General features: G+C 50.8%; 54 protein-coding genes (1 of these 54 running past the window's edge). 20 read left to right on the plus strand and 34 right to left on the minus strand.

What is annotated here, in order from left to right:
- Positions 1 to 110 precede the first annotated feature (110 nt).
- Positions 111 to 488 carry a DoxX family membrane protein gene (locus tag FW415_RS02860; RefSeq protein WP_148382791.1) on the plus strand — a complete coding sequence of 126 codons (378 nt, stop codon included), beginning with the start codon at positions 111 to 113 and terminating at the stop codon, positions 486 to 488.
- A gap of 227 nt (positions 489 to 715) precedes the next feature.
- A complete protein-coding gene (locus tag FW415_RS02865; protein ID WP_148382792.1) occupies positions 716 to 2845 on the plus strand; it encodes a S9 family peptidase in 2130 nt (709 codons plus the stop codon).
- Between the two features lie 503 nt (positions 2846 to 3348).
- Here FW415_RS02865 and FW415_RS02870 read toward each other — a convergent pair.
- The 6 genes from FW415_RS02870 to FW415_RS02895 form a co-directional block, all read right to left on the minus strand.
- Entirely contained in the window at positions 3349 to 3687 is a 339-nt protein-coding gene (locus tag FW415_RS02870) for a tRNA-binding protein (RefSeq protein WP_148382793.1), read from the minus strand.
- Positions 3688 to 3931: 244 nt separating this feature from the next.
- Complete coding sequence (locus tag FW415_RS02875) at positions 3932 to 4921, minus strand: aldo/keto reductase (protein WP_148382794.1); 990 nt, start codon at positions 4919 to 4921, stop codon at positions 3932 to 3934.
- A 273-nt stretch (positions 4922 to 5194) separates the two neighbouring features.
- Positions 5195 to 5758 (minus strand): LPS export ABC transporter periplasmic protein LptC, encoded by a 564-nt coding sequence (gene lptC / locus FW415_RS02880; RefSeq protein ID WP_148382795.1) that lies wholly within the window; start codon positions 5756 to 5758, stop codon positions 5195 to 5197.
- Positions 5759 to 5822: 64 nt separating this feature from the next.
- Positions 5823 to 7115 carry a hypothetical protein gene (locus FW415_RS02885; RefSeq protein WP_148382796.1) on the minus strand — a complete coding sequence of 431 codons (1293 nt, stop codon included), beginning with the start codon at positions 7113 to 7115 and terminating at the stop codon, positions 5823 to 5825.
- Complete coding sequence (locus tag FW415_RS02890; protein ID WP_148382797.1) at positions 7096 to 7830, minus strand: type III pantothenate kinase; 735 nt, start codon at positions 7828 to 7830, stop codon at positions 7096 to 7098. Before FW415_RS02890 ends, FW415_RS02885 begins: the two co-directional genes overlap by 20 nt.
- Before the next feature lie 8 nt (positions 7831 to 7838).
- Positions 7839 to 8474: an LON peptidase substrate-binding domain-containing protein gene (locus tag FW415_RS02895; protein ID WP_148382798.1), complete on the minus strand. Its 636-nt coding sequence runs from the start codon at positions 8472 to 8474 to the stop codon at positions 7839 to 7841.
- Between the two features lie 53 nt (positions 8475 to 8527).
- Between FW415_RS02895 and FW415_RS02900 the strand changes: the two genes are divergently transcribed.
- From FW415_RS02900 to FW415_RS02910, 3 genes are read left to right on the plus strand one after another with little or no spacing between them, the layout of a single operon-like run.
- The gene (locus tag FW415_RS02900; protein ID WP_148382799.1) at positions 8528 to 9643 is read left to right on the plus strand and encodes a glycosyltransferase family 1 protein; all 1116 of its coding nucleotides are present in this window, start codon (positions 8528 to 8530) and stop codon (positions 9641 to 9643) included.
- A 32-nt stretch (positions 9644 to 9675) separates the two neighbouring features.
- Positions 9676 to 10386, plus strand: a complete 711-nt coding sequence (locus FW415_RS02905; protein ID WP_148382800.1) for a class I SAM-dependent methyltransferase — start codon at positions 9676 to 9678, stop codon at positions 10384 to 10386.
- Position 10387: 1 nt separating this feature from the next.
- Positions 10388 to 11365, plus strand: coding sequence for a glycosyltransferase (locus tag FW415_RS02910; protein ID WP_148382801.1), 978 nt, complete (start codon positions 10388 to 10390; stop codon positions 11363 to 11365).
- Here the strand turns inward: FW415_RS02910 and FW415_RS02915 are convergent, their stop codons facing one another.
- Positions 11366 to 12223: a glycosyltransferase family 2 protein gene (locus FW415_RS02915; protein WP_148382802.1), complete on the minus strand. Its 858-nt coding sequence runs from the start codon at positions 12221 to 12223 to the stop codon at positions 11366 to 11368.
- Between the two features lie 39 nt (positions 12224 to 12262).
- Between FW415_RS02915 and meaB the strand changes: the two genes are divergently transcribed.
- The 3 genes from meaB to FW415_RS02930 all read left to right on the plus strand — a co-directional run bounded on the left by meaB (position 12263) and on the right by FW415_RS02930 (position 14450).
- On the plus strand, positions 12263 to 13174 hold the full coding sequence (gene meaB / locus FW415_RS02920) for a methylmalonyl Co-A mutase-associated GTPase MeaB (RefSeq protein ID WP_148382803.1): 912 nt from the start codon (positions 12263 to 12265) through the stop codon (positions 13172 to 13174).
- A gap of 139 nt (positions 13175 to 13313) precedes the next feature.
- On the plus strand, positions 13314 to 13640 hold the full coding sequence (locus tag FW415_RS02925; RefSeq protein ID WP_148382804.1) for a multidrug efflux SMR transporter: 327 nt from the start codon (positions 13314 to 13316) through the stop codon (positions 13638 to 13640).
- A gap of 192 nt (positions 13641 to 13832) precedes the next feature.
- Positions 13833 to 14450: a MarR family winged helix-turn-helix transcriptional regulator gene (locus tag FW415_RS02930; protein ID WP_168208638.1), complete on the plus strand. Its 618-nt coding sequence runs from the start codon at positions 13833 to 13835 to the stop codon at positions 14448 to 14450.
- A gap of 14 nt (positions 14451 to 14464) precedes the next feature.
- Here the strand turns inward: FW415_RS02930 and FW415_RS02935 are convergent, their stop codons facing one another.
- The 15 genes from FW415_RS02935 to FW415_RS03005 all read right to left on the minus strand — a co-directional run bounded on the left by FW415_RS02935 (position 14465) and on the right by FW415_RS03005 (position 30345).
- On the minus strand, positions 14465 to 14683 hold the full coding sequence (locus FW415_RS02935; protein WP_246858886.1) for a hypothetical protein: 219 nt from the start codon (positions 14681 to 14683) through the stop codon (positions 14465 to 14467).
- A gap of 51 nt (positions 14684 to 14734) precedes the next feature.
- Positions 14735 to 15307 (minus strand): DUF420 domain-containing protein, encoded by a 573-nt coding sequence (locus FW415_RS02940; protein WP_148382806.1) that lies wholly within the window; start codon positions 15305 to 15307, stop codon positions 14735 to 14737.
- 4 nt (positions 15308 to 15311) lie between these two features.
- Positions 15312 to 15980, minus strand: coding sequence for an SCO family protein (locus tag FW415_RS02945; RefSeq protein WP_168208639.1), 669 nt, complete (start codon positions 15978 to 15980; stop codon positions 15312 to 15314).
- A gap of 146 nt (positions 15981 to 16126) precedes the next feature.
- On the minus strand, positions 16127 to 16516 hold the full coding sequence (locus tag FW415_RS02950; RefSeq protein WP_148382808.1) for a cytochrome C oxidase subunit IV family protein: 390 nt from the start codon (positions 16514 to 16516) through the stop codon (positions 16127 to 16129).
- 56 nt (positions 16517 to 16572) lie between these two features.
- The gene (locus FW415_RS02955) at positions 16573 to 17250 is read right to left on the minus strand and encodes a cytochrome c oxidase subunit 3 (RefSeq protein ID WP_148382809.1); all 678 of its coding nucleotides are present in this window, start codon (positions 17248 to 17250) and stop codon (positions 16573 to 16575) included.
- A gap of 38 nt (positions 17251 to 17288) precedes the next feature.
- Complete coding sequence (locus FW415_RS02960) at positions 17289 to 17843, minus strand: cytochrome c oxidase subunit 3 (protein ID WP_246858887.1); 555 nt, start codon at positions 17841 to 17843, stop codon at positions 17289 to 17291.
- A gap of 14 nt (positions 17844 to 17857) precedes the next feature.
- Complete coding sequence (gene cyoE / locus FW415_RS02965) at positions 17858 to 18739, minus strand: heme o synthase (RefSeq protein WP_246858888.1); 882 nt, start codon at positions 18737 to 18739, stop codon at positions 17858 to 17860.
- A gap of 59 nt (positions 18740 to 18798) precedes the next feature.
- The gene (locus FW415_RS02970; RefSeq protein WP_148382812.1) at positions 18799 to 20628 is read right to left on the minus strand and encodes a cbb3-type cytochrome c oxidase subunit I; all 1830 of its coding nucleotides are present in this window, start codon (positions 20626 to 20628) and stop codon (positions 18799 to 18801) included.
- Between the two features lie 79 nt (positions 20629 to 20707).
- Positions 20708 to 21745, minus strand: a complete 1038-nt coding sequence (locus FW415_RS02975) for a cytochrome c oxidase subunit II (protein ID WP_148382813.1) — start codon at positions 21743 to 21745, stop codon at positions 20708 to 20710.
- A 62-nt stretch (positions 21746 to 21807) separates the two neighbouring features.
- Complete coding sequence (locus FW415_RS02980; RefSeq protein ID WP_148382814.1) at positions 21808 to 23007, minus strand: quinol:cytochrome C oxidoreductase; 1200 nt, start codon at positions 23005 to 23007, stop codon at positions 21808 to 21810.
- Positions 23008 to 23053: 46 nt separating this feature from the next.
- Positions 23054 to 23680: a c-type cytochrome gene (locus FW415_RS02985; protein WP_148382815.1), complete on the minus strand. Its 627-nt coding sequence runs from the start codon at positions 23678 to 23680 to the stop codon at positions 23054 to 23056.
- Positions 23681 to 23811: 131 nt separating this feature from the next.
- Positions 23812 to 24405: a DUF3341 domain-containing protein gene (locus FW415_RS02990; RefSeq protein WP_148382816.1), complete on the minus strand. Its 594-nt coding sequence runs from the start codon at positions 24403 to 24405 to the stop codon at positions 23812 to 23814.
- Between the two features lie 40 nt (positions 24406 to 24445).
- Entirely contained in the window at positions 24446 to 25879 is a 1434-nt protein-coding gene (nrfD, locus tag FW415_RS02995; RefSeq protein ID WP_148382817.1) for an NrfD/PsrC family molybdoenzyme membrane anchor subunit, read from the minus strand.
- 122 nt (positions 25880 to 26001) lie between these two features.
- Positions 26002 to 29097 carry a TAT-variant-translocated molybdopterin oxidoreductase gene (locus FW415_RS03000; RefSeq protein ID WP_148382818.1) on the minus strand — a complete coding sequence of 1032 codons (3096 nt, stop codon included), beginning with the start codon at positions 29095 to 29097 and terminating at the stop codon, positions 26002 to 26004.
- 60 nt (positions 29098 to 29157) lie between these two features.
- Complete coding sequence (locus FW415_RS03005; RefSeq protein WP_246858889.1) at positions 29158 to 30345, minus strand: c-type cytochrome; 1188 nt, start codon at positions 30343 to 30345, stop codon at positions 29158 to 29160.
- A 589-nt stretch (positions 30346 to 30934) separates the two neighbouring features.
- On the opposite strand from FW415_RS03005, the gene FW415_RS03010 reads away from it, so the two are divergent.
- Both FW415_RS03010 and FW415_RS03015 read left to right on the plus strand, forming a co-directional pair.
- Positions 30935 to 31507 carry a phosphoribosylglycinamide formyltransferase gene (locus FW415_RS03010; protein WP_148382819.1) on the plus strand — a complete coding sequence of 191 codons (573 nt, stop codon included), beginning with the start codon at positions 30935 to 30937 and terminating at the stop codon, positions 31505 to 31507.
- Between the two features lie 73 nt (positions 31508 to 31580).
- A complete protein-coding gene (locus tag FW415_RS03015) occupies positions 31581 to 32234 on the plus strand; it encodes a hypothetical protein (protein ID WP_148382820.1) in 654 nt (217 codons plus the stop codon).
- Here FW415_RS03015 and FW415_RS03020 read toward each other — a convergent pair.
- The 3 genes from FW415_RS03020 to FW415_RS03030 all read right to left on the minus strand — a co-directional run bounded on the left by FW415_RS03020 (position 32231) and on the right by FW415_RS03030 (position 36320).
- Positions 32231 to 34501, minus strand: coding sequence for a TonB-dependent receptor (locus FW415_RS03020; RefSeq protein WP_148382821.1), 2271 nt, complete (start codon positions 34499 to 34501; stop codon positions 32231 to 32233). The two genes, FW415_RS03015 and FW415_RS03020, sit on opposite strands and share 4 nt — an antisense overlap.
- Before the next feature lie 72 nt (positions 34502 to 34573).
- A complete protein-coding gene (locus tag FW415_RS03025; RefSeq protein WP_246858891.1) occupies positions 34574 to 35800 on the minus strand; it encodes a GTP-binding protein in 1227 nt (408 codons plus the stop codon).
- 100 nt (positions 35801 to 35900) lie between these two features.
- Positions 35901 to 36320 carry a MerC domain-containing protein gene (locus FW415_RS03030; RefSeq protein ID WP_168208640.1) on the minus strand — a complete coding sequence of 140 codons (420 nt, stop codon included), beginning with the start codon at positions 36318 to 36320 and terminating at the stop codon, positions 35901 to 35903.
- A 153-nt stretch (positions 36321 to 36473) separates the two neighbouring features.
- Here FW415_RS03030 and FW415_RS03035 point away from each other — a divergent pair, with 153 nt between their 5' ends.
- The 5 genes from FW415_RS03035 to FW415_RS03055 are packed head-to-tail and all read left to right on the plus strand — an operon-like array spanning position 36474 to position 40128.
- Positions 36474 to 37103, plus strand: coding sequence for an ABC transporter ATP-binding protein (locus FW415_RS03035; RefSeq protein WP_148382823.1), 630 nt, complete (start codon positions 36474 to 36476; stop codon positions 37101 to 37103).
- Complete coding sequence (locus FW415_RS03040) at positions 37100 to 38449, plus strand: FtsX-like permease family protein (protein ID WP_148382824.1); 1350 nt, start codon at positions 37100 to 37102, stop codon at positions 38447 to 38449. The genes FW415_RS03035 and FW415_RS03040 overlap by 4 nt, the downstream gene beginning before the upstream one ends.
- On the plus strand, positions 38442 to 39011 hold the full coding sequence (locus FW415_RS03045; RefSeq protein ID WP_148382825.1) for a DUF3299 domain-containing protein: 570 nt from the start codon (positions 38442 to 38444) through the stop codon (positions 39009 to 39011). The genes FW415_RS03040 and FW415_RS03045 overlap by 8 nt, the downstream gene beginning before the upstream one ends.
- Positions 39012 to 39055: 44 nt before the next feature.
- A complete protein-coding gene (locus FW415_RS03050) occupies positions 39056 to 39682 on the plus strand; it encodes an SCO family protein (protein ID WP_148382826.1) in 627 nt (208 codons plus the stop codon).
- Positions 39683 to 39693: 11 nt separating this feature from the next.
- A complete protein-coding gene (locus FW415_RS03055) occupies positions 39694 to 40128 on the plus strand; it encodes a Fur family transcriptional regulator (protein WP_148382827.1) in 435 nt (144 codons plus the stop codon).
- A gap of 11 nt (positions 40129 to 40139) precedes the next feature.
- Here FW415_RS03055 and FW415_RS03060 read toward each other — a convergent pair whose 3' ends face one another.
- Positions 40140 to 41864 (minus strand): M3 family oligoendopeptidase, encoded by a 1725-nt coding sequence (locus FW415_RS03060; RefSeq protein WP_148382828.1) that lies wholly within the window; start codon positions 41862 to 41864, stop codon positions 40140 to 40142.
- A gap of 43 nt (positions 41865 to 41907) precedes the next feature.
- Between FW415_RS03060 and FW415_RS03065 the strand changes: the two genes are divergently transcribed.
- Positions 41908 to 42453, plus strand: coding sequence for an SRPBCC domain-containing protein (locus tag FW415_RS03065; protein WP_246858892.1), 546 nt, complete (start codon positions 41908 to 41910; stop codon positions 42451 to 42453).
- 217 nt (positions 42454 to 42670) lie between these two features.
- On the opposite strand, the gene FW415_RS03070 is transcribed toward FW415_RS03065, so the two are convergent.
- Together FW415_RS03070 and FW415_RS03075 are read right to left on the minus strand one after the other, a co-directional pair.
- The gene (locus FW415_RS03070; RefSeq protein WP_148382829.1) at positions 42671 to 43294 is read right to left on the minus strand and encodes a DUF5606 domain-containing protein; all 624 of its coding nucleotides are present in this window, start codon (positions 43292 to 43294) and stop codon (positions 42671 to 42673) included.
- Between the two features lie 88 nt (positions 43295 to 43382).
- A complete protein-coding gene (locus FW415_RS03075; RefSeq protein WP_148382830.1) occupies positions 43383 to 45872 on the minus strand; it encodes a lamin tail domain-containing protein in 2490 nt (829 codons plus the stop codon).
- A gap of 105 nt (positions 45873 to 45977) precedes the next feature.
- Here FW415_RS03075 and FW415_RS03080 point away from each other — a divergent pair, with 105 nt between their 5' ends.
- Positions 45978 to 46967: an aspartate-semialdehyde dehydrogenase gene (locus FW415_RS03080; RefSeq protein WP_148382831.1), complete on the plus strand. Its 990-nt coding sequence runs from the start codon at positions 45978 to 45980 to the stop codon at positions 46965 to 46967.
- Positions 46968 to 47433: 466 nt separating this feature from the next.
- A complete protein-coding gene (locus FW415_RS03085; protein WP_148382832.1) occupies positions 47434 to 47685 on the plus strand; it encodes a hypothetical protein in 252 nt (83 codons plus the stop codon).
- 150 nt (positions 47686 to 47835) lie between these two features.
- On the opposite strand, the gene FW415_RS03090 is transcribed toward FW415_RS03085, so the two are convergent.
- The 4 genes from FW415_RS03090 to uvrB all read right to left on the minus strand — a co-directional run bounded on the left by FW415_RS03090 (position 47836) and on the right by uvrB (position 53764).
- A complete protein-coding gene (locus FW415_RS03090; protein ID WP_148382833.1) occupies positions 47836 to 48498 on the minus strand; it encodes a DUF2461 domain-containing protein in 663 nt (220 codons plus the stop codon).
- Between the two features lie 166 nt (positions 48499 to 48664).
- Positions 48665 to 49723, minus strand: coding sequence for a porin (locus tag FW415_RS03095; RefSeq protein WP_148382834.1), 1059 nt, complete (start codon positions 49721 to 49723; stop codon positions 48665 to 48667).
- Between the two features lie 196 nt (positions 49724 to 49919).
- Entirely contained in the window at positions 49920 to 51302 is a 1383-nt protein-coding gene (locus FW415_RS03100; RefSeq protein WP_148382835.1) for an ammonium transporter, read from the minus strand.
- Between the two features lie 413 nt (positions 51303 to 51715).
- Positions 51716 to 53764: an excinuclease ABC subunit UvrB gene (gene uvrB / locus FW415_RS03105; RefSeq protein ID WP_148382836.1), complete on the minus strand. Its 2049-nt coding sequence runs from the start codon at positions 53762 to 53764 to the stop codon at positions 51716 to 51718.
- A 91-nt stretch (positions 53765 to 53855) separates the two neighbouring features.
- On the opposite strand from uvrB, the gene FW415_RS03110 reads away from it, so the two are divergent.
- Positions 53856 to 54656, plus strand: coding sequence for a S1/P1 nuclease (locus FW415_RS03110; RefSeq protein ID WP_168208641.1), 801 nt, complete (start codon positions 53856 to 53858; stop codon positions 54654 to 54656).
- Positions 54657 to 54733: 77 nt separating this feature from the next.
- Here FW415_RS03110 and FW415_RS03115 read toward each other — a convergent pair whose 3' ends face one another.
- Positions 54734 to 55657: a PfkB family carbohydrate kinase gene (locus FW415_RS03115; protein ID WP_148382838.1), complete on the minus strand. Its 924-nt coding sequence runs from the start codon at positions 55655 to 55657 to the stop codon at positions 54734 to 54736.
- 494 nt (positions 55658 to 56151) lie between these two features.
- On the opposite strand from FW415_RS03115, the gene FW415_RS03120 reads away from it, so the two are divergent.
- On the plus strand, positions 56152 to 56655 hold the full coding sequence (locus FW415_RS03120; protein ID WP_148382839.1) for a hypothetical protein: 504 nt from the start codon (positions 56152 to 56154) through the stop codon (positions 56653 to 56655).
- Between the two features lie 434 nt (positions 56656 to 57089).
- Here the strand turns inward: FW415_RS03120 and FW415_RS03125 are convergent, their stop codons facing one another.
- On the minus strand, positions 57090 to 57671 hold the final stretch of the coding sequence (locus FW415_RS03125; RefSeq protein WP_168208642.1) for an OmpA family protein. It continues 1407 nt past the right edge of the window; the window shows 582 of its 1989 coding nt (coding positions 1408-1989); its start codon lies off the right edge, out of view; it ends in the stop codon at positions 57090 to 57092.

The following is a 57671-nucleotide window of genomic DNA, read 5'->3' on the forward strand; positions in this document are numbered from 1 at the left end:
ACAAAAACGGATATGCTTTTGAAACAGCCTTTTTTTGTTGCATAACGCCGGTCGCGGACCTGTGGTGAACCACGGCCCCGTTTTTGGGGTTATATCCAAAACCTTCTGGCATGAAAATTCTTATTCCTACCAAACTCCCGATCGTGCTGTATGCTATGGTGTTCGTGTACTACGGCGTGAACCACCTGGCGAGCGGCGAGCGGCTGGCGCCGGTTGTTCCTGTTCCGGGCGGTGTTTTCTGGGTGTATTTTACAGGTATCTGTATGATAGCGGCAGGGGTTGCCATTATTTTCGGGAAGCCCGCGCGGATCGCGGGTTACCTGCTGGCCCTGCTGTTATTGGTGTACATCGCGACCATTCATCTGCCCGGATTGATAAAAGGCAGGCTGGATGCTCCCGGCAATCTGCTGAAAGACCTGGGGCTGATGGCCGGCGCCATCATCATTGCCAATATTGCTCCTGAAAAGAAAAACAGGGCGGTAACCTGAGTCACTGCCCCGTTTTTTTTTGACCATATCCTGTGAAAACATACTGAATATACGCCGGATAATATTGCTATGCCCATGACATCTGCTATGTAACATTCCCGATGCCATAACCGGTGGTTTTCCGGCAATAGCCGGCGCCGCCGGTATATTTCATTCCCATAATTGACTTTTGATCTTTATTTTCGTCACGCTGCGGCCGTAAAGCCCGCACATCAACCTGTTCAATTATGAGAAGTACCAGCAAAACACTACCGGCATGGCTGGCCGGCTTATCCCTGCTTGTGGTATTACCCGCCACCGCACAGGAAAAGAAGGAACTGACCTTCGACCAGATCTTTACCAGTCCCGTTACGCTCACAGCTCCCTTGCCCGCTATCCGCGGCTGGGCGGACAAGGACCACTACATTGAGGCACGTAACGGCCAGTCCTACCGGGTAAATGCCCGCACGGGGAAAACATCACCTTACACCGCACCGGCCGAAACCGGCAGCACCGTATCCGTCAGGGATAACGATGTGTATCTCCGCACCCCCGCCGGTGAAGAGATCCGGCTGACGCAGGATTCCGTGGAGGAGAAAAATCCTGTGCTTTCCCCGGATGAAAAATATGTGGCCTTTACCCGTAATAACGACCTCTATGCCGTGGAAGTAGCCAACAGGAAAGAGATCCGTTATACCAGCGATGGTTCCGATGTGGTGTACAATGGCTGGGCCTCCTGGGTGTACTATGAAGAGATACTCGGCCGTGCCTCGCGTTACCGCGCTTTCTGGTGGAGCCCAGACAGCCGGAAGATCGCATTCATGCGCTTTGACGATACGCAGGTGCCCATGTTCCCTATTTATAGCGAAAGAGGCCAGCATGGCTTCCTGGAAAAAACACGTTACCCCAAGGCCGGCGATACCAATCCTGAAACCAGGGTCGGGATCGTACCGGTGACCGGCGGTAATATCACCTGGGCGGATTTCAATGCGAAAGACGACCAGTATTTCGGGCAGCCTTTCTGGACGCCGGATGGCACAACGCTCTGGGCGCAATGGATGAACCGGGGGCAGGACAATCTCATCATCTATGCGATCGACCCGCAAACCGGTGCAAAAAAGCCGGTATATCATGAAAAACAACCCACCTGGATCGACTGGTTCACCGATATTCATTATCTCGCCGGCGAGAAAGGATTTATCCTGAAAAGCGACAAATCCGGCTGGGACCATATCTACCTGTTCAATATGGACGGCAGCCTGAAAAAACAGCTCACCGCCGGCAACTGGCGGGTAAGGCAGATCCTGCAGATCGATGAAAAAAAGCAGCTGGTTTATTTTACGGCGCGTAAAGAAGCCAGCACCCGTTTTGACCTCTACAAGGTCCGCTTCAATGGCGGAGAGCCGGAACGCCTCACTTTCGGAGAATTTTCTCATGATGTGAAACTGGCACCCGAAGGCGGATACTTCATCACCACTTACAGCAACATGCGCACTCCGCCGCGAATGGCGCTGCTGAATGATAAAGGCAAGTTGATCCGGGAGTTGGGCAATGCCGCCGGCGTTGCCTTCAACACGTACGCCCTGGCGCTGCCGGAGCTGAAAAGCTATAAAACGCGCGATGGCCTGGAACTGCCGATGACCATCATCTGGCCGGAAAAAATGGAAAGCGGGAAGAAATACCCGGTGCTGATCAGCATTTATGGCGGTCCTGATGCAGGAAGCATTTACGACACCTGGCGCCCGAGCCTCCCGGCGCAATGGTATGCCAAAGAAGGCCTTATACAGGTGGTGATGGATAACCGCGCAGCCGGCCATCTTGGTAAAAAAGGCATGAACGACATTCACCGTCAGCTGGGCAAACACGAAATTGAGGATTATATGGACGGCGCCAGATGGCTGATCAGTCAGCCCGGTGTGGATGCTTCAAAGATCTGCATTACCGGCGGCAGCTTCGGCGGATATATGACCTGCATGGCATTGACCTATGGCGCGGATGTATTCACCCATGGCATTGCCAACTTCTCGGTGACCGACTGGCAGCTGTATGACAGCCATTATACGGAACGGTATATGGATACCCCGGCAGAGAACCCCGAAGGCTACAGGATCACATCGGCCATTACCCATGCCGCCCGGTACAAGGGCCTGCTCAGGATCGTGCATGGTACGATGGACGATAATGTCCATCTGCAGAACACCATTCAGCTGGTCAACAAGTTCCAGGACCTGAATAAACATTTCGAGCTGATGCTCTACCCTGGTGAGCGCCATGGATGGGGAGGAGCCAAAGGCCTGCATTCCCGGAACGAGACCTATCGCTTTGTGTACACTAACCTGTTGGAGAAACCTTTGCCTGCAGGATTCGCGGGCAAGTGATCCGGTATGGAACGAAAAAGGCCGCTTCCCAAATGAGAAGCGGCCTTTTTCGTTTATTCAATACGTTAGGGGCAAAAAAACAGGGCTGCAAGAATACAGCCCCGAAAAATTTTAACCATATCTTTATTGAAAAACCTGTTACGAATTTCCATAATTTAGAAGTAACACTAATCTCCAAACTAGCGAATGCTATAATTTTTCTGGTAAACGCACAGAAAACCCCCTTAAACGAAAACCGGAAAAGCAATATTAATGGCGGAAAATAGGTATCAAGATAAGAATATAGGGATGGATCAGCAGTGGCTGAAAATGAGAAAAGGCGGTAAGAATACCGCCTTTGTAATAATTTTAACCATATCCTATGAAAAACCTGAACCAAAGATAGGGCGGTTCTGTTCCTCCGCAACCCGATTTCCGTGAAAAGCATAAAATTGTTGGTAAAGGTCGGAAATCGGGTAGGCAGCAATCATATTATACATATATTTAAATTAAGAATAATCCCGTTATGCTATTCTATGGCCGTTCTTCACGGGGCGGTCAGGTTGCAGCAACACAATTCCCTTTTCGTCTCCCACAACGCCCAGGATGAGGCATTGGGAGAAAAAATTGGCGATCTGCTTTTCGGGAAAGTTGATAACGGCAATCACCTGCCGGCCGATGAGCGTGTCCGGCTCGTACAATTGCGTGATCTGGGCGGAGGAGCGTTTGATACCTATTTCCGGACCGAAGTCCACTTCCAGTTGGTAGGCCGGGTTCCTGGCCTGGGGGAATTCCTTTACACTCAGGATGGTGCCTGCGTGCATGCGCACTTTTTCAAAATCATGCCAGCTGATGGTTTCCATATCATAAATGTTTAATAAGGGGAATTTAGGAAAATCGGGGGAGAAACCGGGAGTTGGGGGCAAAAAAATAGGGCGTTAAGAATAACGCCCTCAAGTATTTTTAACCATATCCTATGAAAAACCTTTGCAAATATAGACACGTCCCGCATACTCGTCAACCTGCATTTGGTAAAAGGAAGGTTTTACCTCGTAAACGTGTTGAAAATCCTATTGTTAACATCGATTTAACCAACACGATTCACCCTTAATGGGTAGGTGTACGCGGAGCCGTCTGCATGATGCCGTCTATCTCTTTCATGATATCGTCTGTCAGGCTGGTATAGACTTCCAGGGCTTTGAGGTTTTCCGTCAATTGGGCCTCTTTTGTGGCGCCGAGGATAGCAGTGGTCACATTTGGGTTTTTAATGCACCAGGCGACCGATAAAGTGGCAAGGCTGGTGTTCAGCCGGTCCGCCACCTCCTGCAGTTTAATGACTTTCTGCACATTGCCCTCCAGCAGGTTCCTGTTCTTCAGCCATTCGTATCCTTCCAGCCCCAGCCTGGACCCCTCGGGTATGCCTTTATTGTATTTGCCCGTGAGCAGGCCGGAAGCCAGCGGGCTGAAGATGGTTGTGCCCAGCCCCACGGTCCGAAAAACGGGCAGGTATTCCATTTCCATTTTTTCCCTTCGGAACAGGTTATACTCCGGTTGCTCCATCACGGGGCCGATCAGGTTGTACTGCCTGGCCACCATATGCGCTTCCATGATCTCCGCGGCGGTCCACTCGGAAGTTCCCCAATACAGGATCTTTCCCTGCTGAATGAGGATGTTCATTGTCCATACCACCTCCTCTACCGGCGTATGACGGTCCGGCCGGTGGCAGAAATAGAGGTCCAGGTAATCTACCTGCAGCCGCTGCAGCGCCTCATGACAGGCTTCCACCAGGTGTTTGCGGCTCAGCCCGGTCTGGTTAGGCTTGTTGTCCGTCCCCCGCCAGCCAAAATAGGCTTTGCTGGATACGGTGTAAGAGGTACGGTCCCAATTCTTCTTTTTCAACACCCTTCCCATCATTTTTTCCGATTCGCCCAGGGCGTAGATCTCCGCATTGTCAAAGAAATTGACGCCATTATCGTAAGCGATGCCCATCAGGCGGTCTGATAAAGAATCATCTACCTGCCCGTGGAAGGTTACCCAACTGCCGAAAGACAGTACGCTGAGCTGTAGCCCCGATTTACCTAATCTTCTGTATTCCATTTGTTTAAGATTGAGTTTTTAAATTGCCCGGCTTGCCGGAAGTATTGAAAAATAACACTTTGGCATGGTTGTTGAAACTTTTAGCGTAGAAATTTAGGTTAAAAAATAGGTTAAAGCGCAATAACCCGGTCTGATTGACCGGGTTATTGCGTTTATAAGATTGATGTTATTTTAACTTTTCTGTCTGCCCCAAGACAACACAAGGAGAACCCAAGGAGAACACAAGGAAGACACATGGAGAAGAAGGGTAAAAAAGCATCGGTTCAGGCGCTGCTAGTCGAAATTGACCATGCTGTCCGGCGGCAGGAAGCTGCCATAAGCGTCTATGAACTGCCACCAGGAGAAATCCTGGTTAGCCTCCAGGCCCTGGCCGTATAACGTATCTCCCGGCCGTGCTACGCGGCAAAGGCTGTTGGAGACAAAAAGCTTCTTTTTATCGTCCCATTGGAGCTCTCTGCAATCCAGGCGTTCTTTCGCGATCATTCCTTTAAAATAGCTGATGAACACTACACTGTCCCGCAGATAGATATTATTGTCCTTTTCATCCATTTTGCCATAGTTGGCGGTCAGGATGCTGGTTTGAATGAGGGAATCATTGTAGAAAACCACCCGGAGGCTGTTGGGGAACTCGGTATAGGCGGGTGCGGTCACATGACGTTCCATATAGGGAGCGGTGAGCACTCCTTTTACGTGTGCGGTCTGGCTCATAATGGTTTCCACATCGTAGGCCTGTTCCACACTGATCTTGCTTTCATCGAATGCTCTGACGACATTCACATCGTTTTCGCAGCTGCAGCAGATCACCACGAGGGCCAGATATGAAAAAAGCTGTTTCATCGTTCGTTGGATTTTCGCTTTGTCCGAATGCTGCGTATTTCTTCCGCCCCGGGGGACGGACGTTTTAGTCGTATTTGGTCTTGATGAACCAGCGGTCGCTCAGCGTGAAACCGATGGTCAGCCGGTAATACGTCTCTTTGGCAATATTCACATCCCCGCGGGTGCCCACTTCAAATGCGGCATTGATCTGGGAGAACTGGTAGCTGAAGGGCATCCTTCTTACGGGCAGGCCCAGGCCTATGGTGAAGCCCCTGGTGTTCATATCTTCCCCGTTGATGCTTACAAAATCCTTGCCCAGATGCCCGCCCAGGCGGTAGGTCACCTTGTTCCAGTAGCCGGTGAGCGCTGTTGCATTAGGAACGAATTGTCCGCCTACACTCAGTTTCCAGCTGTTCCGGGTAGAGTCTGTTTCTCCATAATTCCGGAAATTATCCCATTTAGCGGTGGTATAATCCACGCCGATCATGAACTTGTCTACTTTATTGAGCATGATACCGCCGCCGAACTGTTGCGGGTAACGGATTTCGCCGCGGGCGCCTTTTTCGTAAAATACCGTGTCCTGCGTATCGTATTCATCGGAAGCAGCGTCGTAATACAGGGTTTCCCGCATGCTTTCCCGGCGGGCCTTCAGTTTCTGCTCCAGGCTGCCGGTGGCGCCGAGGGTCAGTTCGAGGTCTTTGCTCAGGTGGAAAGTATGTTGGATACCAACATTATAGAAGAAGCTGCCGTAATCGTTCCGGCGGCTGTGCCGCGAAGGAAGGATGGTGGACGAAAGCGGATAAAGTTCCTTGGTGCTGTTGTAAACGTTGCCGAAGACATACCCCACGTTCACACCAATGCTGAAATTACCGATGCCAACGCCGGTACCGGCAAATACCTGGTACAATCCGCCGCTGCCTTCGTACTGGTGTACAACAGGCACGGTCAACGTATCGAAGAAGGTTTTTTCCTCGGCTTCCGCAATGTTGTAGGACACACGGCTTACGGGACGAAGCCCGAAGGCCAGGCCCCACTTCTTGGAAAGGGGAACCCCCAACTGCAGGTAACTGAGCGTGCCGAAACCCGCACGGGAATTGGTTTCATTGCTGGTCAGCCGGCGTACCCCACCATTGAGCGCCACATCAAAAGTGGTCAGCTGCAGGCTGGAATAACTGGCAGGGTTGAGAAAGTTCACGGACTGGGCTGAGTAAAAAGCTTGTGAAACGCCCCCCATGCCCAGGTTGACAGCATTTTCGGAACGGGAGAGTTCTCCCAGGCCAAAACGCGAGTACGGTGAATTATCCTGGGCGGCAGCATTTTTTGCCGAAAGCACAGAAAAGCCTAACAGGCAAAAGAAACTAGCTTTTGTCCAATACATTGAGTTCTACAATTGAGTTTAAACCTTTATACATTAAATACGGGCTTGCAAATATCTTACTTTTAAGGCGGGAAGCAAAAAAAACCAAATTACCCCCTGTTAAAAGCACGTTAAAGTTCCCATACCGCCGCCCATAGGCCGTTATCATCCCCTCTACCTCCGCCAGAGCGCCTTCCTGCACGCCGCTGAGGATGCTTTGCCGGGTGTTGTAGCCGATAAATGCGTACTGCGTGTCTGGTTTTACCAGCGGTAATTTGCCCGTGAACGTATGCAATGCACGGAAGCGCATGTCTATACCCGGACTGATGCCTCCGCCCAGGAAGGAACCGGTTTTGTGCACGAAATTGTAGGTAATGGCGGAGCCTGCGGCGATGATCAGGCTGTGCTGCCCCGGAAACAACTTCCAGGCGCCGGCGGCCAGCGCCATCCGGTCAACCCCGAGGGTTTCCGGTTTGTCGTAAGCCAGCTGTACCGGCAAGGGAAGGGTATGGCTCAGCCGGATGAAGGTAGTATGAGCAGCCAGCAGCGTTTCCAGCTCCTGCGGATGGTCGATCACGGAAGAAAGGATGCTGGCTGTTGGTTTGTACAGCGCCAGTGCAGCTAGCATTTCCTCCAGCAAATTGTTTTCCGTAAAAAAAAGCTCCTGCTGCAATTCCCCCTGCTGCATAACGCCGCATTTCAGCCGGGAATTCCCCAGGTCCAGGCAAAAGATCATGGCGCAAGTTAAAAATTATCCACCGATAAATTCCGGAAGTGCCCGTTGAGCTTTACCCGGTCTTTCAGCCGCTCCATTTCCGTCAGCATAGGGATCACCTTGTGGAGATGGCGTTTGAGATATTCCAGGCGCTGCAGTTCATGAAAGAGATGGAGCAATTCGTATTCTTCCTCCAGGGAAAGCCCCGCATGGTGGGCCAGGTCATAAGCACGGAGGGATTCATCCGGCAATGCAAAGGATTTGCTGACCTGCAGGATGTGGTGCAGTTCACGTATGGCTTTCAGTACCTCCCGCTGCAATTTCACGCTACCGCGATGATGATTGTCAGGATAATTCACAATAGCGCCCGAATACAGTTTCTCCGGCACTTTCCGGATCACTTCCAGTATGCGGAACACGCGGAGGCCGCGGGTAGATACGTCCAGTTCCCCGCTCTCATATGCCTTCTCCACTTTCACGATCTCCACCAAAGTACCGTATTCATTCAGTTTTTTGTCTATCACCGCCGGTATGCCGAAAGGTTTTCCTTCCTTTATGCATTCTGCGATCAGCTGCTTGTAACGGGGTTCGAAGATGTGCAGGTTCAGTTGTTCTTCCGGGTACACAACGATAGCGAGAGGAAATATGGGAATGAAATTGGTCATAGCTCGAATAGCCTGATTGAGAAATTAAAAATAATAAAATTTATCTTTGGCCGATGAATAACCTGCACCCGGTGAACCCGGTCAGGACATTTATCCGTAACAGCCTGCAACAACCTAACTGTCCGATGACGCGAATATTGATCGATTGCGAAAGAATGAAATACCCTACCACCGGACTTTACACGTACTGTCATGCGTTGGGAACCGCGCTGCTTGCAAAGGCGGCGGAAGAGTTGTGTTTCTACCTGCCGCCCAAACTGGGCAAGCACTTCGGCTCTACCCCTGCTTATCTCTGGCAACACCCGCTGCACAAATTCTACATGCCCTACGGTAAACAGCTGGACGTATGGCACAGCACTTACCAGACCACCCCTTACCGGCCGCGCAATTCCCGTACCGGAAGAGTGCTGACGATACATGATCTCAACTTCCTGCATGAAAACAAAAGTGATGCGAAAAAGAAAAAATACCTGCGTTTACTGCAGCGCAACGTAAGCGAAGCTGACCAGCTGGTGGCGATATCCGAATTTGTGAAACAGGAAGTATTGCAGTATCTCGATACGGGGAACAAACCGCTGCAGGTCATCTACAACGGCAGCACAGTACATGAATTTCCGGGATTCAGCACACCGGCCTACAAACCCTCCGGGCCATTCCTGCTGTGCCTGGGCGTAGTACTGCCCAAAAAGAATTTCCATGTGGTGCCCTGCCTCCTGAAGCATAACGACCTGGAACTGGTCATTGCGGGACAGGTAAACGAAGCATACCGGCAGCAGATCATGCAGGAGGCTGCGCTGCACGGCGTGGAGGAACGGGTAAAGATCATTGGCCCCGTACCGGATGACAGCAAATACTGGTACCTAAAAAACTGCCATGCATTCATTTTCCCCTCCCTGGCCGAAGGGTTCGGGCTGCCGGTAGTGGAAGCCATGCATTTCGGGAAACCTGTCTTCCTGTCCGATAAAACCAGTCTCCCCGAAATAGGCGGCGATCAGGCATATTATTTTGACAATTTTGATCCGTTATACATGCAACAGGTATTTGAAAGCGGCATGCATCACTATCAGACCAGTCATCCGGAAAAAACCATTATCAGCAGGGCGCAGTCATTTAACTGGGACCGCACGGCAGCAGCATACCTGTCCGCGTACCGGTCCGTTGCACCTTAAACATATTCATCAACCTTAATCAACAACTGTCCATGGGCCATGTATCCAGCGGATTCAATCCAAACCTTTTTCATCCTTTTTACTTCGTCAGGAAAGGCCTTTACAAGGCCATAAAAAAATATGCCGGTGAGCTGCAAGGCTCGTTGATGGATTTTGGCTGCGGCTCAAAGCCCTATATCTCTCTTTTTAAAACAGCCGAATATATTGGTGTGGATTATAACGGTGAGGGCCATAACCATGAGAACGAGGAAATAGATGTTTTTTATGACGGCAAAAAAATACCCTTTCCGGACGGCCGCTTCAATGCCGTTTTTACCAGTGAGGTATTTGAACATCTTTTCAACCTGGAAGAAATATTGCCGGAGCTGCACAGGGTGATGAAACCCGGCGGCAAAATGCTGATCACCTGCCCCTTCGTCTGGAATGAACATGAAATACCGAACGACTATGCACGTTACACCCGGTTCGCATTGGCACACCTGCTGGAAAAACACGGCTTCAACATCCTTAAAATAGACAAGTCCGGCACGTTTGTGACCGCGATATTCCAGATGATCGTCGTGTATAACAAACAGTATATCCTGCCGCTTTTCGGCTTTCTGTTCAGATTCCCCCCAACCCGGTTCATTTTCAAGTTCATTTTTATCTTTATGGTCAATCTCACTGGCGTGATCATGAATGCCATTTTGCCGGCAAAGCAGGATTTTTATCAGAACAATATCGTTCTTGCCGAAAAACAATAAGATGAAAGCCGTTTATACGATCTGTACACCCAGCCATATTGCCGAAGCTAAAACGCTGGCCGCCTCCGCGCTGGAGCATAATCCCGGTGTTGCTGTGTTTATTTTCCTGTTCAATGGCGACGCGTTTGCGAGGGAAATACTGTCGCGTTTCGGGCCGGCCCGGACCATCATTATTGAGGAAATGCAACTGGAGCATTACGCAGCGATGAAAGCCCGCTATAATGCCTTTGAGCTGAGCTGCGCATTAAAACCCTATCTGGCGGATTACCTGATTAATCAGGAAGGGGCGGAGCAGGTGATCTATTTTGATGCGGATATCATGGTGACCGGTTCACTGCACAATGTCTGGGAGGATCTGCGGTCAAAGGACCTGGTGCTTACCGCGCATGTCAACCATACCGCCATCTGGCCGGATGATGCCATAGCCACGGAAGCAAGGCGCAATATAGAACGTAATATGCTGCGGGGCGGGGCTTTCAACGGAGGTTTCTTTGCCGTGAACAATACACCCGGCGTACATCAGTTCCTCTCCTGGTGGAAAAATGTGTTGCTGGACAGGGGGTACAACAAACCCTCGAAAGGGCTTTTTGTAGACCAGCTCTGGCTGATGCTCACCCCGGTGCTTTTCAGCGATCTGCTGATGATCAGCAAACATCCGGGTTACAACATGGCTTACTGGAACCTGGACGAGCGGAAGCTGGTTCCTGCGGAGAAGGGATTGACCGTGCATACTGCAGATGGCGGGCATGCAGCGCCATTGATATTCTTTCATTTCAGCGGATACAAATTGCAGCAGGAGAATGTGATCTCCCTGTATCACCCCGGCATGTACACTTTTGAACGGAGGCCTGAACTGCGGGCGTTATTCGCCACTTATAGCGCACAGCTGCGGCAACATGGGTATGATGTGATAAAGGAGCGCTACGCGCCGGCAAAAAAGAAGTGGGCCCGGTTCTTCATCCCGGGTAAGAAAGGCTGATCATTTAAGCAGCGTGTAATTCTGATAATCAAACAACCGCACGCCAAAATTTTTCTCCACCCAGTACAGCAATTTTTTCTTCAGCCCGCGGAAGTTCTTCCGGCTGATATCATGCTCGAATTGCCAGTTCTTCCGTTCTATCCTTCCCCACATCACCACCGGATGTTTACCGGTAAACCGTTGCAGGGAATCGATATCACTGTAGTCAAAGTTGTTGATCTGCACTTCTTTTCCGCTATAGATCTTTACAGCGTGCTGTAATTTGAGCGCCTGTTCTGCCGGGCTTTTTACCCAGCCGTAATGATACATCCAGGCGGCCACAGGCTTCACCCGCAGTTTGCGGCCATCCAGCCGGAAGCCTTGTGCATCGCGGTAAGAGCGGATGCGGGCATCTTTGCGGATGATGCGGATCTCCTTGTTGTACCAGGTGCGCGAATCGCCTACATAATCGTAACTGCCGTAGAAATGGCGGTAGCTGAACAGCAGGCCCTCTACCCGTTTATCATCCTTATGCTGCTCCATCGCTGCGCGGATAGCGGGATAATCGTCTTCATGCACCACCTCATCCGCCTGTATGTAAAAGGCCCAGGTGGTATCATCACTCACATGCGCATACGCTTTGTCGGTTTCCACCGCCAGCACACGCCCGCCTTCCCGCAGGGAATCATCCCAGGTAGAATGATAGATGCTGATCTTGCCGGAATCAATGGAACGGATCAGCTCCAGTGTACCGTCATCGGAATCGCCCACACTCACCACCACTTCATCGCAAAGCGGCAGGATGGAACGGATGGCTTCCGCAACGGGATAATCGAATTTTACGGCATTGCGCACAAAGGTAAATCCGGTGACTTTCATGAATGCAAAGATGTGGAAAATCATCGATACATTTGTTTCATGTATGCGCATTTACTCAGTCAGCTGCAACAGGGAGATATCCGTGCGCTTGCCCGGTGCATCTCGCTTGTGGAGAATGAAGCGGAAGGCTACACGCAATTGCTCGAAGCCCTGCCTCCCGGTGGAAAGACCCGCGTGGCAGGCATAACCGGCCCTCCCGGTGCGGGTAAAAGCACGCTGGTGAATGCCCTCGTTACCGCGTTGCTGCAACGGCAACAACGGGTGGCCATCATAGCGGTAGACCCTTCTTCCCCTTTCAACTTCGGCGCGCTGCTGGGTGACCGCATCCGCATGAGCGAACATTTCTCCGACCCGAATGTTTTCATCCGTTCCATGGCCAGCCGCGGGGCGTTAGGCGGACTAAGCCCGAAGATCATGGAGGTGAGCGATATCATCAAAGCGGCGGGATTCGATTACCTCTTCATTGAAACCGTTGGCGTTGGCCAAAGCGAGGTGGAGATCGCAGGGATCGCGGATACCACGGTGGTGGTGATGGTTCCCGAAGCCGGCGATGAAATACAGACGATGAAAGCCGGGCTGATGGAGATCGCCAACATCTTCGTTGTGAATAAGGCTGACCGCCCCAAAGCGGATGAGTTCGTGAAAAATCTCAGACTGCTGGCACATACCAGACGGACAGATGAATGGGAAACACCGGTGGTCAAAACCGTGGCCACGAAACAGCAGGGCATCGATGAACTGATCACTGCATTGGATGGTCACCGGGACCAGCTACACAACAACCTGCAGCGAAAAGCCCTCCTGCTCACGGAAAAAGCCTGGCAGATCATCCGCCAGCGCAGGATGCAGGATGTGGACAAACAGGCGCTCTTCCGGGAAATACAGGCGCATATGTCAGACCCGCAGTTTTCCATTTACCGCACCGTGCAACAATACGTTCATCCTGCTTAATTGCTTATCTTTGCGCCATGCGCACCGCACCCAACATCTTCCGCCTTCACTTCATCTATGCTGTATTCAACTACGGCAGCTGAAACGGTGCGTTTCTCCTGAGATATTATCTTCTTATTATTCCTAAAAACATCTTGTTATGGCCTGGTTATTTTTAATTATCGGCGGGCTGTTTGAAATCGGGTTTACCATTTCATTGAAATACTCCGAGAACTTCAGCAGATTGTGGCCCTCCCTGAGCTTCGTGATATGCATCACCGCAAGTTTCTTTTTCCTGAACAAGGCGATCAACAGCGGGTTGCCCATTGGTACAGCTTATGCGGTATGGACGGGCATTGGCGCCGCAGGCACTGCCATAGCCGGTATGCTGATCTTTAAAGAGCCCGCCGCGGCCTGGCGGATATTTTTCCTGGTGATGCTGATCGGGTCGATCGCCGGATTAAAGCTCGTATCGGAAGGGCATTGACCGGATGGCTAAGCCGGGCGCCACCCGCCTCCACAAACTGATTTGTGCATTTACAGCGCATTTAAACACCATGAATGTGCTATTCGGCAGGCCTGAAAAGTTTTGTACATTACGCGCCATTCCATGAAGCCTGGCAAAAGCGGAAAGACTCATGTCCATCAAACTATAAAACCGATACAGCGAATATCCAACATGGCAAAGGAATCTACCTTTAACCCTGAATACCAGGCTGCTAATACTGCCAGCAAAGTGGTGGCTGCGCTGGAGCGGCTGTCCGAAGCTTTTCGGGTATTGCTATGGCAGGAGGCCAAGCAGCATGGTATCAGCCCCATACAGGTACAGATCCTTACTTTTCTGCTTCACTACCCGGAAAAAGTACGCACGGTCACCCATCTTGCCACTTACTTTAATATGACAAAGGCTACCGTCAGCGATGCTATCAAAACACTGGAATCCAAAGCGCTGTTAAACAGGAAAGAAGTAAAAAAGGATAACCGCAGTCATACTTTGCATCTCACGCGGGAAGGGCGAAGTCTTGGTAAAAAAGTGGAAAAATTCGCCAATCCCATGCTGGATGCGGTGAAAAATATACCGCCGGGGAAACAGGCGGAGCTGCTGGAAGAATTGCTGCGGCTGATCAAGGACCTCAATGAAAAGCTGATCATCACCCCACAGCGGATGTGTTTCAACTGCCGTTTTTATGAGATGAAGCGCGGCGGTCACTATTGCAACCTCGTACAGTCACCGCTTAAATCCTCCGACCTCCGGGTAGAATGCCCCGAGTTCGATGTGGCGGTACTCAAAAAATAAATTCAGGGAAGCGATCATTGCGATGCCCGCTGGCTCCTCCACCAGCGGTAGCCCAGCAGGGCTATAAGCGCCAGCGGCGTAAAAGCCAGCATCAGGATGCCGTTATTCAGTCCTTTGGCCGGGCCCTCGCCAAGCTGCTGGGCCGTTTTCGTACAGAGAGAGCATTGTGCGAACAATTCGCTGCCGGATAACAGCAGCGCAAGCATCATGATAAAAAGAAATAACTTTTTCACAGTACGAATGTAAAGCATTTAGCTGGTACGAATCCTGACGGGCATCAGTTTTTATGCATAGTAAGGCTGTATCATGATGTACACCACCACACCGGTAATGGCTACATAGAACCAGAGTGGCCAGGTGATGCGGGCGATCTTCCGGTGACGGGGATTGTCGTGCTGGAATGCGCGCAGCAGGGTAAACAATACCAGCGGTACGATCACGATGGCCAGCAGGATATGCGTCAGCAACAGGAAATAATACAAGTAACGGATGCTTCCCACCACAGCGATCTCGGCGGCATCTGTCACGCCATCGTGATTGATGTCCCCGAACTTCGTACTGTCCGTAAGGAAGTGATAGGTAACATAAGAGAGCAGGAATACGGCAGACAGGAATACGGCAGACAGGTTGGCCCATTTATGTGCCCGCTGCCGCCCGTTCTTGATGAAGTACAGGCTGGCCAACAGCAGTACGGCTGTTGTGGAGTTCAGCACGGCATGGAAGAAAGGCAGGATCTTCACATCAAAGCCCGCCTGGATATCTGGCTTCGGCAAAACGAACAGCACGGCCACCAGCACAGGGATAGCTACGGAGATGATCGCAATCGGCAGGTTCAGGTTCTTATTTTTCAGTTCCATGTTTTCAGTTTTTTGAGAACAACCGCTTCAGCAGGCCGGGCTTCTTTTTGTCCTTTGCAATGTGCAGCACGGCAATGTCATTCACCATACGGCGGACATCATTCGTATCCAGCCCATTGTAATACCCCCGGATGTAACGGTCTTTATCTATCACTACAAATTTCTCGGTATGGATGAAATCATCCGGACCGCCATCGCCTTGCACAGCATTCACAAAAAATTCGTAGCGTGCCAGGTCGTATATCTCTTTTTTATCACCGGTCAGCAGCCACCAGTTCTTGGGATCAATGCTGTATTTGTCGGCATAGGCTTTCAGTTTCTGCGCTGTATCCCTTTCCGGGTCAACGGTTAAAGACAGTATCTGGATGAGGGTATCGTGCTTGTTATACGCTTCCTGCACCATCTTCAGGTTGCGGGTAAGGGTGGGGCAGATGGTGGGGCAACTGGTGAAAAAGAAATCCACCACCACGATGCGGTTCTTTATATCATACAGGCTCACCTTTTCCCCAAGCTGATTCGTGAGCGTGAAATCCTTCACCTGGTGATACACGGTATCATAGGTGGTCTTCCCATCCTTCACAATAGTGTCTACCCGCTCGGCAATGAGGTAGGGCGGTACATGCACTACATTTTTGCCGTAATGGTCCACGATCAGGTAACCGGCCAGCGGCACCAGAATGGCTAATGCTACTCCTAATAATGCTTTTCTGGAAATAACTGGTTCGTTTTAGTGTTGATATAAAAGCAAAAAATGTAAAAGTGAAACTATCTGCCTGATCGAATCACTTTTACATTTCCGGCTATTGTTATGTTACGATGTTAATGATGAGCAGGCTGTTGCGCCGGAGCTTCCTTTGGAGCCGGTGTCCCCGGGGAAAGGTCTCTCCGCATGTTCTTCCAGGAATCACCATCCGCAAGGAATGCGATAATGAACCATACGAAGAGCAACAGCGGGAACAGGATGGTCATGATCAGGTTCTTCACTTCATGTCTGAGGTGCATGAACTCGGCTACGATATAGAAAGCCTTGAAGAACGTGAGTATGATGAACAGCGAGTTAAGCCATAATTTGCTCGGCCATCCGGTGTACAGGTGCACGAATGCCATCCCTACTTCCACTACGGTGATGCCCAGGAGTATCCAGAAGGTCCTCCATATTTTCTTTACGGCTGTATCTTTCTCGCCTGTTGCAGAATGTGAATGCGCCATGTTCGGTAAATTCTTTTCTCGTTTATATTAATGATGTCAATGTCAGCTTTATGCGGTTACAGCAGGTAGAAACAGGTGAATACGAATACCCATACCAGGTCTACAAAGTGCCAGTACAATCCAACTTTTTCCACCATTTCATAGTGGCCGCGCTGTTCATATGTACCTTTCATGGTATTGATGAGCACAATGATATTCAGCACTACACCGGAGGTTACGTGTACACCGTGGAAACCGGTGATGGTGAAGAAGAAGTCGGTAAAGTTCGTAGAAATCGGTGCAGAACCGTCAGCATTGTTGAAAGGATTGCTGCCCCACCATGCGCTGACCTCGTGCAGGTGCGTCCATTCCCAGGCCTGGCAGCCAAGGAACATGGCTCCACCGATGATGGTGAGCACCAGCCATTTGATCACCCCCTGCTTATCGCGGTTATGCCCGGCATGCACCGCCAGTACCATGGTCACGGAGCTCATGATCAGGATGAAGGTCATCAGGCTCACGAACACCAGCGGGAGATTCATATGCCCCATAAAGGGGAATGAATGGAAAACCACGTTGGGGTCGGGCCAGGCTTCAGCCATGAAACGTTGTGTGCCGTAAGAGATCAGCAATGCGCCGAACGTGAAGGCATCGGAGATCAGGAAATACCACATCATCAACTTGCCGTAGCTCACGCTGAAAGGCGAATGCCCGCCACTCCACCATTTTTTCTTCGCTGTTACTGCGTTATCCATTTGTACGAATTATAAATTTATTGTTCTTTGATTGTCTGTTATCGTGCCAAGCTGAAAAATATCAGCAGGTATATCCAAAGCCCGTCTACAAAATGCCAGTATGTGGCGGCCACTTCTATCGGTACTGCGCTGTAGGTCCTGATCTTCGTACGGTAAGCCCTGAAGAACAGGATCAGCAGCACCACTACACCACCCAGTACGTGCAGGATATGCACACCGGCGATCACGTAGATGAACGAAGCCGATACCGTGCTGTCCAGCGCCAGACCGTGATCCTTCATGTCGGCAAACCCGATCACCTGGCAAACGGTGAATGCGATCCCCAGCAGCGCGGTCAATGTGATCAGCGATTTGTAACCGGCCATGCTGCGGGCTTTGAAGCGGCGCAGCGCCAGGTGGATCGTCAGGCTGCTCAGCAGGATCAGTACTGTGGACACCCAGAAGATCGATGGCAACTCAAAGCTCAGCCAGTTTGCCTGTGAACGTTTAACCACATAAGCGCTCGTGAACCCTATGAACATCATTGTGATGCTGGCCATAGCGATCCACATGGAGTACTTGTGCGGATGTATCTTGTTTCTTTGTGCGTTCATTGTTATCATTCTCCTCACAGTTTTACTTTATCAAACAACAGCCCCAGTAATATCACTGCCAGGTAAATATATGATCCGAACATCAGTTTCCTGGCGGAAGGCACATCACATTTCCGGTAGAGCATGATAGCCCTGTACAGGTAGAACCCGCCGATCAGGATCGCCACGATGGCTGAAAAACGACCGGTAATGCCCAACAGGTAGGGTGCTACGCCGGCAGGGATCAGCAACAGGGCATACATGGCCGATTGCAGCGCGATCATCTTGCCTGGCCCTTTTTCCGAAGGCATCAGCCGGAAGCCGGCCCGGGTATAATCCGTATGCGCTACCCAGGCGATGGCCCAGAAGTGCGGGAACTGCCACAGGAACTGGATAGCGAACAGCGTCCATCCTCCTTCGGAAAGGTTGTTGGCGCCGGCTGCCCAGCCGATCAGCGGAGGCAATGCTCCCGGAATAGCGCCCACCAGCACTGCCAGCGAATTCCATTTCTTCCAGGGGGTGTACACGAATCCGTACAGCACCAGGGAAAAAAGGCTCACACCTGCGCTCAGCCAGTTAAACCCGAACCCCAGGATGGCCAGCCCGGCCGCACCGGTCACCAAAGCCACTACACTGGCTTCGGAAACAGAAAGCCTCCCGGCGGGCAACGGCCTTACCGCCGTACGCGCCATCAGCTTGTCCGTATCCTTCTCCAGTATCTGGTTGATGGTGTTGGCGGAACCGGATACCAGGATACCACCTGTAAATAATAAAAGAACTTTTATAAGGTCAAATTCCACTCCCGGTACCAGCAGGTAAGCCACCACACAGGAAAACACGACCAAAAACGTGAGGGTGAACTTCATCATCATGAAGTAATCCTTCACCCTGCTTGCAATGGCGTATGATAAAGACAACTTTATGGAATTTTCTTGCAACATAATTCTGATTCACCATTCCTTTTATACTCCTGCTACTAGTGGCCGGACTCGTCGGGCGATACAGGGACGGTCTGCGGAATGAAGTCCTTCCCATCCTTGCTGTAATCGTAAGCCCAGCGGTGTACTTCCGGGATCTCGCCGGGCCAGTTACCGTGACCGGGGTTGATCGGGGTCGTCCATTCGAGTGTTGTAGCTTCCCACGGATTCGGTGTGGTGAGCTTACGGCCCTTGAATATGCTGTAGAAGAAGTTGAAAACAAATAACAACTGTGTTGCGAACACAATGATCACCACAAAGCTGATGAACTGGTTCAGCCCTTCAAACATGCTGAATGAAGCCCAGTTGGAATAATCGAAGTAACGGCGGGGCATACCGGCCATACCTTCATAGTGCATCGGCCAGAAGATCAGGTAAGCGCCTGCCAAGGTGATCCAGAAGTGGATGAAACCCAGCGTCTGGTTCATGAAACGGCCGTACATTTTCGGGAACCAGTGGTAAATACCGGCGAACATCCCGAAGAATGCGGATACACCCATTACAATATGGAAGTGCGCGATAACGAAATAGGTATCGTGCAGGTGGATGTCGATAGCGGAGTTACCCAGCCAGATACCGGTCAGACCACCGGAAATAAAGGTGCTCACAAAACCGATGGAGAAGAGGGATGCCGGTGTGAACCGGATATTCCCGCGCCAGATGGTCGTGATCCAGTTGAATACCTTGATGGCCGAGGGCACGGCGATCAGCAATGTCAGCAATACGAAGAACGCGCCGAGGAACGGGTTCAGGCCCGTAACGAACATGTGGTGCGCCCATACGAGGAATGCCAGGATGGTGATCGCAAAGATAGAGCCTACCATCGCCAGGTACCCGAAAATCGGCTTGCGGGAACTTACCGCCAGTATTTCCGATACCATACCCATGGCCGGCAGGATGATGATGTACACCTCAGGGTGACCCAGGAACCAGAACAAGTGCTGGTAAAGGATAGCGGAACCGCCTTCATTCGGCAGCACTTTACCCTGTACGAACAGTTCGCTCAGATAGAAGCTGGTACCGCCGTGGCGGTCGAACAACAGGAGGATGAAACCACTCAGCAGAACGGGGAAGGACAATACGCCGAGCACAGCCGTGAAGAAGAACGCCCAGATGGTGAGTGGCATCTTGGTCATGCTCATGCCTTTTGTACGCATGTTCAGGATGGTGGAAATATAGTTCAGGGAACCCAGGAGGGACGACACCACGAACAGTGCCATGCTCACCAGCCAGAGGTCCATACCAATCTTGGAACCGATAGAAGCGTCGCCCAGTGCGCTCAGGGGAGGATAGGAAGTCCATCCGCCGGAAGCCGGACCGGTCTGCACGAACAGGGAGCTCATCATCACGCAGCTGGCCAGGAAGAAGAACCAGTAGCTGAGCATGTTCATGAAAGGGGAAGCCATATCACGCGCACCTACCTGCAAGGGAATCAGCAGGTTGGAGAAGGTACCGCTCAGGCCGGCAGTCAGTACGAAGAATACCAGGATGGTACCGTGCATGGTCACCAGGGCATAGTATGCTTCGGCAGTGATCCTGCCACCTTCAGCCCAGTGGCCCAGCATGCTTTCCAGCCAGGGGAAAGTAGCGTCCGGATAACCCAGTTGCAAACGGAACAGAACAGAGAAGAATGCACCAATGATGGCCCAGATGATACCGGTAATGAGGAATTGCTTGGCAATCATCTTATGGTCCATGCTGAAAACATACTTCGAAATGAAGGTTTCCTCATGATGATGGTCGTGGCCATCGTGACCATTCCCATGCCCATGCTCCACGTGGCCGTGATGCGATAAATCTTGACTGTGCAATGTTGCTTCGTTACTCATAATAAGTGCTGTTTATGATAAGCCGTCAAACGGGGCAGGCTCTCCGGCTATTTCTTTAATTTTTTACGCTTTCACAAATTTACTTCATTGTCAATGCCGTGGCGGTTGAATCAGCCGCTGCCGGTTTCTCCGCAGGGGCATCAGCGGGATGCGCCTGTGCATATTGGGTAGGCTGAGCGGCCACCCATGCATCGTATTCCTCCTGTGTTTCCACAACAATATTCGCTTTCATGGAGTAGTGGCCCACACCGCACATCTGATCACAAGCCAGTTCATATACAAAATCCGGGTTACCGGTACGTTTTCTCATTTCAGCGGTGGTGTACTTCGGCGTAAACCACAGGGTGGTGGGGATGCCCGGCACAGCGTCCATTTTCAGGCGGAAGTGCGGCAGGCCAACATCATGCACCACATCGCGGGAACCGATGATCAGCTTTACGTTCTTGTCCACTACAACATGCAGTTCGGGAGCCACAAAGTCGTCATGATTCAGCGTATCCGTCCAGTCCTGCCCTACAGGATTGCTCTGGGCTTCATTGATCAGCGTATAGTGTTTGCGGCCCAGCTGTCCGTCTTTACCGGGATAGCGTACCATCCATTTGAACTGTGCGCCGGTCACTTCCACGATCATTGCGTCCTTTGGTGCTTCAGAGGTGATACGGAGCCAGTGGCGGATACCGAATGCCACCAGTACGGTGAGCACGATAGCCGGGATCACGGTCCAGATCACTTCCAGTTTATTGTTATGCGGGAAGTAAAATGCTTTACGGCCTTCTTTCTCCTGGTATTTGAAAGCGAACCAGAACAACAGGATCTGGGTGGCAATGAACACGACCAGGGTGATGATGAACGTCACCTTGATCAATTGGTCAATACCTTCCCCCTGAACGGAAGCGGATTCTCCGAGCATTCTGTCTTCCAGGAGATCATGGCACCACCACACCCCTATCAATCCCAACACCAGGAATGCCACCATCAGGAAACCGTTGATGCGGTTGGATTGCTCACGCGATTTCTTTTCACCTTTCAGAATGGACACATATTCGCTTGCTTTCGCGATCTGGAAGATCACGACGAATATGAGAACAACAACTAAAACTGCTAAAAATCCTGACATTGCTTATGAATAATAATTAAGTTATCTAATGCTTTACGTTGTTTCTGTGCTTACGCCACGCATCAGGTGTGGTGTATGATACTTTCTTTCAGGTACGGATGGTTTTTCGGAACCAGCGGTGCTTTCGCAAGCTGGTTGGCAGTGATCCAGATGATCAGGCCAACGAAACCAAGACCGATACCCAGTTCAAACCAGGGGAAATGCAGCTCACGAACCGTGCCGGGCATTACCATCTGGTAGAAATCGAGCCAGTGACCGAATATGATGAGCACCGCCATAAAAGCAATTACGGTATAATTACGTTTGGTAGCGCGTTTCATTAATATCAACAGCGGGCAGATAAAGTTGAGGATCAGGTTCAGGAAGAACACCGGCCTCCAGGGGCCCCATACACGCGGCTGGAAATAGATGGTCTCCTCCGGCATGTTGGCGTACCAGATCAGCATGTACTGGGAGAACCAGAGGTAAGTCCAGAAGATGCTGAATGCGAACATGAACTTGCCCAGGTCATGCAGGTGCTCATCGGTTACCCAGGGCAGGTAACCTTTTCCTTTCAGGTAAATCACAAATAATGCAATGAGGGACAGGCCTGATACCCAGGTGCTGGCAAATGTGTACCAGCTGTACATGGTGGAGAACCAGTGCGCGTCTATGCTCATCAGCCAGATCCAGGGTGTGGTGGAACCAACGGACAATGCGAAAACAACAATAAAGCCTGCGCACCATACGGTATTTCTCCAGACGAGGCTTTTAGCCTTTTCTGCTGTCATGGACCAGGTATCTTCCTGCAGGGACATTTTGCGCAGCTTGATGGTCAACGCGATCCAAAGGCCTACTGTGATCACCGAAGCAATGGACACAAATGCCGGGTTCAGGAAAGGGGATTTGAATTCCAGTATCCTGTCGCCTTCCGGATGGATCCAGTGGTAAACATGCCCTTTGTCCCCGAAGATCAGGAATCCCAGCACGATCAGTACGATCACGCCGAGCACAGGCACAGCCATGGAGATAGCCTCCGGCACCCTGCGGAAACCGATCTGCCATCCGCCATGCGCCAGGGTGGTGGCAGCAATGAAGAAGGTACTGGCCAACACCACCATCAGGAAGAAGGTGCTGTTCTGCAGCAGGCCTGCCCAGAAACGGGTGGAGCCATGCTCGCCAGAGAATGCAAATAATCCGATCAATAAAGTCAGCAAGCCAATACCCAAAAGCACGAAGCTGGTCGTTTTTAATCTTGCCGGTACTACAAATTGGTCCTTCATTACTGTTGTATATTAAAATACTAAGTTGAAATGCGTTTTAAACAAATTATTTGGCAGCTACCACTGCTGCAGGTGCGGCCGAAGCTGCAGTTGAATCAGCTGCAGGTGTTGCAGGCGCTTCACCGCCGTTCTGCATATTTTTTATATAGGCCACTACTTTCCAGCGCTGCTCCGCATCCAGCTGGCTGGCGTAGCTTCCCATCATATTGAACCCGTAAGTGATCACATGGAATATACGTCCTTCACTGTAGCCCATCAGCTTGCCGGTGAGAAAAGCCGGGGGAGCTGCGGAATACGGACCGTCGCCACCTTTGTAAAGCGGGCCGTTGCCATCCAGCTTGGTGCCGTGGCATACGCCGCAATAAATATCGAACAGGCGCTTGCCTTCTTTGATACCTGCTTCATCTACGGTCAGCGGGTTCCTTACGCTGTTTGCCTGTGCGGTATCCTCCGCTTTCAGGTGATAGGGCAGCATTGCTCCTCTCTTCACTGTGCCTTCCACCGGCTTCATGCTTGCAAGGCGGCCATTGTAGAACTCGTACGCACGGGATTCATACATGTCTGGCACATAGATCTTGCCGGGCTTTCTATTATGCGCTCCCTTGTTACAGGCGGAGAGCAAAGCCCCACCAGCCAAAGCAGCTACAATCAGTATGTTGGAAGTCCTTTTCATCCGGTATTTAATTTATCTCGTTGTTCTTTGTCTTTTCCAGTTTCCCGAGGGTTCCTGGTTGAATTTGACCTGGTGGCAGAATGCTTTGTTCCACCCGGTTTCATTCCGGTTTATCTGACTGATCTGTTGAATTAAACGTTCACGGGTTCTACGGATGGCGAGAACAATTTGTCCTCTTTATCGTAGCGCCCCAGCCACCATCCGGTTTCGGCAGTCTGCTCATTGATCTCTTTGGCCCCTACGCTGTCCAGGAAGCCTTTCACTTCTTCCGCACGGGTTTTCTCCGACAGTTCGATGACCATGACGAACAGGTCATCCGTCTGGCGCGGATGGAAGATATGTTTCTTCACGAACGGCGCCATCTGGCAGAGGTACATGAATGTCATCACCATGCCTACTGCTGAAAACAATACCGTCAGCTCAAAGGTGATGGGAATGAATGCCGGCAGCGGGAAGTGGGGTTTACCACCGATGTTCATCGGCCAATCTGTTGTAAATACCCAGCTCATAAAAGACAATGCCGTGGTTGTACCAGTGATGCCGTAGATGAAACCGGCAGTATGCAGGCTGGTCTCTCTCAGGCCCAGGGCATGGTCCAGCCCATGCACGGGGAAAGGCGTGTACACATCGTGAATCTTGTACCCGGCAGCGCGTACTTTCTTTACCGCCGGAAACAATACCGCCTCGTCATCAAAACTGCCTACAACAAATTTTTTAACAGCCATATGGATAAGTGTTCAATAATCCGTTAATCAAAATCAATTCTTAGTGATGCGCCTGATCGTGGGCAAATTTTTCCGCGTCTTCCTCTTCATATTTCACCATTTTCTCCTTGTAATTCTGGCCGGAAGTTTTCAAGATCGATTTGATCTCCGCAACTGCGATCACCGGGAAGTATTTGGCAAAAAGGAAATAACAGGTGAAGAACAGGCCGAAGGTGCCCAGATAGAAACCGACTTCGGGCCAGGACGGGCGGTAGTAGCTCCAGCTGGACGGCAGATAATCGCGGTACAGTGAAGTACAGATGATCACAAAACGTTCGAACCACATACCGATGTTCACGATGATGGACATGATAAAGGTTACCATGATGTTCCTTCTCATTTTCCGGAACCAGAATACCTGCGGAGAGATCACGTTACAGGTCATCATGATCCAGTAGCTCCAGCCAAGGGGACCGGCAGCACGGAACTTGTAGAAGGTATCGAATTCATATTGCACGCCTGAATACCAGGCCATGAATAATTCTGTGAGATATGCCACACCCACGATGGAACCGGTCAGTACGATCACCTTGTTCATGGCCTCGATATGGCCCAGGGTGATATATTCTTCCAACCCAAGGATCTTGCGGGTGATAATAAGCAGTGTCTGTACCATCGCGAAGCCGGAGAAGATCGCACCCGCAACGAAGTAGGGCGGGAAGATGGTGGTATGCCATCCGGGGATCACCGAGGTAGCAAAGTCGAATGATACGATGGTGTGCACGGAAAGTACCAGGGGGGTGGACAAACCGGCCAGTACGAGCGAAAGTGATTCGTGGCGTTGCCAGTGTTTGGTGGAACCCGTCCAGCCGAAAGCGGCAATACCATATAATAATTTACGCAGTTTGGTTTTGGCCCTGTCCCGCACGGTAGCGAAGTCCGGCAGCAGGCCGGAGTACCAGAACAGCAGGGAAACGGTGAAATACGTAGAGATCGCGAATACGTCCCACAGCAGGGGGGAGTTGAAGTTCACCCATAAAGGGCCGCGGGTGTTGGGGTAAGGCAGTACAAAGAAGGCCATCCATACACGGCCCATGTGCCAGATCGGGAACTGGCCCGCGCACATTACCGCAAAGATGGTCATGGCTTCCGCCGCGCGGTTCACCCCGGTACGCCATCCCTGGCGGAACAGCAGGAGGATCGCGGAGATCAGTGTTCCGGCGTGACCGATACCTACCCACCATACGAAGTTGGTGATGTCCCATCCCCAGCCGATCGTTTTGTTCAGGTTCCACACCCCGGTACCGAAATAAACTTCCCAGAACACGGAGAAAACACCAAACAACAGCAAGGCTATGGAGATAAATAATCCAATATACCACAGCTTTCCAGGCTTGGCTTCAATGGGACTGATAATATCCTCCGTTACCTGGTGATAATCTTTAACCCCATCTACTAAAGGTTCTCTCAGTGTGGATTCGTACTTCAAATGCATAGTATTTCGAGCTTTGCTCGTTCCGCCCTGCGGCCGGAACTACGTTGTTTCAAAACTTAAAACTGATTCTTTACTTTTTCAATCTTTTGCATCCTTCCGCCTTTGCGGAGCTCTGCGCTTTCCTAGTGATGGGCTTTCTCTTCTCCATGCGCGCCTGCGGCTACCGGTGCGGCGTCCTTGTTACGGATCTTCGCGAGGTAGTTGATAGAAGGCAAAGTATGGGTTTCTTCCAGCACATAGAACAGGCGGTCCTGCTGTTCTTCATTACGTACCTTGTGAATACGGCTTTCTGTATCGTTGATGTTGCCGAATACGATCGCATCCGCGGCACATGCCTGCTGGCAGGCGGTACGGGCCTCTCCGTCCTTCATCGGGCGGCCGGCTTTCTTGGCGGCGAGTTTCGCGTCCTGCAGGCGTTGTACGCAGAAAGAACATTTTTCCATCGTACCGCGGCTGCGCACAACTACATCCGGGTTCAGCACCATGCGGGTCAGCGCATCGTTCATATCGGCAGTATCGGCCAGGTTACCTTCAAAGCTGTCCGCCCCGTTCCAGTCGCGCCAGTTGAAGCGGCGAACTTTATACGGACAGTTGTTTGCGCAATAACGGGTACCGATACAGCGGTTGTAAGCCATCTGGTTGATGCCTTCAGAGCTGTGGTTGGTAGCGGCTACCGGGCAAACATTCTCGCAGGGGGCGTTATCGCAGTGCTGGCACAGCATGGGCTGGAACACCACTTCAGGGTTGTTCTCGTCTCCGCTGAAATAACGGTCGATCCGCAGCCAGTGCATTTCGTGCGCCAGTACCACCTGTTCTTTACCTACCACGCCCACATTATTCTCCGCGGAGCAGGCTACCACACAGGCAGCGCAGCCGAAGCAGGTATTCAGGTCGATGGACATGCCCCATTTGATACCGGGGTACGGGTGGTTCGGATACAGGGTGGCGTCTTTGCGGAAATCTTCTCCGTAATGCGCCAGGTGCTCCCTGTCGTGGTTCACGGCTTTCGGGTTCCTGATGAACTCCTCGAGCGTGGTTTCTTTGATGATCGGGCGGCCCTCATAGCTGTTATGCGTCTGGGTAAGGCCTACCGGGTATTTTCTGCCGGTTTTCTCGGCGGTAGCTTCTGTAACAAAATAATCGAACGTCTGCCCGTTGAAGGAAACGAACGGATAGGCATTGGCGCCTACTTCACCGGCGGCTTTGCCGATGAACGCTTTCTTGCCGCGGCCGTAACCTACGGCAATGGCGATCACATCCGGATGGATACCGGGAACGATCAGCAGCGGCAGTTCCACGCTCACGCCTTTGGCGGTGATCTTCAATACCTGTTTTTCTGCGTTGATCTCGTAATCATCGCCCAGTTCTGTTTTGAAGGTTTTGGCTACTGCATTGGATACGCAGGCATAGTTGTCCCATGTGGAGCGGGTGATCGGGTCCGGTGTTTCCTGCAACCAGGGGTTGTTGGCTTCTTTACCGTTACCGATGGCCACTTTTTCATACAGCACGAGTTCCAGCTTACCGCCTTTTTTGGCGCTGCTGATCTTTGCTGCGGCCCCTGCGATATCACCGGCGAAAGAAGCGCCGGATAGCGCGGCGCCGGCCTGCGGCTCGATGACACCGTCCTGCAGGGTTTTATCCCAAGCTTCCTGTGAACCCAGCCGGGTGATCCATTCATTCTTCAGGTAATCTTCCCAGGCTGTGGTACTACCGCTCCAGCTCAGCAGGGAGGCCTGGAATGCGCGGGTTTTGAACAGGGGAGCGATCGTCGGTTGAATGAAAGCGTAATAACCGGTACGTCCTTCCGCATCACCCCAGCTTTCGAGGAAGTGATGATCGGGAACGATGTATTTGCAGAGTTGGGTGGTTTCGTCGTAACGGTCGTTGAAAGAAACGGTCACGCCTGTTTTTTTGATCCCTTCGGCGAACTTCTTCGCGTCGAAGTAATCGTAGGCGGGGTTCACACCATACACGAGCAGTGCGCCAACGGTGCCGGCGTTCATGTCGCTCACCAGCTGGGCCATTTCACTGTCGATACCCTGGCGGTAATTGGAGGTCACCGCCCAGTCGATCGTAGTGCCATTGGCACCGGCCAGATTGTTGATGGCGTTAACGATGAGCTGTACGTTCACATCGTTGGAACCGGATACCACCAGTGTTTTGCCGTTGTTGGCCTGAATGGCCTTGGCGGCTTTGGCGATACCCTCTTTCAGACGTGCATCCGCGATAGCAGGGGCAGTAACGCCGCCACCCAGTGCAGCCAGCAGCGCGAGGGCTACGGCTCCTGTTTCAGAGGGGCGGTGCGTGTATCTTTCATCCGCATTGGCGCCTGTCAGGCTCATCATGCTTTCGAAATGGAAATGTTTGCTCATTTCCGGGTTCTTTGCATTGATCTTGCGGGTAGCGCCGTACTGGCGGGAATATTCAGCAGGGTTCAGCCAGGTACCGAGGAAATCGGCGCCGAGGCTTACCACGACTTTTGCATTCTCGAAATGGTAGGAAGGCAGTGTTCTCTTTCCGTAGGAAGCCTCATTGGCCAGCAGCATACCGGAATAAGACACCGCATCGTATGTAACGTGACGGGAACCGGGGTATTTCGCCAGGAACTCGCCGATCAGTTTTTTGGTAGTAGGGCTGATGATGGTGGAGGACAGCAGTACAACGGGTTTGCCGGAAATGGCGGCAGCTACCTGCTTGTCCAGTTCCGCAAATGTCAGCTCCTGTATCTTTTCTTCCAGTTTATCCCCTTTGTCCGCTCCTTTATTGATACCGGGATAACGGAGGCGGGCCACATCATAGAGGCCCAGTACGGTTGCCTGTACCCTTGCGGTGGTGGCGCCACCGGTAACGGAAGACATGTCGTTACCTTCTATCTTGATGGGACGGCCCTCACGGGTTTTCACCACCAGGGGAACATATTCACCGTCTACAGCATAGGCAGAAGCATAATAGTTGGGTACACCGGGGGTGATATCCTGCGGTTTATTTACGTAAGGGATGGCCTTCTTCACCGGGATATCGCAGCTTGCGGCAATGGTTGCGGCAGCCGTGGTAAACCCGAGGTATTTCAAGAAATCCCGGCGGGGGGTCGTAGCATTCAGCAGGCTTTCACTCTCTTCAAACGGCAGGTCTTCCCTGAATTCGTTTTTCACAGCTTCTTTATGCGCAGCCGTATTGTGCAACTCCTCCAAGCCTTTCCAATACTTTTTTTGCTCCATGTGATTATATCGAGTTACGATTTAAAAATGTTGAGTTACTAGCTCCTTATCCTTATAATATTAATAGTGGCATTTTTGACACTCGGTACCACCCACCATTTCTACCGTCACATCTTTGATCTTGCCGTCTTTTATGTCCGTATGCAATTTCTCGAAGATGCTGTAATAGTTGTTCTCTGCGAACTGTACTTTGGTGGTACGGTGGCAGTTCACGCACCATCCCATGGAAAGGTCTGCAAACTGATGCACCTCATCCATATTCTGGATCTCGCCGTGGCAGGTCTGGCATTGTACTTTACCCGCTGCTACGTGCTGTGAGTGGTTGAAGTACACATGGTCAGGCAGGTTGTGGATCTTGATCCACTCGATAGGCTGACCGGGTTTGGTATAACGCTGGGCGCCGGGATCCCATCCAACATGGTCGAACAGTTTCTGTATCTCGGCGGTACCGTTCACCTTCTTGCCTTCAGCAGTGTACAGGTCCGGTCCGGTATATTCTGTGATCGCCTTGTGACAGTTCATGCAGACGTTCTCGGAAGGGATCATGGCATGCTTGCTCTTCTCTGCGGAAGAGTGGCAGTACAGGCAGTTGATCTGGTTAATACCGGCGTGTATCTTGTGCGAGTAGAAGATCGGTTGCTCCGGCATATAATCCTGCTGGCGGCCCAGGCCTATAGCGCCCTGGATGGTGAAGTACCCGCCAACAACGAATAATACGATGATACCGAGCGCGATATAAGCTTTGTTTTTATAAAAGGGAACGGGTTCAGGTTGCTCGTGTCCTTCTTTTTCCGCAGCCAGCTTGTTGAGGTTGCTGTTGATCTGCATCAGGATCACCGCCACAATGGCAAGGATCAGGGTAATAATGCCGAAAAGGAGGCTGTTGCCACCGGAATCTTCAGCAGCAGCGCCTGCTTCCGCACCTGTTTCCTTGGGACCGGCAGCAGCTTTCGTCTCCTCCGCGGCAATATATGCCAGGATGTTATCAATATCCTCATCCTTGAGGCCGGGGAAGGCCGTCATCGGAAGCTTGTTATATTGATTAAAGAGATCGTTGGCGTATTTGTCGCCAGTAGCCAGAACGGACGCGGAATTGCGGATCCACTGATGGAGAAGCTTTTTATCAGGCCATCTCTCCTCTACACCGGCCAGTGCCGGTCCGGTCAGCTTCTTGTGAACATTGTGACAGGAAGCACATTGTTGCTGAAATAGCGTCTTACCCGCACCAGGATCTGCTGCCCGAGCCACGGAAATAGAACTAACCAGTCCCGCGCATAGGATAAGAACACTCACTAATTGCTTACGCAAACGAATGGAAACACGACGATACACAGCCTATTTAGTTTAGATTTGACCTAAGGTTTCTTTAAAAGTGCCAGCAAAAATAAGACAGAATGTTGACAATTTACCAACAATTAAAAAAAAGTTGCCCTTGTTTTGATAGCCCTTTTTATATATTATCCGCGAGACGAACATCCCGCCAAATGCTTTGTCACAGCTGATTCTAACTACATGCTCCTATACCGTGGCCCAAGGTCTCCATCGAATACCTGACAAAAATCATATTTCCGCAAAAACAGAAAACCGGGGTATTGAGTGATATTATTTTTACCTGACCTGAAATGTCACTTATATATACAAAGAAATTTTGTTGGGTGAAAATATGCTGTTCTACCCTTCCTTAACAAGATATCAAAATAATGGTTTACTTCTCCTGATTTCGGTCACCCGGGGTCCATTCACCCTCCTTATTTGCCCTGTAACCTTAAATTTAATGAAAAAAGACTGACCCGTAAAGTCTTATCTGCCTATTTTTGCACCTCATAAAATAACAGGCTTGAAGAACATTGCCATTTTTGCATCGGGCGCAGGCAGTAATGCCCGGAAGATCATCGACCATTTCAGGCATTCCGGCCTGGCCAAAGTGACGCTCATCCTCTCCAACAAGGCCGAGGCCGGTATTTTCAGGATCGCGGAAGAGGAACAGATACCCGCCGTGCTGATCGACAAGGAAGCGTTCTTCCGGGGTGACCGGTATGTAAAGCTGTTACAGGATGCAAAAACAGACCTGGTAGTACTGGCCGGTTTCCTTTGGAAAGTGCCCGCTAATCTGATTGCCGCATTTCCGGGACATATAATTAATATACATCCCGCACTTTTACCTAAATTCGGCGGCAAGGGCATGTACGGCCATTTTGTACATGAGGCGGTGCTGGCTGCCGGAGAAACGGAAAGCGGCATCACCATCCATTATGTAAATGAAAAGTACGACGACGGCGGTGTCATCCTGCAGGAACGTTGCGCCATCTCCCCGGACGATACGCCGGAGACGCTGGCCCGAAAGGTGCAGGTACTGGAACACCAGTGGTTTCCCCTGATTGTGGAACGATTATTGACATCAGAATCATAATCCTGCACTGCTTCAACTGTTAGTTGCCATGAAAAGAATTTCCATCTGGCAGTTAAAAAAACATTTTGTACAGATGAAACGATCACTACCCTTTTTCCTGCTGTTCACTTTTATCAGCCTATGCTCCAGCGCCCAGGAAAGCTTCCGTAAACGGACATACCTGAAAGTCAATCCTACCACCATCATCAGCGCACTGGACATCTACCTGGAACAGGACCTTTCCGAAAAACTCAGCCTTGAGCTGGGGGTCAGCGGTATTTATACGGATTACCCGGACTATGTTTTCCTCCGCCGGGTGGATGTGGGGCAGAAGAAGCCGGACCTCAGTACGGAACAGCTGGTGGAAGGGCGCGGGCTGGGCTTCAGGGTGGGCATGAAATGGTATATCGTCCGTTCGCAGGCTGCCTCCAGTGCCCGCGGCACCTATTTTGAACCGGTGCTGTTCTACAAGAAAGTGTTCTACCCCAAAGAAGATGTGACCTTTAATAACCAGGTCTTCCAGGAATCGGGCGACAAGAACGTTTATGGCATTCAGCTGCTGCTGGGCCGGCAAATAAGGAAAGAGAAGTTCGTGATCGATCCTTACATTGGCATTGGTGTGCGCAGCAAGATATATCGTTACACAAACTTCTCCTCCAGCGGTACGGCGGTGAACCGGGACCGCGGTGAACTGGTCAACGTACTGCCGAGCATTCACCTGGGTATCAAGATTGGATTAGGCCTTTAGGGTCTGGTGAACCGGACACCGAGAAAACCCCGGATGCCCTGGTTGGGCGCAAACACATAAGTCGGGTCAAATGTCAGCGCATGCGGATTTTCCGCCGTCTGCATCACAGAACCGTCCGGATTGTATTCCACCAGCTTGTCGAACGGATCATGCGAGCGGGCAATGGAATTCTTCGGCGGTGTAAAATTCAGCAGGTTCTTCACCCCACCATATATTTCCCATCCTTTTGCAAACTTTTTGGTCAGCTGGATGTTCTGGATGCTCCATACGGGAGACGCTCCGGGCCGGGGATCATGCTCGCCCAGCAAAGGCAGCAGCATGGGGCCGTATAAGTTACCGGTATAATCCAGGCTGATGCCCGGTTTGGTGAACGTATAGGAAACAGACCATGTGCCGGACACTCTCTCTGAAAGCATGGGCCGGGTTTTGAGGCTGTTCTCCTTATCATATACATCCACATAGGTAACCCCCGCAATCAGTTTCAGCGGGAAGTTGAACATCAGGTCCACATTCAGGCTGGCGCCCCGGGAGATCGCATGACCATTCAGGTTCTCATAGACAATGGTATCCGGACTGCTGTAATCCGGGAAGATCTTGTTGGAAAAATAGGTGTAGAACGCTGTGGCATCCAGCCCGAGAAAAGCATTGTTCAGCGGTATCTTCTTCGTATAGTTCAGATTGACGTTCCAGCTGCGCTCCGGTTTCAGCTCCCCGTTCACCACTACGTCCCTCGCCCCGGTCAGCGCCGCATGATCTTCCGTAAAAATGGATACCACACGATACCCGGTACCTGCGTTCAGGCGCAGCACATTCCGGTAGTTGGGCGCCCATTTATAGGCCAGGCGCGGTGTAAGGATGTCGCCATGAACAGAGTTATAGTCATACCGCATGCCCATCAGCAGCGTATGCGAAGGCGCAAATTTGAATTCATCCTGGAAAAACACACCCGGCAGCAATGTGCGTTTGGGCGGATTCTGATTCTTGCCGGCTGTTGCGGCGGTATTATCATCATAATAGGTGTACCGGAAAGGAAGGCCCGCGAGCAGATTGTGTTTGCCAATTTCCTTATCCCAGGTAAGCTGCGCAAAGGCGATGGACTGCTGCGCCAGGAACCAGGTAGTGCCGTACACCGAATTCTGATCGTGATAGTTGAATGATCCGTTCAGCATGAAATGCTCTTTTGTGGGCAGCTGATATTGACCGATCACTTCAACCCGGCTGGTGTAGATGCTTTCGCCATAAACACTGTCCGTCCCCCGCCATTGTTTACCCCATTGCATTTCACCACCCCATCTGTCCTCATAAAAATACCTGGCGGCGATAGTTGCCACACGGTCATGCCTGCGGGAAAAATTCCACTTATTGAATACGGAGATACGGTGCTGCAGGGTAACGTCCGTAAAGCCGTCGCCGTTCTTGTCGAATGGTTGCTGGTAATTATAATAGTTCAGCCCCACCAGCCCCTGGGCCTTTTTACCGGCATTTACGCGGAGGCCGAGATCAACATTATATTCCTGCCAACTGGTAGCCATCACATCCGCCGTCAGCAGCGGTGCGGTGGATGGGGATTTGGTGATAATATTGATGAGGCCCGCCACAGCTTCCGAACCGTAAAGCGTGGAGGCCGGGCCTTTGACGATCTCCACTCTTTCCACGAGGCTGTTGGGGATGCCGGACAAACCATATACGGTAGACAGGGCGCTGACGATGGGCATGCCATCTATCATCACCATAGTATAAGGGCCTTCCAGCCCGTTGATATGGATATCTCCGGTATTGCACACATTACAATTCAGCTGCGGCCTTACACCATTCACATTCTGCAGGGCATCAAAAATGCTGGGCGTGGGGTTCTTTTTAAAGAAGACCGGGGAATAGACCTCCACAGGCACGGGGCTTTCCATTTTGGAAACCGGCCGGAGCGTTCCGCTGACCACCACTTCGTTCAGACTGGATGACGTAGCCAGCAGTCGGATAGTCGCTTCCGTGATGCCGGTTGACTTTACGAGAACAGATTGAAGATAGGGAACATAGCCCACCGCACTCACCTGCAACTGATGTTTTCCCGGAGGAACATCCTTCAGGTCAAACTCTCCGGATTCATTGGTGACCATGCCCGTTTTCAGGTCCTTGAATCCAACGCTGGCAAAAGGCACTGGTTTTCCGTCTGTTGTAACCGTGCCTTTCAGGCGGCCCTGGGCAAACAACAACCCCGGCTGCGCTATCATTAATATAATACAGGTAAAACGTATAATTCCCTTGATCATTTTTCCATTTTATAAGGCAAATTTAAAAATGAATTTGATATTCATCTAAATTTATTTTTAGACTAATCTAAATTACAGCATAGGGAACGGGTCGCTGAAATTGCTCCCTTTGGTCCAGTGGCTGATCTCCACATCATTACAAAGGCAGTCATTTAATTCTGCTGTGATCAGGTCTTTATCTATATCCTGGCCGATGATCACGATCTCGTTATAGCGGTCGGCAAATACGGGGTGCCAGCGTTGCTGTATAAGGTCGGATGTTGCGGTGTCGATCTGCCAGTTTTGCCGGGGGATGGAGCACCACCACTGCCCTGCTTTGTCGGCCATCAAGGAGGGGCCGGCCTGGCTCCAGTTGATGGCAATGTCCGGCCGTGAGGCGATCCAGCAAAGCCCTTTGCTGCGGATCACGCCGGCGGGCCAGTTCGCCTGGATGTAGTTCCAGAAGCGTTCGGGGTGAAAGGGGGCGCGGCTGCGATATACAAAGGAACTGATACCGTATTCCTCCGTTTCCGGCACATGTTCCTTCTCCAGCTCTGCGATCCAGCCGGCACTTTGCGATGTTTTGTCGAAATCGAAGCGCCCGGTATTGAGCACTTCGCTAAGCGGTATCTTTCCATGGGTTGATTCAATGATCCTTGCGTCTGCATTGAACTTGCGCATCACGGCTTTGAGCGCGTTCCGCTGTTCCGCCGTAACGAGGTCGCATTTATTGAGGATGATCACGTTGGCAAATTCGATCTGTTCGGTGAGCAGGTTCACAATGCTGCGGGTATCCTGCTGATCGTCCGTCAATCCTGCATCCTGCAGGAGCTTGCGGCTGGAGTAATCCCGATGGAAGTTATAGGCATCCACGACGGTCACCAGTGTATCCAGCGTACTGAAAGCACCGAGGTCGATCCCCAGCTGGTCATCGCGGTAAGTGAAGGTCTGTGCAACCGGCAACGGCTCGGAGATACCACTGGACTCGATCAACAGGTAGTCGAAACGCCCTTCGGCGGCGAGCCGCTGCACTTCCTGCAGCAGGTCTTCCCGCAGTGTACAGCAGATGCAGCCGTTGCTCATCTCCACCAGTTTCTCTTCTGTATGATGCAGTACATTTTCGTTCCGCACCAGCTGAGCGTCAATGTTCACTTCGCTCATATCATTTACGATAACGGCTACACGTAAATTTTCCTTGTTATGCAGGATGTGGTTGAGCAGGGTGGTTTTGCCTGCTCCCAGGAAACCGCTGAGCACGGTGACGGGGAGCTTGCGCACCGGCTGGCGCAACATGTCCGGTGTGAGTTGGAAGGTGGTCATGGGAATGTTTTATGTGAGGAATTTGATGTGGATAGCGGCCTTTTTTGAGACCGGTGCACAGATATGCCTGCGCTACTAGTGTACAGGGCAGGCATGGCTGTCAATGCCGGTGAACCTCTCCCGGCTCCTCTGCACACACCTTGCAGTTCCGGCATTCCTTCAGGTTCAGCAAATGCGCCCAGACGATCAGCGCAGCGCCTGCCGTGATCACAAACGGTTCCCAGGATTCCGGTGAGAGAAAATGACCTGCCAGCAGGCCACCATAACCTAAGGTGAACAATATCAGCGGACGGATATGGCGGTGCTGCCGATGATACCCCCGGAAAAGCGCCGTATATCCGACAAGAAAGGAAAAACCCAACAACACATATTCCAGCATTTCGTTCTCCAGCATCTCCAGCCCCAGCAGGGGAAGGGCGGTGATCACCAGCGGCAGCATCACGCAATGCACCGCACATACCAGGGAAGCGCCAATACCCAGCGCATCAAGGTTCCATTTAGAGAAAAGATTCGTCCGCATACAGTTCTGATTTTTGTGGGCAACAAAATTATAACATTTTTGCATCATTGTTGCATTTTATGATAACTTTAAGAAAAAAATTCAGCGGGGATGGGTATCTTCACTCGTCAAGAGCACCAGATTGCAACAATGTTGCCATAAAGAAAGGAATATATGATATACACCAGGAACCTTGCTTACGCGCATCCCAACGGAAGGCTGCTGCAGTTTCCGGACATGGCATGTGCGGGAGGGCGCGTACTGCTCATCACGGGGCAGTCCGGCGCCGGAAAAACCACCCTGCTGCACCTGCTCGCCGGTTTGCTGAAGCCCGCTGGCGGAGAGATCAACATCGCCGGAACGGATATACCACCACTCGCGACCGCGGCCATGGACAATTTCCGGGGCAGGCATATCGGCATCATCTACCAGCAGTCGCATTTTATAGCCTCCCTCACGGTAAAGGAAAATCTCCTTCTGCCCGCAGCGCTCTCTTCGAAAGACCATCCGCAGCAGCGGCTGGACGATCTTTCGGCAAAGCTGGGCATCGGCGGGCTCCTGCACAAAAAACCGGCACAACTGAGCCAGGGGGAGCAGCAGCGGGCTTCCATCGCAAGGGCGCTGATCACTTCCCCGCAACTGCTGCTGGCAGATGAGCCAACGGCCAGTCTGGACGACGAAAACTGCATCGCAGTGGCCACCCTGCTGGCAGAGCAGGCGGAACAACAACAGGCCGCACTGCTGATCGTTACGCACGACAGCCGCCTGAAACAAGTTTTTGATCACCATATCGCGCTCTCATGATCTTTCGCATCGCTTTCAAGAACCTTTTACATAAACCGCTCTATGCCACATTATGCTGGCTGCTGCTGGCCTGCAGCACCGCAGTGCTCCTGATGCTGATCGCATTGAGCCGGCAAACAAAAGAACAACTGGAAAAACAGATAGACGGGGTGGACATGGTGCTTGGCGCCAAAGGCAGTCCCCTTCAACTTATCCTCTCCAGCGTATATCATCTGGATGCGCCGACGGGAAATATTTACCTGCAGGAAGCGCAGCGTTTCATGCAGCACCCGATGGTGGAATCCGCGATCCCTCTTTCACTGGGAGATTCTTACCAGGGCTTCCGCATCATCGGCACCACTACTGCCTATCTCGATAAATATAAAGTAAAGCCTGCTGCCGGGCGGGTTTTCTCCGCCCCGATGGAAACGGTGATCGGCGCCAAAGTGGCGGAGCGCAGCGGTCTCAAGACCGGCAGCACATTCGCCGGCACCCACGGGCTGGCGGAAACCGGGCATGTACACGATGAGCACAGTTATGTGGTAACAGGGATACTGCCCCCCACGGGCCTTGCTATCGATCAGCTGATACTGACACCGCTGGAAAGCGTGTGGGCCATGCATGAGCCGGCGGGGCACCACGGGGAGGAACATGAGGACGACGACGATCATACAAGCGACGGCAAAACAGCGCATTCGCATGACGCAAAAGAAGAAGACGGGCATGAACACGGAAGTACGGATGCCGCAAGATATCCGGCCGGCGAAAAACATGAAGCTGGCCGCAACGGTAATGGAGAAGCCGGCCCATCCTCCCCCGGCAAACAGATCACAGCCGTGCTCATCCGCTTCAGAAGCCCGCTGGCACAACTGCAATTCCCCAGGATGATCAACGAGAATACCGCCATGCAAGCCGCCGTACCGGCGATCGAGGTGAACAGGCTGCAATCCCTGCTGGGTTCCGGCGCGGAAGTGCTGCGCATTCTCGGCTGGCTGTTGGCAGGCTTGGCAGCTTGCAGTATTTTTGTAATGCTGGTACAGGGCACACATGAACGCCGGTACGAACTGGCTTTGTTGCGCAGTATGGGCTGTGGAAGGGGCAGACTGCTGGGACTGGTGCTCTCGGAGGCCCTGATCCTGGCGCTGGCTGGCATCGCCGGCGGTTTTTTACTGGGCAGGCTCAGCCTGTGGGTGCTGCAGCAGGAACTGTTTAGCGGGTATCACCTCACCTTTTCAGGGTTATGGAAGGTCTCCGCAACAGAACTGATCACCGCCGCCGCTATCATGGCCGCCTGTTTGCTGGCCGCGTTATTCCCGGCGATCCGGGCATTCCGGCTGAACATCTCAAAAACATTGGCAAATGCTTAAAACAGAAAAAATATTACTCGCCTGCGTGGCCTTCCTGCTGGTTTCCTGCTCAAATATCTCCCAATGGTGCAGGCATTCAGCAGCATCCGCAGGGTACCTTTCCCGATTCATCAGCCTTCGGCAACAGGCAAATGACGATGCAACCCTGCCCGTATCCACTGTAAGTTATGCGGACACCACAACAAGGAATATAAGCTGGAAACAGTTGTCCGATGTTATTTTCGACAGGAAATGGGATGAAAAACTGCAAATGCCGATGCTCTACCCTTCCTTCAGCCGCAACATCAAAGCGCTGAATGGCAAGAACATCGTGATCAGCGGTTATGTCATCCCCCTGGACGTGAAGGACGGCATGTACGTACTGTCCGCCAATCCGAACAATTCCTGCTTCTTCTGCGGCGGCGCCGGGCCGGAAACCATTATGGCCCTGAAATTCAAATCGGGCAAACCCTCATTTCAAACAGACGATTTCGTGAAATTGAAAGGAAGGTTAAGGCTCAATGAGAAAAATATTTACGAATTATACTATAATCTCGATGATGCCGTGCTGGTAGGGAAATAACCCAAACTGTCCTACCTTTGTGTATCCGATCAAGCGGAAATGACATGTCTAAAAAAGCGATCTTTTATATCATCTTCTTTGTACTGCTGAGCGCAGCATTCATGGGCTATTCCGGCCTCATGATCAAGGAAGATTCCGGGGAATTCTTCGGAAAGGAAAAATTACCGGTACTGGGAACGCCCGGCCATACGGTACAGGGCTTTACTTTCCGGAACCAGGAAGGAAAGACCATCACCAAAGCGCATGTAAAAGGCAAGATCTATGTTGCGGAGTATTTCTTTACGACCTGCACCAACATCTGCCCGGTGATGAACAGGAATATGGAAAAGGTCTTTGCCCGGTACAAATCCAATCCCAATTTTCTGATCCTCTCTCATACCTCCGATCCGGATTATGATTCCATTCCGGTATTGAAGGCTTATGCAGAAAAACATGGCGCGGACCCGGACAAATGGCATTTCCTGACCGGGGACAAGATACAGTTATACAAACTCGCCCGTGAAAGCTATCTCGTGGATGACGGCCATTATACAGGGCCTGACGATTTCGTGCATACCCAATGGTTTGCGCTGGTAGACGGTGAAGGCCAGGTACGCGGGCTGTACGAAGGCACAAAAGACAAGGATATTGACAAGCTGATCAAGGATATTGACCGGCTTATGCATGAATAAATCGATTCGCCATGGCTGCAAATGCAAAACAAAAAGAACTCATCGTGCAGTTGTTGCGCTCCAGTAAACTCAGCATTACGGACACGCGTATGAAGATCCTGGAGCTCTTTATGAAAAGCAACGGCGCGCTGGAACACGCTGACTTTGAGAAACTCAGCGGCAAATCATTCGACAGGGTAACGATCTACCGTACACTGCAGACCTTCCTGGACAAAGGGATCGTACACAAAATACCGACTACCGATACGTCCGTACGTTACGCCATCTGTAAATCCGACTGCGGAGAGCATGAGCATCACGATCATCATGTTCACTTCCGCTGTGAGGAATGCGGCAGTACGCAGTGCCTGGATGAGACGGACATCCCGGTCATCCAGCTGCCGAAAGGATACGCCGCACATAATGTGGAAGTGGTGGTCAGCGGCGTTTGCAAGGAATGTAAATAACCCGCTGTTTTTTACGCCACAATCCTGTCGATCTCCTGCTGAACGAAACCGGCCAGTTCCTTCACATACGCCGGAGAAAAATCGAACCTGATCCCCGCTGCTTCGTAAAGTTCCCGTAATGTTCTGGTGTACCCGAGGCTCAGGGCTTTCATATAATTGTCCAGCGCCTGCTCCGGGTTTTCCTTATACTGCTTCCACATGGCAATGGCGCCGAGCTGCGCAATACCGTATTCAATATAATAAAATGGTACTTCAAAAAGATGGAGCTGACGCTGCCAGTTGCTGGCGCGGTAGTTCTCATGCCCGCTCCAGTCGATATTACCTGGCGAGAACTCATCCATGATGCGCACCCATTCGGCGGTACGCTCTTCCACGGTATGCTGCGGATGCTCGTACACCCAATGCTGGAACTTGTCTACCGTAGCGATCCAGGGGAAGATATTGATGGCGCGTTCCAGTTGCTGCAGCTTTGCGCGGCGCAGTTCTTCCGGATCGCTGAAAAAGATATCCCAATGGTCCATGCTGAACAGCTCCATGCTCATGCTGGCTACTTCCGCAATCTCCATCGGATATTCCTTGAAGGAGCTGAGCGGCAGGTTATGACTGAGGAAAGAGTGAATGGCATGGCCGCCTTCATGCACGATGGTGGTCAGGTCTTTCATCTGACCGGCGGCATTCATGAATATGAACGGCACTCCGGTTTCCGCCAGCGGGCAGTTGTAGCCGCCGGGCGCTTTATTCTTGCGGCTATCCAGATCCAGCCGGCCCATATTTTTCATCACACGCAGGCAATCTCCGAAAAAGGGACGGAGGCGGGAAAAGCAGGCGATGGACCTATCGATCATTTCCGCTCCGTTGGTGAAGGGTTCCAGTGGTTTGGTACCGGCAGGCTCCGCATCGCCGTCCCAGGGTTTCAGCGCATCCAGCCCAAGTTTGAGGCGTTGCCTTTCCAGAGACTGCCTCACCAGCGGAAGGATATGTTCTTTCACTGCGGCATGGAACTGAAAGCAATCCTCCTTGGCATATTCGAACCGGCCCAGTTCTTCGAACTTGTAATCACGGTAATTGGCAAAGCCGGCATTCTTCGCTATCTGATGACGTTTTTCCACCAGCTTTGAATACAGCTCGTCGAGGTTCACCTTGTCCTGCAAACGGCGCGCGGCCGTTTTGGTGAACACTTCTTCCCGCAGTGCACGGTCCGGGTTCTCCAAGAACTTCGCGGCCTGCTGCAGGGTATATTCCTGTTCTTTTATTTTGATGGTCATCGCACCGGATATGACGCCGTACTGCTGGGCCATTACGCTCAGCTCCGCCTGAATAGGCACATTCGCTTCATGGAACAGCTTCACCTGCTTTTTTACATTCCGCAGGTAAGGGAAATACACTGCGGGATCAAGCTGTTCCGTAAACCGGCAATCCAGCAGCTTCCGGTTCAGCGCATCGGCATGCGGCTGCAGTTTAGGCTGTATTTCCATGCAGAAATAGGTGAACGCTTCTTCATATGCCTTGTTCGCTGTATCCTGCGTCATGCGGATCTGCCGCCAACAAGCGTCCTCACTGATCACGGCTTCCACTTCGCTCATGTCGGCCAGCCATTTTTCCAGTTCATCAAGACTGTTGATCTCCTGCTTTTCCAGGGTGATGAAATAGGGTTCCAGCGCCTCCCAGGTGGTTACGGTAAAATCTTCCGGCAGAAAGCGCCTGGGTGGCTTTGTGATATTTGCAGATGGTGTCATCGTTTAACTTTTGAGTATCGATAAAATTAGCTAACAAATCCCGATGAAAAAAATCAGGGGGGAATACTTCTCCTGGTTGGCGGCTATCCTGTATTTTTATGTGGATGAAAATTTTGGCGCGGACATCATCAATCAAAAAACAATGATGGAAAAAGTGGAGCACACAACGCTGATAAATGCCGTTCCTGCTAAAGTCTGGAAGTACCTGACGGACCCGGACCTGATGAGAAGCTGGATGGGTGAGCCGGAAATGAAAATTGAAGTGCTTACGGACTGGGTGGTGGGTAATCCGGTGGTCATTAGAGGATTTCATCATGCAGCATTTGAAAATAACGGCACCGTTATGGCGTTCGACCCGCACAGGGTCCTGCAGTACAGTCATTTCAGCTCAGTCTCACGACTACCGGACACCGCGGAGAACTATTCGGTCATTACGTTTCTGCTAACGCCTGTTGAGGGGCAAACTTCGTTAACGATAAGGGTTGAAAATTTTCCCACGGAAACCATATACAGGCACCTTGCCTTTTATTGGCGGGGCATACTCGTTCTACTAAAGCAACGCATCGAGACAACTGTATCCGCGGAATAAAACAAAATCATTATCCGCATACATGTACGAAAAATGCACAGGCCTCTTGCTGACAGGAGTTCTTTACAGGCAAGCCCCGTTTGAAGGCCAATCATCGAAAACCTTCCTCTATGACGGTTTTTCAGGACCGATGGTATAAGAAAGCGGATAATCATTAAAACAAAAAGAGCGTGCATCATACAGACACACGCTCCAATGTTCTATAAATAAGAAGTAATTACTCTTCCGTTTTCTTCTTCTTTGTTGCTTTCGGCTTTTTCTCTTCACCTTCCGCTGTTGCGGCTTTTTTTGCGGCGGCTTTCTTTTTGGGCGCTGGTTTTTCTTCACCGGCCGGAGCTTCTGCTTCAGGAGCTTCTTCTTTCTTCGCCTTGGCTTTTGTTGCCTTTGCTTTCGGCTTTTCTTCTTCCACCGGAGCCGCGGCTTCCGCTTCAGGAGCTTCCTCAGCTGCTTCTTCCTCGAATTTCAGCAGATCATTGGTTTTGAGGATGGCATACCATTTCACCATCTTTTTCATGTCGCTTACATATACGCGCTCATCGTCAAACTCGGGAAACACATTTTTAAAGTAAGCCTTTACAGTATTGTTATCTGCTTTCGCATCAGCAAGCGGAAATTTGGCTTCCTGTTCCTGCATGGCTTTGAAAACAGCCGACAGGTTTACGTTCTCGCCGGTTGTAAACACTTCGATGCTTTCCAATGGGGTAAAATTATGTACCCGGGAAGATACAAAGCGTGTACTTTTATCTTCGAGCGATCTCACAATAGCGCCATCCTGTTTGCTGGCCAGCAATTGGAATAATCCGCCTAACCCGGTTACTGCAACAATTTCTCTGTACTGCATGTTTTCATTTTTAAGAAGGGCAAATATAAAAAATTAGCAATAGATATTGTCCTGACAAATTTTCATTCCGCCGTTTAACCGCCAAAAATCAGTTTCCGGCCAATACCAGCGGCAATTTCCATGCCCCAACCTGTCCATTTTGATCAAAAACCTGCACAAATATAACATAGATACCCGGCAGGGCGTTCCCTCCGGTATCTGAAATGCCATCCCAGCTGATCCGCCCGTTAACGGAAAGCAGCAGATTGCGGGCAAGATGGCGCACGGGCCGGCCCTGAGCATCAAATATGCTGATATTGGCCGTTTGCCCCTGCCGGAGGTCCCAGGCCAGGAGGGCTACATCATTATTGCCGTCGTTATCCGGACTGAACACCTCGTTGGACAGCACAAAGCCGCTGTTCAGCGGCGATGCCGGCCGAAACTGGGAATTGGCCTTTCCCGGTGTGCCGTAACCTGCGGTAGCGGCGGCGGAATGCCAGTTATGCGGATCACCGGTGGGATGATCAAAATGAAGCCGTTCCAGCGATACGCCCCGGGTTTGCTGCAGAATGCCGTGGTGCCAGGATTTTTTATAGTGCAGTTCGTCAATGATCTGCCCATCTGACCGTAGCAGTACGATATTGCCTTCGTCCGGCGGCAGCGTTGGCAGGGAAGATATTCCCTGTGCGGCGCCGCAGGTATAATAACGGCAAAGCGCCATCTCCGCAGTGTAGGCGATGTAATCTCCCGGTAAACAGAGAAAAGGGCTGCTGACAAGCGGAACAGCCTGTTTCAGCAAACCGTCCGCATCCCGGGAAGCGAAATACAGTTTATCCAGTTCTATTGCTTTATTGCTGCGGTTGAATATTTCCACGAAATCCGCCGCACCCTGTGGCGGGTCGAACAATATTTCATTGATCACCAGGTCCAGGCTGTCCGGTTTAACAGGCAGGGCGAATGATACGGGGCCTTGCAACGGCAGTGTTCTTCCGGCACAATCCTTCACATCCCTTACGGTGAGCGCACCCGGCCGGACGGCTGTTTTCAGGCGCAGGGAAACCACATCAAAAAGCGGTGGCGCCGCACTGATGCTTTCTATCTCCGGAAGGTCATAACAGGCCGGATTGCAGGCGGACAGGCTGTCCAGCCCACCTGAAAAATGCAGTTGCAGGCGCATGCTATCCGGAACGGATATACGAACCAGTGAAGGCAGCAGCGGTGCTGAAATTGGTCCGGCAGCGGTATTGTCTCTTCCCGGTGTTCCGCCGGCCACATCTGCGGAAACCTTCCAGTTCTCAGCACCGGCGCAGGGCCAGCGAATGTCTTTCATTTCCAGGCTCCATCCCCCTGCATCCCTGATGCTGCCTTCATACCATGATTTGCTGTAGGCCACGGCATGTATCAGTGTTGCCTGCGGATCGTACAGGGAGAGGGTTGCGCCATCATTCGGCAATGCGGGAAAAGTTCCGGCATCAATGGCGGGATGAAAAAAAGGAAAGGCCGTTCTCCCGCAAACCACCACAAGGCTATCCGGCTGCAAAATGTAATCCGGAAGTGTTGTGGCGGCGCTGCCTGTGCGCAGCACCCATCCTTTCAGATTGATGGCGAAGGGCGTAACATTACGCAGTTCCGCATATTCATATTCCGGCAATCCGGCGGATGGTGTGGGATCAGCCATTATTTCGTGTATCAGCACATCATAACGGCCGGGTGTATAGTGCAATACATCAGCTTCAGCGGGTTTCATGGTATTACCGTTCATATCCATGATATCCTTGATGAACAGGGTCGTACTGACGCCATTCTGCAGCGGCTCCCGCAAAATGATCCGCACGGCGTCCGCTTCCCAGGTGATGTGCTGCACTTCCGGCAGGTAATTACCGGTGTTGCAGGCGGACAGGCTGTCTACCGGCTCGGAGAACCGGATCAGTATTTCCCCCGCGCTCAGGGCCGTAACTAATGCGATCTCCGGCGGAGTGGTGTCTGCTTCAAGCGGACGAATGGAAATATCATCAAAATAATGCCGGTTGAAAAATGAAGCGGTGGACTGGCGGACCTTTATGCCGAAATGTTCCCCCGAGGGGTAGGTTTGGTCCGTTGCCATCCCTTCCGGCACATTGTTGGTGAACAGGCGCCATTCTCCGGCTTCCGTGCGCGTGACCCGTATTTTCAGGGGAGCAATGGTCACACCGTCCCGCCCGTCGATGAGTTTTACGGCAGGTGAGCCGGGAGGCTGCCGGTAAAGGCTTGCTTCGTCCGCCGTATTCCCGATGCGCACGAAATAACCGGTGGAAAGGCTTTCATCCGGTGCCAGCAGGTACACATCCGCATAATTGACGGAGGAAGTGGCAAGGTCCAGATGCACCCACCATTCCCATTCCAGGGCGCCGGACAGCGTTACGGGGGAGGAAAGGTAGAATGTGCTGTTGGGAACGTTGTGGCGGCTCCGCAACATGCCGCCTGTCACCAGGAATGAAGTGTCCATTCCCTGCCAGGAGGGATGCTGTGTAAAATCGCCATCGTCAAAATTGTCGGAAAACTGGCCAAAGGCCATGGTTGGGATGGCTGCAATAAGCAGACAACAAACAACGGGTTGCATAACAGAAGAATTTAATGAGTCAACAAAGTCATCGAATATAAAAAAAATCTTGGTTTTCTGTAGTAATTTTGGCGTCTCTTATAAAACAATCATAATACACGCACAATGAAAGTAGCCGTAGTAGGAGCTACCGGACTGGTAGGCTCTAAAATGTTGCAAGTGTTAGCGGAAAGGAATTTTCCCGTAACGGAACTGATACCCGTTGCTTCCGAGAAGTCTGTGGGCAAGGAAGTAATATTCAAGGGTAAGCCGTTCAAGGTGGTGAATGCTGATACGGCTATTTCCATGAAGCCGAATGTGGCTATTTTCTCCGCGGGTGGTGGTACGTCCCTTGAATGGGCGCCAAAATTTGCGGCGGCAGGTATTACGGTGATAGACAATTCTTCTGCCTGGCGGATGGACCCGGAAAAGAAACTGGTGGTACCGGAAGTAAATGCTTCCGCGCTTACGCCGGAAGACAAGATCATTGCCAATCCCAACTGTTCCACTATCCAGATGGTGCTGGTGCTGGACCCCCTGCATAAAAAGTATGGCATTCAGCGTGTAGTGGTATCCACCTATCAGTCCGTGACCGGTACCGGTGTAAAAGCGGTAGACCAGCTGATGAACGAGCGGAAGGGCATTGAAGGGGAAAAGGCCTATGCGCACCAGATCGACCTGAATGTGATCCCGCAGATCGATGTGTTCCTGGACAATGGTTATACCAAGGAGGAGATGAAGATGGTGAAGGAAACGGTGAAGATACTGGGTGATGAAAATGTAAAAGTGACGGCGACTACTGTGCGCATACCAGTGATCGGGGGGCATAGCGAGAGCGTGAACATAGCGTTCTCCAATGATTTTGATCTGGATGAAGTGCGCAGCATTTTAAGTCAGACGCCCGGTGTGATCGTGGTGGATGAGCCGGCAGCCGGCAAGTACCCGATGCCGAAAGATGCCCATGATAAGGACGAGGTTTTCGTTGGCCGTATCCGCAGGGATGAAACGCAGGCTAACACTTTAAATCTCTGGATCGTGGCAGACAATTTACGGAAGGGAGCGGCAACAAATGCGGTGCAGATAGCCGAATATCTGCAGCAAAAAAACTGGATATAATCATTTCATAAAAAATTGTTTATCAGGGATGACGGATGCAGATACATCCGTCATCTTTTCTTTATAAAAAGGTATAAAGCTGTCATTCAGGTATTTATCATCTTCCTGATCTTCATTGTTTGATATTAAATTTCAATTGCCATCAGCATCGTCATTTTATCTTTCCCTTATTCTCAATGTTTTATACGGCTGCATGCTTGGAATTTGAATTTTTTTACTGTAAATTCACTTCCCCTTCCTTTTACGATGAAGGATATACGAATAAATCTGTTCTTTAGTGCAACTGTAAGAGTGCCTACTGGCTTGCGTTTACCACAATTGTATATGTATGATTTAAAAACTACACGGAAGTAGTATTGATTTGTGGGGTTTAAGTTTCAACTTTGGTATTACAATCCTATGCTAATAAATTATTTACCAATTTTTCCATGACAACTAAACTATCAAACTAAACACCCTTTTTCCTATGAAAACCAACACGAACCGTGAGCTTTTGTTAATGCACAAGTTTACTGAAGAGTGGAGTACTAATTTCTCATCACAGGTATCCCGGATCATGAACATCGTTGATCAGAAAGACACACTGGATGGAATTATGCCGATCATCGAAGTAGCGAATGTGTATAACCAACGCTTTGCCCAGACAAGAATTGACAAAGAAAACCTTTTGAAAAACCGTAAATCACGTCCGTTTGAGTTTTTGATACACAAGAATTGATTTACTGTAACCATTTAGCTTCATGTTCGCCTGCACAGCCTTGAATGTGTTTTGCGGCAAAGACATGCACCATTGAAAGACACTAGTTGCCGGAAGATCCAACCTCCGGTAACTAGTACACAAAGATGCGCAAACGGGCAAGCGCATTGATCAATCGTCCAGCGCCCGGTTAAGGAAATTCACAAAAGGCTGCATTACGGCAAAAGTGCGCAGGATATCCCTGACAAGGGTTGGCTGCGTGGCAGCATCATCTGAAATGTTATGGGTAACAACCAGGCTTTTCAGTTTGATGTAAGCGATCGCGGGATTGTCTTCATGATAGCCCTGGGGAGCTGTTTTAAGTGTGTCGCCATTGACCTTCCCGAAGTACCGGATAAATTCTTTCTGCCCTACAACGCCCTGAAATTCCGGGAAATTATAGTCTATTTCCTGCCGTATCTTTTTTATAACGGGAGTATCGGGCATCCAGATCCCTCCGCCTGCAAAGCTGCCTCCGCCCGGTTCCAGGTGAAAATAATACCCTGCATACGGGCTTTTCTTGCCTCCTTTCGAAAAAGAAGCGCCCATATTGGCCTTGTACGGCGTTTTGTCTTTCGAGAACCTCACATCTTTATAGATACGGAATACACAGTCCTTTACCTTTAGTCCTTCGAGGTTTGGGTCCATTTTTGCAAGGCCGTCGACGATCTGCTGCACCAGTGTTTCAAAATCTTCCTTTGCCTGCTGGTACTGGGTCTTGTTTTCGTCGAACCAGGGCTTGTTGTTATTCTGTCTGAGGTCCTTCAGAAATTTCAGTGTGGAACGTTGTAGCATATGATTCAACCCCCTTTTGGGCGCTAAAAGATACAAAAACTCCTGTATGCCAAAGAGAAATTTTCCCAGGGCATACAGGAGCCTGTAAAGAAGGGCCGACTAAATTAATCGGCCCCTGAGCATAATGGTTTGGTTAAACCTTCTTATATGAGCCAGTATTCTAAGGTCAGAATTTATAGATCGCAGCCAGCAACACGTTGGCAGAGACTTTTTTCGTAGACTCTTCTTTCTTCATGAAGATGTTCTGGGAAGCCTGGTCCATCCGCACTTCCGGTATCAGCGTAAACCCTCCGACCTTGTAGTTTCCTGACAGAGTAAGTGCGAACACATTACCGCCGTCCGGGTATTCCATCGCATCGGTGAACAGCTTGATATTATCTTTATCCTGCAGGTACTCGCCGCGCAGGGTAAGGCCGAAGCTTTCAGAAGGATCATAGTTCAGATACAGCGCAGAGCCGAACCAGTTGGTATTTACACCATTCTTGTACATGCTGTAGGTACCGTTATATCCCAGGCCGAATTTTTCCGCAACCTGGTAGGTGATCACAGCATCAAACTGGTCGTTACGCGTCTGGAAAGTATCCCGTCCGCCGATGTAGTTCAGGTAGAAAGCAAAAGGTATGCTTTCCGGTGAATAGCCATATTGCGCGCCTATGAACTTGATACCGGTCCAGCTGGCTGTTTTCAGGTCCGTAGGGTTGAACACACCCACCATCAGGCTATGGTCTCCGAAGGAGAAGTCCGCCTTCACACCGGTGTGGAAGAAGGGTCCGTAGGAGAACATGTAAGACATGCTGTAGTTCCTGTTGGCATATGCATCCACCAGCTCATAACCTACGTGCGTACCGAAGCTGCCCATGGTGAATTTGAGCCAGTCGGTCGGCGCATAGTTGATATACAGCTGTTTGATCGCCAGGCGGGTATTTTCATCGTTGTACGCAAATTCTTCCGCACGCTGTCCGAAACCGAGGTCAGCTACAAAGCCTACGTTCTTGAATGAACTTTCGAGTTTCAGGGAGACCATGCCCAGCTCGAATGAGTTATGCGAGTTGGTGAAGCTGGTCTTGTTATCAGTATTATTCTCGTTCAGGTTATACTTGTAATAAACGTCTGCGTATCCGGATAATTTAAAGCCGACAGGCAGCAGGCGGGTGGAATCAGCGTCCTGGGCTGAGGTTGACATTGCAATAAAAACAGCCAGTAGTACGAATAAACTTTTTCTCATTATACGGGATTTTTTGGTTAATAAAATGATAAGGCTGCTGCGTGTTGAGGTGCTGAATGTGAATATCGGGGCATGATACTCCCGGATCGCTCATCATCACAGTACGCGGCCGCATGGCTGACAGCCTGCGCTGTGATGATGAACAATAAATCCGGGGATCAAACAAAAATCTCTCTAAACCAGTCTGAAAATAATATTAGCCCTGTACGGCCGGCTCCTGTTCTTTCAGGTGACCGTTACCGTTAATGCTCAAGTTATTGGGATGGTAAATCTCATTGTGTTGGGTAACGTCCAGACCCAGCTCTTCTTCTTCTTCAGTTACACGGAGCGGGTGGATCATATTGATCAGCTTGAAGATAGCCCAGGATACGGTAAAGCTGTAGGCTACTACCAGCAGCAGGCCGATCGCTTGTTTGTAGAAGAGGTCGAAGTTACCATATGCCCATCCGTCAGCGCCACCGGCGTTAATGGCTGTAGAAGCAAAAATACCGGTCATCAGCATACCTGTCATACCACCTACACCATGGCAGGGGAATACGTCCAGTGTATCATCGATGGATGATTTATTCTTGTAGTGTACCACGATATTGGAAATGATCGCCGCTACAAAACCGATCACCAGGCTCTGGGGAACGCCCACAAAACCGGCCGCAGGTGTAATGGCTACGAGACCAACTACAGCGCCGATACAGAAGCCGAGCACAGATGGTTTCCTGCCGCGGATCACATCAAAGAAGATCCAGGAAAGGCCAGCAGCAGCGGTAGCCGTATTGGTGGCTGCAAAAGCAGTTACAGCCAGGGCGTTAGCGCCGAGTGAAGAACCTGCGTTAAAGCCGAACCAGCCGAACCAGAGGAGACCGGTACCGATCAGTACAAAGGGAATGTTGGCGGGTTGCAGTTCCTGCTTGGCAATATGCGCTTTACGGCGCTTCAGTACCAGGGCACCGGCAAGAGCGGCGCAACCGGCAGAAATATGTACCACTGTACCACCGGCGAAGTCAAGCACACCCAGTTTAAAGAGAATGCCGTCTGCATGCCAGGTCCAGTGTGCGATAGGTGCATATACCAGCAGGCTGAAGAGCACCATGAACAACACATAGGAAGTAAAGCGGATACGCTCTGCTACCGCACCAACCACAAGGGCAGGCGTGATCACCGCAAATTTGAGCTGGAACAGCGCAAACAGCAGGATGGGAATAGTTCCCCAGGGCTCGCCGGAAGCTACGCCGCTAAAGAAAAAGTAGGTCGTGGGATCACCGATCAACCCGCCCTTGGAATCACCAAATGCGAGGCTGAAGCCTACCACTACCCAAATGATGCTGATGAGGCCAGTGGCAATAAAGCTCTGCATCATAGTGGAGATCACATTCTTTCTGTTCACCATCCCTCCATAAAAGAAGGACAGCCCGGGGGTCATCAGGAACACCAGAGAGGTGGCCACGAGAATCCAGGCAATATCTGCAGCATCATACTTGCTTGCATCACTAAATGTGGGAACGGTCGGGACAAAAAGACCAATTACTGCAAGCGCAGTCAAAAAAATAAATGGCAGATAATCCTGAAATGAAGTTTTCTTCATAGCGTTTCATTTTAAAATTCGAAATAAAAGTAGGCAGTACGTTTAAAACATCAAATAGATGGCCTGAAATATGGAAAACTTCGAAAAAATGGGGAGATATGGGGTTCTAAAAGCAATCATATAATGAATAATCAAAATATAAATATTGCTTTTACGGGTTTGAGAGTGTTAAGAGAAGGTTAAATTTCTTCACAATAGATTTATTATCAAACATTTAATGAAATCCAGGAAGGAAATTACAAAATTCTAAATTTTGCCGGGGCAGACCGTACTACAAAATTGACAAAACCGACTTAATTGGATATATATAAATCAATTAGATATTACAATCATTTATTCTGTTCGGTTCAAAACAGCACAATCATACCATTCAAATTACAATTAATTCTATATGACATTAGTTATTCAGGCGCCTATTTCCGCTTCATATTTTCCAGATCCTGCTGCATGGTGAACATCTGATCCCGGAGGCGGGCCGCCTCCATAAAATCGAGGTCTTTTGCGGCCTTTTCCATGTCTTTCCGCACCCTGGCAATAGACTTCTCCATTTGCGGGATGCTTTTGATCGTATCCTGATTATACACGGCTGCATCTTCGGCCACTATGGCCATTTCATCGTGCACGGCATAGGGTGATGAATCATCGAAATGACGAATTTCCAGCACGGAGGTCTGCCCCATGATCTGCTCTTTGGATTTTCGTACGGTCATGGGCGTAATACCGTGCAGCTCATTATATTTCCGTTGTTTCTCCCGCCGGCGGTCAGTTTCATCGATGGTGCGCTGCATGCTGTCCGTGACCTTGTCTGCATAAAAGATCACCATGCCATCCACATTCCGGGCCGCACGGCCTGCGGTCTGCGTCAGGGAGCGTTCATCGCGCAGAAACCCTTCCTTGTCCGCATCCAGGATAGCCACCAGGGAAACTTCGGGCAGGTCAAGCCCTTCCCTCAGCAGATTGACCCCTACCAGCACATCTATATTCCCGAGCCGCAGGTCCCGGAGGATCTCCACACGTTCCAGGGTGTCCACTTCCGAGTGGATGTACCTGGATTTAATATTGATACGATGCAGGTATTTGTCCATTTCCTCGGCCATGCGCTTCGTGAGCGTGGTCACCAGCACGCGGTCTCCCTTCAGCACTCTCTTGTCAATTTCATCCAGCAGGTCATCTACCTGGTTCTTGCTGGGCCGCACTTCAATCGGCGGGTCCAGCAGGCCGGTGGGCCGCACGATCTGCTCAATAACCACGCCTTCTGTTTGCTGCAGCTCGTACTCACCGGGGGTGGCACTTACAAAGATGGTCTGGTTCAGCAGGTTCTCGAATTCATGAAAGTTCAGGGGGCGGTTATCCAGCGCGGAGGGCAGCCGGAACCCGAAATCCACCAGCGTCAGCTTGCGGGAGCGGTCTCCCCCGTACATCCCGCTGACCTGGGGGATGGTCACATGGCTTTCATCTATCATCAGCAGGAAATCTTTCGGGAAGTAATCCAGCAGGCAGAACGGGCGCGTACCGGGGCGGCGGCGGTCCAGGAACCGGGAATAGTTCTCGATACCGCTGCAATAACCGAGTTCCCGGATCATTTCCACATCATAATTCACCCGTTCAGATAACCGTTGCGCTTCGATCAGTTTGCCGTTCGCCTTGAAATATTCCACCTGGGCCGTCAATTCGTCCTGTATTTCGTGCAGTATCTGCACCATCATATCCTTCGGGGCCAGGTAAAGGTTTGCGGGGAAGATGGCGGCCGTATCCAGCACGCCGATCCGTTTACCGTTGTTCACATCAAAACTCTCGATCTCCTCGATCTCATCCCCGAAGAAGGTGATGCGGTAACCGTAATCCACATACGGCAGGTTGATGTCCACTGTATCGCCCTGCACCCGGAAATTACCCCGGTTGAAATCGCCGGTGGTGCGGGTATAGAGGGCATTGACCAGTCCGTGCAGGAGGGTGTTGCGGCCGATCGTGAGCCCCTTGTGCAGCCGGATGATGCCATTTTCAAAGTCGGTAGGGTTACCCATACCATATATACAGGATACGCTGGCCACCACAATAATATCCCGCCTGCCGGACAGCAGGTTGGACGTTGCGCGGAGGCGGAGCTTGTCCAGCTCCTCATTTATGGCCAGGTCTTTTTCAATATAGGTATCGCTGACAGGCATATAAGCCTCGGGCTGATAGTAATCATAGTAGCTCACGAAGTACTCCACGGCATTTTCGGGAAAGAACTGTTTGAACTCACCATAGAGCTGGGCAACGAGGGTCTTGTTATGCGTCAGCACCAGGGTCGGTTTCTGTACGTTCTGGATCACATTGGCTACCGTAAACGTTTTTCCCGAGCCGGTGACACCGAGCAGGGTCTGGTACCTTTCGCCATCCTGGAGGCCTTCGGTCAACTGGCGGATGGCTTCCGGCTGGTCGCCGGCTGGCTGATATGGTGCATGGAGCTTGAATGGCATAATGATATCGGGTTTAATATGGGTACACAAATTTCGGATTTTGAAAGGGAAAGGCGAAATTCGATCGTTAAAAGTCGCTAAATACGTTTACATGGGAAAGTATTCTTTAAAAGGGTTCATGGCATTGGTGCTGATAACCGGCACCTTGTCCGCCAAAGCATGGGGCCCGGTGGGCCACCGCGTCATAGCCGAGATCGCGTCCATGCATCTTACACCGAAGGCGCAGCAGGCCATCCGCGCCATCATCGGGCAGGAAACGCTGGCTATGATCGCCAACTGGCCGGATTTCATCAAATCTGATACCACAGGCATTTACAATCATACTTCCACCTGGCATTATCTTGATTTCCCCGGTCATTGTACACGGGAGGAATATGACCGGCTGCTGGCCGCAGCCAAAGGGGAGAATCTGTACAGCCAGACCATGGCCATGATCCGGGAGCTGAAAGATCCCTCAACCCCGGCGGACCGGCGGCGGTTTGCACTGAGCTTCCTCGTGCATATGATCGGCGATATGCACATGCCGCTCCATGTAGGCCGGGATGAAGATATGGGCGGCAACAAGATCTCCGTGACCTGGTTCGACCGGCCCACCAATCTCCACCGGGTATGGGACGAGCACCTGATAGACTTCCAGCAATACAGTTATACCGAGTACGCGGGGCTGCTGAACCGGGTGGTGACAAAGCACAAACGGGCCGCCCTGCAAGCCGGCAGCGTGCAGGACTGGATGTGGGAATCCCATGTGTTGTCTGACAAAATCTACGACCGCACCAATGCCGGGGACAAACTGAGCTACCGCTACAACTTCCTGTTTATGGAAGATTTGAATGCCCAGCTGACAAAAGGCGGCTTCCGGCTGGCGAAGATATTGAACGAGGCATTTAAATGATCCTGTTGACCCCGGTTCATTAAAAAAGCCCCTGGCCGATCAGTGATCTTCCAGGGGCTTTATATATTTTGTCCGGTCTATACGAGGTCAATATCGAAGTTCACCAGCTGCACGAACTGTTCCAGCCGTGCGGAAATATCTTCCTTGCTGATCTCCCGGAGACGCTGCGCACCGAATTTCTCCACACAGAATGAGGCCATGGCAGAACCTACGATGATTGCGGTCTTCATATTCTCAAAAGAGATGTCCCTGGTTTTAGCCAGGTGGCCTACAAAACCGCCGGCGAAGGTGTCTCCGGCTCCGGTGGGGTCAAATACTTCTTCCAGTGGCAGGGCCGGAGCAAAGAAAACATGATTCTCGTGGAACAGCAGTGCGCCATGTTCCCCTTTTTTGATGATCAGGTAACGGGGCCCCATAGTAAGGATCTTGTTAGCTGCTTTTACAAGAGAATATTCCCCCGTCAGCTGCCGCGCTTCACTGTCATTCACCATGAGCACATCCACCATTTTCAGTGTTTTGAGCAGGTCATCCAGCGCCACATCCATCCAGAAGTTCATGGTATCCATGACAATAAGCTTCGGACGGGGGTTCATCTGGCTGATCACGCTCATCTGCACCTGCGGTGTGAGATTACCCAGTACCAGGAACTCGCTGCCCTGGTAGCTATCGGGGATCACCGGCTGAAAATCGGCCAGTACATTCAGCTCCGTAACGAGGGTATCACGGGAGTTCATGTCCAGGTGATACTTTCCCGCCCAGTAAAAGGATTTTTCGTCTTTCTTTACCTGTACGCCTTCCAGGGCTACGCCCCTTTTTACCAGGCTATCCAGTTCTTCCTGCGGGAAATCCCCGCCGATCACAGACACCTGATTCACTGGTTTTACAAAATTAGATGCAGCCCAGGCAATAAAGGATGCGGAGCCGCCAACGATTTTATCCGATTTACCAAAGGGCGTTTCAATATCATCGAAAGCCATGGTACCTACAACGGTAAGAGACATGTAATGGTTTGATTAAAGGTTGAAAAACGCAGCAAATGTAATCAATTGCCGGGCATTTACAGTCCCTTTCCATCAAAATGATCCCGGCCTCCGCTTTCCTCCGGTTTCACCGGCTGAATATCGCTGCACCCGTTATAATGGTCGGAGGCGGGGCGGGATTCGCCGGTTTAGCAGGCTTCACTAAACTTTATGATGACAATATTGATCATCGAAAGCACGCTTTCAAAATTTCACCGCCCGTTTCCTGATACAGCCATATCATATGATAAAGGCATCCTCCATCCGTCAAAAAAGGCAGTGGCATCGCAAAAAACGGATTTTTTTGTAGTCCGGAACAAGCCACAGCATTGAATTGTGATGAGAAAGAAAGATTTTTTTAAATGAATGGATGAATTTCTTTGTAACATTTTAATTCCAGCCCCGTTTTATCTAAGTCTCACAAAAGGGACTACACTTAACCTAATTATTAAACCAAGCTTTTAAAAACGGAAATCATGCTTATCCTTAAAAACCGGGCTCTCGGACTGAGCCTGCTGGCTACTGCTGTGTTTGGAATCACCCTTGCTTCCTGCTCTGATGATGATCCCAACCCACCGGCCAAACGTTCCAAAGAGTACCCTTTAACCGTATCTACAGGCACCGGCGGAGGTAAAGTGACCCTGCAGGAATTAACAGATTCCACTTTCACGATGACCATCCGTATCGACAAGTCTACCAAGGACACTACTTACAACTTTGTACTGTTCAACGGCACTAAGGATACGACCGTACTGGATACTTTCCATCTTGTAAAAACGGTTAAAAGTGCAACTACCGGCGCTCCGGTTGAAGCCAAATGGGAAAATGTAAAACAGATCACCATCGGTGAAACCACTAAAAAATGGAACTATGACAGCGTACTGAAGTACAGAGCGTTTGCACGTGTAGCGTTCGTAGATAAGGGCGCAACTGTAAAAGACAGTGTGGTGGCCATTGGCAACATCGGCAGCGCACAATAATATTTGCAGCTATTTGTTTAGTTGATAGATGGAGAAAGAGGTTGTATCAATGATACAGCCTCTTTATTTGTGAGATGACTACCCATGCTGTATAACACTCCGGATTTAAAATGTGTTCCATAGTCCAATATTTCAAAGAGCTAAGCTATTCTTTAATAGCTGTTATTTAAACACGCCGTTGCCCGGGCGTTTACTGCTGCGTTTGGAACCGGGATTGAAAACCCTTCGGTACAGCGGCTTATTGCATTGCGATGCGGCTGAAAAATTTCATGCATAATCAAAGTCTTCGAACCAAAGTGCATCGTTTTAATAACGCCCGGGGTCCTATAACGACAATAGCCGGATAAATCCGGCCATTGCTTGTATATGATAGGATATGGTTCATGGTGGGAAAGACTTCCCTGTCAGAACATCTTACTGCGTTAACCTGTGTGCTAATTCCTTAGTACCTTAAATTCCGTTCTCCGGTTAAGCTGCCTTCCCTCCGGATTGTCCTTTCCGTTGGGTAAAGTATTGGGCGCTACCGGCCTGGCTTCACCATAGCCTTTGCTGATCACTCTTTCTTTCTGAATACCCTTGCTGATGAGATAATCCACACAGGCTTTAGCGCGGGCATCCGAAAGTTTCAGGTTGTATATGTCGGTGCCCTTGCTATCGGTATGTGCGCCCAGTTCTATTTCCATCTTGGGATTATCCAGCAGAAGGTAGTAAAGTGTATCCAGTACCTCGCGGGATTCCGGACGCAATGAGGCCTTATTGTAGTCGTAGAAGATATTGTCGATCACGATCGGTTTGTCGATCTCGAAACGTTTCAGGCAAACGGAGGGGTTCATCATGGAATCAACCATGGTCAGTTGTTCTGAGTCGAAATTGAAGTTCTTCGAGAAATAATTTTCCTTTTCTATCAGCACTTTGTATTTCCGGTTCATATCCACTTCGAACATGTAGCTTCCTGATGTGCTGGTGGTTTGTGTTTCCAGCACATTGCGCTGCGTACTGTCCAGCAACGTGATCTT

Origin of the sequence: Chitinophaga sp. XS-30, assembly GCF_008086345.1 — a bacterium.
GTDB lineage: Bacteria > Bacteroidota > Bacteroidia > Chitinophagales > Chitinophagaceae > Chitinophaga.

Bases quoted from the DNA above. Each gene is read 5' to 3' on its own strand.
- FW415_RS03120 (WP_148382839.1), top strand. From the start codon at position 56,152: ATGCTTATCCTTAAAAACCGGGCTCTCGGACTGAGCCTGCTGGCTACT.
- FW415_RS03115 (WP_148382838.1), bottom strand. From the start codon at position 55,657: ATGTCTCTTACCGTTGTAGGTACCATGGCTTTCGATGATATTGAAACG.
- FW415_RS02870 (WP_148382793.1), bottom strand. From the start codon at position 3,687: ATGGAAACCATCAGCTGGCATGATTTTGAAAAAGTGCGCATGCACGCA.
- FW415_RS03065 (WP_246858892.1), top strand. From the start codon at position 41,908: ATGAAAAAAATCAGGGGGGAATACTTCTCCTGGTTGGCGGCTATCCTG.
- FW415_RS02905 (WP_148382800.1), top strand. From the start codon at position 9,676: ATGGGCCATGTATCCAGCGGATTCAATCCAAACCTTTTTCATCCTTTT.
- FW415_RS02955 (WP_148382809.1), bottom strand. From the start codon at position 17,250: ATGGATAACGCAGTAACAGCGAAGAAAAAATGGTGGAGTGGCGGGCAT.
- FW415_RS03020 (WP_148382821.1), bottom strand. From the start codon at position 34,501: ATGATCAAGGGAATTATACGTTTTACCTGTATTATATTAATGATAGCG.
- lptC (WP_148382795.1), bottom strand. From the start codon at position 5,758: ATGAAACAGCTTTTTTCATATCTGGCCCTCGTGGTGATCTGCTGCAGC.
- FW415_RS03080 (WP_148382831.1), top strand. From the start codon at position 45,978: ATGAAAGTAGCCGTAGTAGGAGCTACCGGACTGGTAGGCTCTAAAATG.
- uvrB (WP_148382836.1), bottom strand. From the start codon at position 53,764: ATGCCATTCAAGCTCCATGCACCATATCAGCCAGCCGGCGACCAGCCG.
- FW415_RS02990 (WP_148382816.1), bottom strand. From the start codon at position 24,405: ATGGCTGTTAAAAAATTTGTTGTAGGCAGTTTTGATGACGAGGCGGTA.
- nrfD (WP_148382817.1), bottom strand. From the start codon at position 25,879: ATGCATTTGAAGTACGAATCCACACTGAGAGAACCTTTAGTAGATGGG.
- FW415_RS02895 (WP_148382798.1), bottom strand. From the start codon at position 8,474: ATGACCAATTTCATTCCCATATTTCCTCTCGCTATCGTTGTGTACCCG.
- FW415_RS02875 (WP_148382794.1), bottom strand. From the start codon at position 4,921: ATGGAATACAGAAGATTAGGTAAATCGGGGCTACAGCTCAGCGTACTG.
- FW415_RS03095 (WP_148382834.1), bottom strand. From the start codon at position 49,723: ATGAGAAAAAGTTTATTCGTACTACTGGCTGTTTTTATTGCAATGTCA.
- FW415_RS02890 (WP_148382797.1), bottom strand. From the start codon at position 7,830: ATGATCTTTTGCCTGGACCTGGGGAATTCCCGGCTGAAATGCGGCGTT.
- FW415_RS03110 (WP_168208641.1), top strand. From the start codon at position 53,856: ATGGGAAAGTATTCTTTAAAAGGGTTCATGGCATTGGTGCTGATAACC.
- FW415_RS02975 (WP_148382813.1), bottom strand. From the start codon at position 21,745: ATGTCAGGATTTTTAGCAGTTTTAGTTGTTGTTCTCATATTCGTCGTG.
- FW415_RS03000 (WP_148382818.1), bottom strand. From the start codon at position 29,097: ATGGAGCAAAAAAAGTATTGGAAAGGCTTGGAGGAGTTGCACAATACG.
- FW415_RS02925 (WP_148382804.1), top strand. From the start codon at position 13,314: ATGGCCTGGTTATTTTTAATTATCGGCGGGCTGTTTGAAATCGGGTTT.
- FW415_RS03070 (WP_148382829.1), bottom strand. From the start codon at position 43,294: ATGCAGTACAGAGAAATTGTTGCAGTAACCGGGTTAGGCGGATTATTC.
- FW415_RS03075 (WP_148382830.1), bottom strand. From the start codon at position 45,872: ATGCAACCCGTTGTTTGTTGTCTGCTTATTGCAGCCATCCCAACCATG.
- FW415_RS03030 (WP_168208640.1), bottom strand. From the start codon at position 36,320: ATGCGGACGAATCTTTTCTCTAAATGGAACCTTGATGCGCTGGGTATT.
- FW415_RS02900 (WP_148382799.1), top strand. From the start codon at position 8,528: ATGAATAACCTGCACCCGGTGAACCCGGTCAGGACATTTATCCGTAAC.
- FW415_RS03040 (WP_148382824.1), top strand. From the start codon at position 37,100: ATGATCTTTCGCATCGCTTTCAAGAACCTTTTACATAAACCGCTCTAT.
- FW415_RS02940 (WP_148382806.1), bottom strand. From the start codon at position 15,307: ATGGAACTGAAAAATAAGAACCTGAACCTGCCGATTGCGATCATCTCC.
- FW415_RS03085 (WP_148382832.1), top strand. From the start codon at position 47,434: ATGAAAACCAACACGAACCGTGAGCTTTTGTTAATGCACAAGTTTACT.
- FW415_RS03090 (WP_148382833.1), bottom strand. From the start codon at position 48,498: ATGCTACAACGTTCCACACTGAAATTTCTGAAGGACCTCAGACAGAAT.
- FW415_RS02915 (WP_148382802.1), bottom strand. From the start codon at position 12,223: ATGAAAGTCACCGGATTTACCTTTGTGCGCAATGCCGTAAAATTCGAT.
- FW415_RS03045 (WP_148382825.1), top strand. From the start codon at position 38,442: ATGCTTAAAACAGAAAAAATATTACTCGCCTGCGTGGCCTTCCTGCTG.
- FW415_RS02950 (WP_148382808.1), bottom strand. From the start codon at position 16,516: ATGGCGCATTCACATTCTGCAACAGGCGAGAAAGATACAGCCGTAAAG.
- FW415_RS02860 (WP_148382791.1), top strand. From the start codon at position 111: ATGAAAATTCTTATTCCTACCAAACTCCCGATCGTGCTGTATGCTATG.
- FW415_RS03055 (WP_148382827.1), top strand. From the start codon at position 39,694: ATGGCTGCAAATGCAAAACAAAAAGAACTCATCGTGCAGTTGTTGCGC.
- FW415_RS02985 (WP_148382815.1), bottom strand. From the start codon at position 23,680: ATGAAAAGGACTTCCAACATACTGATTGTAGCTGCTTTGGCTGGTGGG.
- FW415_RS02930 (WP_168208638.1), top strand. From the start codon at position 13,833: ATGGCAAAGGAATCTACCTTTAACCCTGAATACCAGGCTGCTAATACT.
- FW415_RS02960 (WP_246858887.1), bottom strand. From the start codon at position 17,843: ATGAACGCACAAAGAAACAAGATACATCCGCACAAGTACTCCATGTGG.
- FW415_RS03050 (WP_148382826.1), top strand. From the start codon at position 39,056: ATGTCTAAAAAAGCGATCTTTTATATCATCTTCTTTGTACTGCTGAGC.
- FW415_RS02970 (WP_148382812.1), bottom strand. From the start codon at position 20,628: ATGAGTAACGAAGCAACATTGCACAGTCAAGATTTATCGCATCACGGC.
- FW415_RS03035 (WP_148382823.1), top strand. From the start codon at position 36,474: ATGATATACACCAGGAACCTTGCTTACGCGCATCCCAACGGAAGGCTG.
- FW415_RS02865 (WP_148382792.1), top strand. From the start codon at position 716: ATGAGAAGTACCAGCAAAACACTACCGGCATGGCTGGCCGGCTTATCC.
- FW415_RS02910 (WP_148382801.1), top strand. From the start codon at position 10,388: ATGAAAGCCGTTTATACGATCTGTACACCCAGCCATATTGCCGAAGCT.
- FW415_RS02885 (WP_148382796.1), bottom strand. From the start codon at position 7,115: ATGTATTGGACAAAAGCTAGTTTCTTTTGCCTGTTAGGCTTTTCTGTG.
- FW415_RS02980 (WP_148382814.1), bottom strand. From the start codon at position 23,007: ATGAAGGACCAATTTGTAGTACCGGCAAGATTAAAAACGACCAGCTTC.
- FW415_RS03060 (WP_148382828.1), bottom strand. From the start codon at position 41,864: ATGACACCATCTGCAAATATCACAAAGCCACCCAGGCGCTTTCTGCCG.
- FW415_RS03025 (WP_246858891.1), bottom strand. From the start codon at position 35,800: ATGACCACCTTCCAACTCACACCGGACATGTTGCGCCAGCCGGTGCGC.
- FW415_RS03100 (WP_148382835.1), bottom strand. From the start codon at position 51,302: ATGAAGAAAACTTCATTTCAGGATTATCTGCCATTTATTTTTTTGACT.
- FW415_RS03015 (WP_148382820.1), top strand. From the start codon at position 31,581: ATGAAACGATCACTACCCTTTTTCCTGCTGTTCACTTTTATCAGCCTA.
- meaB (WP_148382803.1), top strand. From the start codon at position 12,263: ATGTATGCGCATTTACTCAGTCAGCTGCAACAGGGAGATATCCGTGCG.